General features: G+C 47.8%; 14 protein-coding genes (1 of these 14 only partly in view). All 14 read right to left on the reverse strand.

Translation table 11 applies throughout. The features are described from left to right. Nucleotides 1-5541, reverse strand: partial view of a GEVED domain-containing protein gene (locus EOO50_RS07880; RefSeq protein WP_290839087.1) — the 5' portion only. 2151 nt of this gene lie to the left of the window's left edge; only the first 5541 of its 7692 coding nucleotides appear in the window; its start codon is at nucleotides 5539-5541; the stop codon falls past the left edge of the window. A gap of 1294 nt (nucleotides 5542-6835) precedes the next feature. Continuing rightward, nucleotides 6836-16672, reverse strand: coding sequence for a GEVED domain-containing protein (locus EOO50_RS07885; protein WP_290839088.1), 9837 nt, complete (start codon nucleotides 16670-16672; stop codon nucleotides 6836-6838). Between the two features lie 310 nt (nucleotides 16673-16982). Beyond that, on the reverse strand, nucleotides 16983-21629 hold the full coding sequence (locus tag EOO50_RS07890) for a GEVED domain-containing protein (protein WP_290839089.1): 4647 nt from the start codon (nucleotides 21627-21629) through the stop codon (nucleotides 16983-16985). 1275 nt (nucleotides 21630-22904) lie between these two features. Next, nucleotides 22905-23303 (reverse strand): hypothetical protein, encoded by a 399-nt coding sequence (locus EOO50_RS07895; protein WP_290839090.1) that lies wholly within the window; start codon nucleotides 23301-23303, stop codon nucleotides 22905-22907. Between the two features lie 270 nt (nucleotides 23304-23573). After that, complete coding sequence (locus EOO50_RS07900) at nucleotides 23574-25721, reverse strand: hypothetical protein (RefSeq protein ID WP_290839091.1); 2148 nt, start codon at nucleotides 25719-25721, stop codon at nucleotides 23574-23576. Nucleotides 25722-25896: 175 nt separating this feature from the next. Continuing rightward, nucleotides 25897-30477, reverse strand: a complete 4581-nt coding sequence (locus EOO50_RS07905; RefSeq protein ID WP_290839092.1) for a hemoblobin-interacting domain-containing protein — start codon at nucleotides 30475-30477, stop codon at nucleotides 25897-25899. Between the two features lie 225 nt (nucleotides 30478-30702). Beyond that, complete coding sequence (locus tag EOO50_RS07910; RefSeq protein ID WP_290839093.1) at nucleotides 30703-36030, reverse strand: T9SS type A sorting domain-containing protein; 5328 nt, start codon at nucleotides 36028-36030, stop codon at nucleotides 30703-30705. 259 nt (nucleotides 36031-36289) lie between these two features. Beyond that, nucleotides 36290-36604: a DUF3467 domain-containing protein gene (locus tag EOO50_RS07915; RefSeq protein WP_290839094.1), complete on the reverse strand. Its 315-nt coding sequence runs from the start codon at nucleotides 36602-36604 to the stop codon at nucleotides 36290-36292. A gap of 2 nt (nucleotides 36605-36606) precedes the next feature. Next, the gene (gene rpoC / locus EOO50_RS07920; protein ID WP_290839095.1) at nucleotides 36607-40917 is read right to left on the reverse strand and encodes a DNA-directed RNA polymerase subunit beta'; all 4311 of its coding nucleotides are present in this window, start codon (nucleotides 40915-40917) and stop codon (nucleotides 36607-36609) included. A gap of 88 nt (nucleotides 40918-41005) precedes the next feature. Further along, nucleotides 41006-44818 (reverse strand): DNA-directed RNA polymerase subunit beta, encoded by a 3813-nt coding sequence (gene rpoB, locus EOO50_RS07925; RefSeq protein WP_290839096.1) that lies wholly within the window; start codon nucleotides 44816-44818, stop codon nucleotides 41006-41008. A 267-nt stretch (nucleotides 44819-45085) separates the two neighbouring features. Then, a complete protein-coding gene (rplL, locus tag EOO50_RS07930) occupies nucleotides 45086-45463 on the reverse strand; it encodes a 50S ribosomal protein L7/L12 (protein ID WP_290839097.1) in 378 nt (125 codons plus the stop codon). 152 nt (nucleotides 45464-45615) lie between these two features. Continuing rightward, the gene (gene rplJ, locus EOO50_RS07935; protein ID WP_290839098.1) at nucleotides 45616-46131 is read right to left on the reverse strand and encodes a 50S ribosomal protein L10; all 516 of its coding nucleotides are present in this window, start codon (nucleotides 46129-46131) and stop codon (nucleotides 45616-45618) included. 19 nt (nucleotides 46132-46150) lie between these two features. After that, a complete protein-coding gene (gene rplA, locus EOO50_RS07940; protein WP_290839099.1) occupies nucleotides 46151-46840 on the reverse strand; it encodes a 50S ribosomal protein L1 in 690 nt (229 codons plus the stop codon). A gap of 14 nt (nucleotides 46841-46854) precedes the next feature. Further along, a partial coding sequence (gene rplK / locus EOO50_RS07945) for a 50S ribosomal protein L11 (RefSeq protein WP_290839101.1) occupies nucleotides 46855-47279 on the reverse strand: 425 nt, incomplete at its 5' end.

The raw sequence follows: 47279 nt of genomic DNA on the forward strand, positions 1-47279 counted from the left end.
TGCATTAGATGTAACGGTCACTGCCGAAGTTGAAGCGCCGGCACAGATCGTAGCGCTAGTTGAGCTAAGTGTCAAAGCCGGTGGCGTGTTAACCGTCGCAACGACTGCAGTTCTTGCGGTAGCACATCTTGCGGCTACTCCAAGTTGATACAAATACATATTGCTTGTGGTTGCTCCGAACCAATAACCTCCCGTAACTGTGAACGCTCCGCCCAAAGTACTTGAAGGGAAAGTCGCAGTAGAGTAACCCAGTCCGCCAACAGTTCCTGAAATAGCACTTACGAGAAGCAAATAGCTTCCTGCAGTTGAAACGTTAATGTTGACTGGGATCTGAAGTGGCGTCAAACCAGTACCTGTAACGGTACCTGTCGTAAACGTACCTAGAGTGGTCGTATTGGTCGAGTTACGCAAAAGTAGCGTAATCGTTCCTGTACCCGTAAACGGAATTCTCACGCTATTGATAGTGAGATTCGGCGAAGTTGTCGTGAAAGCGATTCCATGACTGCCTACGCTTGTTCCGTTGTTGGAAACTGCATTTCCTGTAGCTCCGGCTGTGCCTGAACCAAGTACCGTAGCCGCTTCAGCGTAGTAAGTAGTAGTAGCTGAAATTGCTGGAGTCGTGAAGTTGTCTCCAGTGAACAATGGAGTTCCTCCAGTCGAACCTGCATACCAAACAACACTGCTACCCGCTGATGCGGTTCCAGAAAGTGTGACTGTCCCCAAACCGCAACGAGATGCAGGAGTCGTAGAAGTCAAACTTGGATTGCTGATACTGATGGTTACGGTGTTGGAATCGGTGAAACCACCACTTGCACAGATCGTTCTTACAAAGTAAGATGTCTCTGCAGTCAATACCGGCGTAGTGTAGGTCATTCCCGTCGCTCCTGAAATAGCTCCAGTAGCAACATTGTACCATTGATAAGATATACCTGACACTGCTGTTGGATATGCCGATACGGAAAGTGTTACCGCACCTGAACCGCATACACTTGTCATTGAAGTTGAAACGGTTCCTGCAACAGGATTTCCTGTACAAGCCGGAGGTGTTATAACCGTGAATGAATAATCTTCAACCTCAGCACGCGTTCCCATTACACATGGATTCGACGGGTTGCTGTTGTTAAAGTCGACCATGAAACGCATTCTGGTATTACCCGGAAGTGCTGTAGCAGGCACTGTGAACGTAGCGCCGAATGTCGAGATATAACCTGTTGTGTTGGCTACTCTTTCAGTCGTCTCAAATGAACCGTTCTGGTTCCAGTCAACCCAAACCGCAATACCTACAGTCGGTCCTGCGATTGTCGTGGTGAAACTGATTGGCTGATTCAAATATTGAGAAGCGCTTAAGTTAAGATATGTACCATAACCGTTAGTAGAAAAAACTGAATTGTTATTGATGTTAGTCAATCCACCAGTGGTTGTAATATTGCTGAAATACGAAGCTGTATTCGTTGCAACTGTCGGCGTACAGTAAGCCAAAACGCTTAGCTGAGCCGCGTTTGAATTTACCGAACATCCGTTAGATGTAACGACCGCTCTGTAATAACGCGCTGTACTTGTAACGCTGCCTGTTCCGGCGGCCACAGTAAGTGTTGCAGTCGTATCATTGGAATACGTCAAGCCTGAAGGCGTACCCGTAGCAACGCTGTTCCAAGGGCCGGAAGCCGATGTCGCGTATTGCCACTGATACGATGGCGATGGTGCCGAAGTAGCAACGGTGAACGTAGTTGAAGCTCCATTGGAAACTACTGAAGCCACAGGTTGCGACGTGATAGCCGGCGTAGTGAACGTCAATTGCGCCGAAGCTGAATTCACGGCAGGACAATCTCCAAGACCCAATGCAGTCGCACGGTAGAAATAAGTACCCGTATTTGGCGTTGCTGCCGTCGTCGTTACAGTAAGTGAAGCTGTAGCGGCATTCGTGTACGTAGCTCCTGCAGGAGTTCCGTTAGAAACAGCTGTAAAACTCAAGTTATCGGTAGAATACTGCCATGCATAACCCGAAGCGTTAGTCGCAGTCGCAGTGAATGTAGCACTGCCTCCGCTGTAACAAACTCCTGTTGTAACAGGATCAGATGTAATTGCCGGACCTTGGTTGATCGTAAGCAAAGCACCCGAAGAATACAAAGGATCACCGAAACCGGTCACGACAGCACGGAACTGCCAGCCTGAATTTGCTATTCCAAGACCTGTAACAGTCAATTGATTAGTATCGGATCCAGAATATGTGACGCTTCCAACAGTTGTGTCACTGATCGGCAACCATGTAGATGTTTGGAAAACTTCCCATGCGTAATCGGTCACGACTCCTGAAGTCACAACAGTGAATGTCGCCATACCAGTGCCAGATGCGCAAAGCGTAACCGGTTGCGGAGGCGTAACAATCCCTACATCGCCCACCAATAGATTGGCGCCTTGAGTCGTTACCGCCGGACATGGCGCAAGTCCTGAAATGACAACGCGATACATGTTCTCGTTGAAAGAAGATGGCGTGTTCGTGATTGTAAGTGTATTTGTAATCGAACCACTATAAGAGCTTCCGTCGACAACATCATCGTAGTTATCACCACCATCAACAGAAACTTGCCATTGATAACCTGAAATACCACCTGTCGCAGCCACTGAGAATACAGCAGTCGAGCCGCTCACCACAGATTGATCAGCCGGAGCGGGTGAACTAACCGGAGCGTTGACGTTAATTACCGTCGTTACGCTTGTCGTACAACCGTTGTCAGTAACGCTATACGAAATCGTCGCGGCACCTGCACTTTCGGCAGTTACAACACCAGCACTGTCAACAGTAGCTACAGCCGGGTTTAGAGATGCCCAAATTCCACCAGGAGAGGCGCTGTCAAGATCGACAGTTCCATCTACGCACAAAGTTGCGTTGCCGTTTGTGATTTCTTCGACAACCGGCGGCGTGTATACGATCAATGAATTGGCGCTCGTACCTGTTCCATTCGAACTCGGTGCGCTTGTTACCGCGATCGGCCCTGCAACGTTTCCGGCAGGAACTACCGCCGTGAGCGTAGTGTCGTTCGTAACAGAGAATGAGGTAGCGGCGATTCCGTTGAACGTAACGGCTGTAGTTCCGAGGAAATTCGAACCTGTAACCGTTACTGTGGTTCCTCCGGCTTGTCCACAAACCGAAGCTGGGACGAAACTTGCTACCGCTACCGGTGGTGGAGTCAACGTCCAAGCCAAGGTAAAGGTTCCCGTACCTGTGTACCATGAATCCTGAACCCAATATACCGTTTGCGTTTCACCAGTGTTATTCACCCAAGTGTGGTTGACGATTTCAGTATCCGAGCAGAAAAGTTCGGTTTGAGTCGTACAACTTCCGTAGAATATACTGTGTACCGAATCATAATTCGATGCCGTCAATCCCATAACCAGCGTATAGTTGGCCGGAACCGTGATCGAATAGAATTTGTCCGGACCGATATCTCCCACAGACGTAGAGTTACATGATGGAGAATAATTATCGGCCAAGCCCATAGTGCTTCCGCTTACAGGCGATGTCAACGCGTTAAGCGAAGTTGCTGTCGCGCAAAGATCGTCGGCAGGTGCCGCTTCGGTAGTGAACGAGAAAACAGTACAGCCAAGACGTGGTCCATTCACATTTGTAGGCGCGATCGTCCAGTAATAGGTTGTTCCGTACAGTATGTTGTTCACATTCGCTGCCGGACCTGTTACCGTACCGATGCTCGCCAATGTGGTCGGAGAAGTTCCCCAGTACACCGCATACGAAGTCGCTCCCGGAGAAGCGGTCCATGTAAGTGCTGCGAAACCGGCAGCCAAAGACACGTTCGTTGCTCCATCAACCGGGGTCAATAAAGTTGAACATGCCGGAGCGGTAAAAATATAAGGTCCGACCCATGAGCTGAAGCCGTTCGCAAGACAGTTCGCGCGGACGTAAAACTCATAAACCTGACCCGAAGTCAAACCGCTTACCGCAAGTGAATTCGTAGTGACGGCGGTTCCGGCCCCTGTTGGAGCACCTGATCCCGCCAATTGGTATACAACTTCCCAATTCGTTTCGACACAACCTGCATTCCAGGTAAGTGTAGCCGACGTATCGGTAACCGTATTGGCCGCAAGTGTGTTCGGTATAGGACAAGGATCCGCAGCCGAAATGGTCACAAGATAATCTTCTACCTCACCGTATGTGTTGTTTCCGCAAGCAGTTACATCTATTCCACTCGTAGCAAACATTGCTCTAACTCTCAACACGTGGCTACCCAAAGGTGGGCTACATGACAAGACGATAGGGAATGTGGCCGACGAGCCCAATTGCCCGACGACTCCACTACCTGCAACTGTTCCGTTTGAATAGCCGATTCGTTCGTTGGCGGCAAAAGTACCGTCGTCGTTATAATCGATCCAAGCGGCATAACCCTCAGCATACTGACCTGCATAGACGGTACAGCCGTAAGAACTTCCGGCCTGTAATGTAGTAGTCAGTGCGGTGTTGGCCGTATAATTCGAATAACCCAAAGTACCGCTTGGACAGCCTGTACCGGAGTTGTTGTCGAGCGTATTCAAAATTACGCGCGCAATAACGTCACCATCGGTACAACCCAATGTTGTGACAGGCGTGCAGTAATTTAAAGCAGAAGCGCCACCTGATGTGAACGAGTTGTCGATACATCCAGTGGCGTCGCCGATAGCATTTTTAGAAACGACTCTCCAATAATAAACCGTGTTTGGCGTCATCACTGCAGGCGTGTAAGATGCCGTAGTGACGTTGGCCACGAAAGCCGGTGAAGGCGACGTACCAAAATACACATCGTAATTGGTCGGACCGCCCGTAGCGCCTGACCAAGTCAAGCTTGAATTACGTATTACCCCTGTTGCCGCGTTGGCGGGCGTAAATACTGTTGGACATGCCGGAGCAGTATTTGAAATCTCAGCAACGTTCACGTTGTCGATATTCAGATAATAATCCCCATTCGACCAAGCTGCCGAGAATCTGATGTAAAGTGCTCCCGCTGTTGGCGTGAACGTATACGATTTGTTGGCGCAATCTCCTGAGACAATATGGTTCGAATCGTCAATGGTTGCAATCGTTGTCCAAGGACCCGATGTGGAATTCGACCATTCTGCCACAAAATTTCCCCATCCTTCAGCAGTTCCGCTTGTATTTGCGGAATAATCTGCGATCTTGTAATCAAAAGAGAACGAGTGTGATGCAGGATTTGCAATACCTAACGACGGCGAAACCAATGTGGCCGACGTTGCAAAACTCCATAAATTGTAGCGCATCACACCACCGGCACCGCCACATGAGGTAGCTCCGGTAACGTTCCCGAACGTTCCCGTCCAGCTGCCATTGCCTGCGTCAAAATTCTGAAGATAGCTTACCTGAGAAACCGAAGTTCCGCTAATCAGGAAAAATAAAAAGAACAGTAAATAACTGAACATTTTCGAGACTTTCGTACTCGAATCAGGCGGCGGCGGGGAATAGCCGACTACCGCCACAACATCATTTTCGGGCCAGACATAAGTATCCGACCCAAAACACTTGTAGTTTTTAGTCATAGTTTAGAAATTGAGTTAAAATGCATCGGTAAATTAGTTAAAAGTTAAGTATTCGTTAAAGAAAATTTACCATAATCGTTCAATAGCAAAAATCACCGACGAATTGCACGAATAAAAAAAGCAAATCTCGAAATGAGAACGCTTTCCGTAATAAAATACTGATTAAAAGTATTTTAATCGCAATACCGGTTTTTGAAGGTTTCATCGATTAACCGTAACGGAGTGCAATGATAACTCTGACGCAAAATGGAATTCTCTACAACATTTCCCATACAAGTAAATTGCACTTCTGCCGCTAATCCATGTGCGAAATTGTAGTATGCTGCGCTTTATGAGGCCATCTGCGAAAACCGTTTCAATGAAGCATAAACCGGGCGTATGTATCTTCACCGTTTGACGTGCCACCATACGATGATTACATATAGAAGGACATGAAAAAAAAGTTGGTTCGATTATCAATTTTCTTGGCTTCAGCAATTTTGACGGGTTGTGAAAAATCTCCGAACCTAGGCCGACGGTTACGTTTCAAATCGACCGACATCGAACGGGCAAAAAGGTTCATGTAGTTGATGTAGACAAATAGGAATTATCATGGCAAATCGCACGCGACAAACATCTCGAGTTTTTCGACAGCCACGATCCGAAATCAGGGAAAAGGAATCAAAGAGTACTTTTCAACAGAAGAATTGATTTTATCAGGGATTGAGTAACATTTTATGTCCCTTACCCTATTTCGCCATTTAAGCTATTTGAACTACGACCGATCAAAAACGGTCGGTCAGCAGGTCTTTTCAAGTGGCTGGATAAAGCATCTTCGCTTATCTGCAGGGCATCTTCCCACCGATTTATCACGACGGTATTGTGACAGAATTTTTAAAATTTATTTTCTGTCACGAATTCCGTTGCAAATATTAATCTCGCCAATAATTGTCACAATCAAAATATGCCAAAGGCAAAAAAGCTAATTGGGAACCTAAGGCCGAAATAATCCGAACTTCCCTTTCAAACTGAAATGTGGATTGAAAATGTTACCGAATCCCGAAAATGGATGAATCAATCTACCTTTACAAATCGATTCGACGTGACGTCGCCGAAAACGTAAAGCCTTTCATTCCCCAGCTCATTTCCGGTATTGGATACTGCCCGATGCTCCCGTGTTGAAATGCATTACGACAATACGGCAGGCGCCTGCATCCCAAATATTACATCTACCTTCATAACAATTGATCGAATTTTTACGCATAAAAAAAGCCCCTCCAAATGGAAGGGCCTTTCTTTTTATGGACTAAGACAGTTATCTCTTAATCACGCGTAACGTTTTGACAAAGTTGCCTTGCGTCACAATTACGTTGTACACACCCGATGGGTAACGTACACCGAATTGTTGCACCTCGATCGCATCAACCGCGAAGTTGCTGTCTTCAAGAAGTTTTCCAACCATGTCGTAAACTTTCACATTTACGCGCTCGTCGCTTGGCGTATCCATGTCGAGGGCAAAACCTTCGGCATAAGGGTTAGGATAAGCGACCGCACGGAATGCGATGCTTGGTCCTGTTTCCTCTTCGAATATACCACGTGTAGCACCCGGAGCAGTAACCAATTCAGCTTCGCCGAACGGAGACCAAACACCTGATGTCATGACTGCGACGCGAACCGCATATTGTCCTCCAGGAATATAACCCGGAACGTTGCTGAAACTGAAGTAGTGCGACGTACGGTCTACGATGATCGTAGTAAACGGAGCTACCGCAAGAGTCAACTCAAAACGATATGAAGTCGCACGGTTCATACTGACCGTATTGAACAACATAGTCGTGCTTGTAGCAGTACCAGGGTTCGTAATTACAGGAACCGCAGGCGTACTCACCTGACATGGTGCTCCATAACCTGAATATGTCGTGCTGTTTCCGGTTTTCAACGCCACCTCAACAGTGTACGTTGTGCCGTAAACATAAGTGCTCAACATAGTAAGAGAGAACCAATGTGTAACGCGATCCAATGTCTGAACCTGGTTAGGCGCAGTCGGGTCAGTGATGTTCGTGATACGGAAACGATATCCGGTCACACCTTGCAAGCTAGTCGTTGCGATTAGCGTAGAAATGCTTGGCAACGTCACACCACATTGTGATGGCGTTACTGAAGCAGCACCTCCGGCGTCAAGCACCGCTGGCGTAGAGACCAAACATGATGGCCCGTAATAGTTGAGCCAGATTCCGTTGCGACGAACCATTACCGAAATCGAATACGTCGTAGCGTAATCGTAAGTGGCAAGAGCTGTCAATTGGAAGTTTGGTTGTGTACGATCGATTGTCTGAACCGCGTTCGTTGTCGTGTTCACGACTCTGAAACGGTATCCGTCAACCGGTGCAGGGAAACTGACCGCCCCGATGGCCGAGTTGATCGCTGCAAGTGTAGTTCCACATTGTGAAGCCAATACTTGAGACATGATCTGGCTGCCTTCGTCGATTGTTCCGTTACAGTTGTCATCGACTCCGTTGTAAGGAACTTCGGCGTGGCCTGGGTTGATTGCAGCGACACTGTCGTTACAGTCACCGCCAACAACAGCGTATCCTGTCGGAGGCGTCGTTGCACTTGTTGCACACATTAAAACCTGAGAACCTGTTCCGTAGCCGTCAAAATCAGCATCTACGTAGAAATCATAATATTGATTAACAGTGACCGTCACCGTGTTGCTTACCGTTGAACAAGTACCTCCTCCCGTAACCGTAGCCGAGTAAGAAGATGTTGCGGTTGGCTTCGCATAAACAGTGGCAACCTTTGTTCCTGCCACATAAGCGTTAGTCGCAGCGGCATTAGTATACAACCCGGCTGCAGGAGACCAAACATAGTTGGACGTACCTCCGGTAATATTAATGTTATAATCCTCAAACTCTCCGTACTGGGATTCTCCCAAACAGAAAGCTGACGCAGTTGGAGCACTACTAAATCTTGAGCCTACACGCATACGAGTAACACCGTTAAGCGCCGAAATTGGAATCGTAATGTTACCTGTCGCCGCGGTGGTACCGAATACAGCAGTAGTCGTAACAAATACACTTTCTGATGCAGTAAATTGACCGTCTTGGTTCAAATCTACCCAAACCCTAAATATTTGGGCGTAGGTGCTGCTGATACCTAAAGATGTAAATGACACTGGAGTAGCAACACCAGCAGTCACGTTGGCTGTCAACGTATTGTAATACGTGTAGTCAGTTGGAGTATCGCCCGTGGAATTATTGATTCCCCCGAATGTAAAGTTTGCGATATAATCACCACTGGCCGAAGCTGTACTCATCGATGGCGTACAGTAAGATGCATTATTGATGACACCTCCAGTTGCAGTCAACGCAACTGCAGCATCACCTGCACACATCGTTACGCTTGTAGGCGTGACCGATACTGCCGATGGCAAACCAACAACCGTAAACACAGCGGTTACAGGAGTTCCTGCACATCCATTCGCTTTTGGAGTAATGGTTAGCGTCGCAGAACCGGAAATAGCCGTAAACGAAGGAATAGACGTTACGTTAGTTTGATTCGCCAATCCGATTGACGCACCTCCCGTTATGTCAAATGTGACACCGCTTGGTGTTCCAACCAAAGCGATTACTGGCGTAGCAGATCCGGTACAAACTGATTGAGCCGCCGGAGCAGTAGCAGTTGGAGTCGGATTAACAAGAACCGCAACTGATTCGCTAATTACGGCATCGCCGCAAGAAGGTGTAACAACCACATCATAGTTTCCAGATACTGCTGGAAGTGCAGCAGTAAGCGTAAGCGTTGAAGTAGTTGCAGACGCGTTACCTGCGATGTTTACTCCACCCTTGCGCCACTGGTAAGTTAAACCTGGACCCATTGCAACGACATTCAACGTCACGGTTTCTCCCTGACATTTAGTTGATGCTACCGGCTGCGTCGTGATCGAAGCTCCCGATTGGATGGTTACCGATGTAGAAGCCGTACTTGAACAACCTGCGGCCGTTGTTACGACAACGTTATACGTAGTGTTCTGGGTTGGGTTGACAACAGGGTTGGCCACTGAAGAAGTGAATCCTGCCGGAATCGAAGTCCACGCATAAGTGAACACCGGAGTGTTACCCGGCGTAAAGCGGTACACTGTGTTCGTGGCAGGCTTCGTAGCGATGTTAGTTACAGCCGAAGTACTGCTTACTGCCGTAGCAGGAACAGTTGTCACGTTCAAATAACTTCCATTGCCGTTTCCAGTCGCAGCTCCAATACCGATTGAAGCACTTCCAGAGTTCACAGCACCAGCCTCTGATCTGTAAGCGAATTCTACGACATTTGTCGTTTCATACAACTTAACCTGGAAACTGATAACCGCAGAAGATGAATTATAGTTCCATTCCCAATTTCTCCATTCAGCCGTGAGTACACGGTTCGGAGCTGTTCCAGAAACTTCATAACCAGCGAAAGATCCTCCTGTAGCTCTTCCATCCATATCGTCCCAAAGTGGAGCGATTATAGGTCTGGAAGTTGCATTTGCAGTTGAAAAGTTATTCGTTGTCAATGACGAAGCTGATGTATTGAACGATATTAGACCGTTTGAATCCATTTTGAATTGGGTGTAATCCAAACCGCCATAGTTGAACGTAAAGCCAATCGGCAATGTTCCACTAACTGCAGTGTCGGTCAATATAGCCGGAACTGTTGTCGCGCCTGCGCTCACTTCGTTGTAAGCTGCAGTCGTAGACGTAAAGACATAAGACGTTACCGGTCCGGTTACGAAAGGAATTCCGCCTTTTGCTTCCAATTGTACTGGCGCTCCTACGCAAATTAACGAAGGTGTTGCAGTTGCAACAGGCGAAACATTAGGATTTACGGTAACGACAACAGTCGAACTAGATGTACAACCGTTTACGTCAGTACCTGTAACAGTATATGTAGTGGTAGCACTTGGATTAGCAGAAACAGTTGCTCCTGTAGTCGCTGACAAACCAGTTGCCGGTGACCATGAGTATGAAACCGCTCCACCAGCCGTAAGGGTTACGGCAGAACCACCTGGATTACAAATCGCAGCCGACGAAGGCGTCACTGTGATCGTAGGACGTGTAACCGTAACAGTAGCAGCGTCTGATTCTACGTTTCCACAAGGAGACGTTCCGTTTACGAACAATTTGTACATGTAAGCACCAAGCGGCGTAGAAACACCATTAGTGACGATCAATTGGTTTGTAGTATTCCCTGAGTAGGAAACCCCAACCGGAGTGTTGTTCGCAACATCAACATATGATGTCCCATTGAAATACTTCCATTGAAGCGAAGACACAGTACCCGAAACTTCAGCCGTCAAAGTAGTGGCCTGTCCTGTAGAACAAGCGATAGCCGATGATGGGTTAGATGTAACAGACACAGCGCTGTTCACAGTCAAGATTGCAGCATTCGAATAGACAGGTTCCCCAAAGCCGGTAACCACAGCACGAAACTGCCATCCTGAGTTTGGTACGGAAAGACCCGAAACCGTCAATTGATTCGTGTTCGAACCTGAGTAAGAAACACCACCAACAGTTACGTCATTGATAGGCAACCATGAAGACGTTTGGAAAACTTCCCATGAGTAGTCAGTAACCGAACCCGTTGCTACAACATTGAATACCGCAGTATCCAAGCCTGGGCTACAAAGTGTAACCGATGTAGGATCTGTTTCGATTCCTGTGTCGCCAACTAGTAAAGTAGCGCCGTTAGTCTCAACATTTGCACATGGACTGGTTGCGAAAACGATCGCTCGGAACATAACGTCGTTCAACGTGTCCGGGGTATCGTGGATAGTTAGCGTCGCAGTCATAGTGCCTTCATAAGTAGCACTTTCGGCAATGTTCACGTAGTTATCGCCACCATCTTCTGAAATTTGCCACTGGTAACCAGTAACAGGACCTGTAGCAACAACCGAGAACGTAACATCGTCTCCGGTCACAGCTGTTTGGTTTTCAGGATTTGTCGATGAAACCGGCGAATTAACTGTAATTGGAGTTGAAACGGTAGTCGTACAACCATTATCGGTGACGCTGTAGGTTATTGTCGTAGTACCACTGGCATTTGCAGTAACCAAACCACCTGTGCTTACTGAAGCGATAGCCGGATCAGTTGCGCCCCAAGTTCCCCCAGGAGAAGTGTTTCCTAACTGGATGGTTCCGTTGACACAAAGTGAAGCGTTACCGTTTGTGATTGGGTTTACAATCGGCATAGGGTTAACGATCATGTTTGATGAACTCACTCCTGTTCCAAGAGTAGCGGTCACTGAAATTGGTCCCGCAGTAATTCCTGCTGGAGTAACGGCAGTAATGGTAGAGTTGTTTACGACTGCAAACGATTGGGCAGCCGTACCGTTAAACGAAACCGCAGTAGCACCATTGAATGATGTTCCTGTGATAGTAACCGTTGTTCCTCCGCCTTGACAAACTGTCGAAGGGGTAAAACTAGTTACCGATGTCGGAGCCTCGCTCACATTGAAATCGTCGAATGCCATATACCATGGAGTCGACGATGCCTGATTGCCTCGGATACCAAAATAATAAGTACCGTCAGCTGTAGGCGTAAATGTTCTTGTAACCAAAACGTATGGCTGAATAGCGATGGTTCCGGTTCCAGGAGCTACGTAGGTTGTACCAACTTGTGTTGCACCTGTTGGCGATTGCGAAGAGTTGACGAAGATATCGGTGTTGTATCCTGTATATCCGTCACCCTGAGCATAGAACGAGAAGTTATATGCTTTTCCTGCCTGAAGCGCGAAGCCCGGAGTCCAAAGGAATGCGTTAGTAGATGAATACGCGTAACGAGCGTAATTCGCGCCTGAACGTGGTGTATTGTAAGTCGTCGCATTCGAGGTAGACCATTTTGGAGCATCGGTGAACCAACAGTTAGGGAAAATTTGCGTCCCCAATGTTGTCATTGCGTCAAAATTCTCGGTCCATGGCAATGTAGCGATTGGAACACAAACCGTAGTAAAGCTTACGAGCGTTGTCCAGAAACTGTTATCAGTTCCTCCACACGAAGTTCTGATATACGCGTTATAAGTTGTACCACCATTTAAAGTATTGACCAAAGCTGAAGTAGTACCTGCTGGTACCGTTCCGCTTGCCGCCAATCCGGCAGCTCCACTTCCTGCAGCGCCTGAAGTCCTGATTTCGTAGGCATAACTTACAGGAGTTCCCTGAGTTGGTGCAGTCCAGTTCAACGTGATTCCCGTAGTCGTCGGCAATGTAGCTGTAACGGCTGTTGGAGGGAAACATGTCGGGATAACTTCCCAAGAGATATTATCCAAGTAGATCGTAGTATATGTCGAAGTATTCAAATGCTTAAAGGCAATGAGTTTGTTCGAACCTGCATATGACGCGAATGACAACGTAAATTCTTGCCAATCAGTAGTAACGTCAACTGTTTGGATAGCCGTAAACACTGCGTTCGAACCCGTGCCCGTAACAGTACCTACAATAACATCCTGACTAGCCGTACCATTTCTTGCCCTGAAACGCAATTGGTGTGTCCCTGCGTTCAAGTTTGACAAATACGGAGAAACCAGTATCACCTCATCTGTCGTCTCAATACCTGAATTATAAAGGTTGACACCATTTGGAGCACTAAAGTTTGTCGTGACCGTATTTACCGTAGCAAATTGAAGATTTGTACTCGTTCCACGAATGATTTTGCTCCAACACGCCGGCAAAGCAGGAGTTGTCACAGAATCGAAATTCTCGCTGAATGTTGTAACCGGTGCGCAGTACGTTGCGAACGAAGTCGCTGACGACCAAGCACTCGAATCAGATCCGCTACAAACCGAACGAACCCAGAAGTAATATGTAGTGGTTTCAGCCAAAGCCGAAACATTCACTGAAACTACTCCGGCGGCTGTTGTTCCTGTTGCAGGAGTCGCAGCTGTTGGCGCAGTAGCCGACGTTGACAGATAATATTCGTATCCTGATGAGGGAGCTGGAGTAGCTGCCGTCCAAGATAGTGTCGCACTATTGTTAGTTACATTCGAAACCGCCAGGGCAGTTGGAGCGAAACAGGTCGGAGCGGTAATTATGTTAAGCGTGTAATCCTCATATTCACCGTAAGGTGCAGGACCGCAGGCCGTAATTACCCCCAATTCGCTTAACGCAACTCGCATGCGGAAACTTCCCAAAGCCTGAACTGCTGGAATTGTATATGTTCCAGAGAAGTTGGCTGTATAACTTGAAGTCGCCACAAGAGTTTCGTTTGCATCGGCGAAGTCCAAATCATTGTTCCAGTCAACCCACACATAGAAATAATTCGTTCCCGAAGATGGAGTAACTGAAAAATTAACCGTTTGTCCAGGATAAGCCGAAGCAGCAACCGAAGCGCTGTAATTCGTATATCCATTCGTACCCGCAACACTTGTGTTGTTGATATTTCCGATTGCATTCGTTACCGAAACATTTGTAATATAGTAGCTAGAAGACGTTGTCAATCCTACAGGAATACAATATCCCGTGTAGAATGTAGCGCCTGATGACCAAGTGCTGTTTCCTGAACCTGCACAATTTGAACGCACATAAACGGTGTATGACGTATTCGGAGTAAGTCCAGCAGCAGTCGCAGTAGTAATTCCCGCAGCAACCGAACCATTCGTAACGAATCCTGTAGCACCACTTTCAGGAGCTCCTGACGTACGTACTTCAAAGTCATAACCATTACTTGGAGCCTGAGCTGGCGCCGTCCATGAGAATGTTGCGCTGGAAGTTGTCAAACCAGTTACAGTAAGACCGGTGACAGGCACGCATGCAGGCGGCGCGACTACGTTAAAAATATAGTCTTCATATTCTCCGTACGGAGAAACACCGCATGATGTGATCACTCCTACTCCACTGTTGGCAACCCTCATTCTGTGAGCTCCCAAACTAGCAGTAGCGGGAATTGTAATCGTCCCCGAGTAAGTAGCTGCATAAGATGTAGTTGCAACAAGTGTTTCACCCGCGTCAGCGAAATCGAAGTCATTGTTCCAGTCAACCCAAACATAGAAATAGCTTGAACTTGTGGAAGTCGCCATCGAAACCGATGCTGTACTTCCTGCATAACCACTAGCTGATTGAGCAGTAAAATCGCTGTATCCGCCAGTACCTGCAACCGAAGTATTGTTCAAAGTCGTGTTATAACCCGCAACAGTCACATTCGTGAGGTAATATGATGAGGATGTCGTTAGCCCTGAACCTATACAATATCCAGTATAAAGAGTCGATGACGAGCTCCAAGCGCTGAATTCCGTCGTTCCGCAATGCGAACGAACGTAAACCGCGTAGGTCGTGTTAGGCGTCAAATCAACTATTGAAGCAGTCAAGACTCCCGCTCCGGTAGACCCGGCAACGAACAAACCTGTTGGACCGCTTCCGGCATTGCCCGAAGAACGCACTTCGTACTCATAGCCCAAAGAGGGAGCCGGCGTTGGGGCCGTCCACGATAAAGTTGCTGTCGACGTCGATGTAACCGCAGCTGTTAAGCCATTCGGAACAAAACAACTTGGCAAAGCACCGTCAAATTCATCGGCACCCATATCAGGAGCAGTCGCGCCACCGAATGTTGAACCCGCAGGTCCTGGTCTTGAATCGCCGTCGATATCGACCGCTACGCCTGTAGCAGATGCAGTCGCCCCACCGGATTCGAGTGTAGAAACCGTACCTGCAACAATGTGCATATCAGTAGCAGATACGAAAGCCGGGCTCACAGATACCGAATTCAAATCCTTACCTGTCGCCGATTGCCAATCAGAAAGCGAAGTACGAGCTACACCACCGTAATAACCTACCTTACCCGTCGGGATATAGTAGTCGTTATTGTTAACTGCCGCGCCAGATAAAACACCGGTACCACCAGTGTAAACACCCAAAGCATTCGTACTGGCAATCGAGTTAACGATGATGTTATTTCTAAATGATGACAAAGTCGCCGAAGCAGAACTCAGAAGCACAGCAACTGACGAAGGGTTCGTTGTTGTTCCTGTTGAATTTGCCGTCTTCAATACAATTGTATTGTGATCGATTGCATAATTGGTAATAGCGGAACTACAATAAATTCCATAATTAACAAATGCAGCTGTGTATGATTGACTATAATTTGAGGCAACCATATCACGCATGACATTGTTTTGGATGTACCCGAGCGTATTTCCAGTAGCCGACGAAATATACACGCCTGCTGCCATATAGCCTCCTGTTGAAGGCTGCGAAAAGTCGTGCATGTTGTTTCGGCGAATAGCTATACCGAAATTTCCTGCCGCTACTTCTACCCCGCATGTTATCGAAGAATATCCTGTTGTACCATAATCGCCCCCGCGCATGTCGTTCAGTTCTACGAGTGCTGCACCTGTTGTAGCAGCCGTGTAAGCAACGAAAACGCAAGATCTACCGATATTTTCAGCAGAAACAGAACTTCCAAATGTATTACTGCGGACGACCGTACCAGTATTGGGATACGTTGAACTCGAACCATTTGCATAAACGCCATAATAGGCTCGCGTAAACAAATTGTTCTCAATAACAGTATTCAAACTGCTATAAGCGCCTGTAGTCATCGATGTCGAACTATAATTTGACATGTTGATACCATAACTGACCGTAGTACTGATAGCAGTACTTCTTCCTCCAATAATAACACAATTTTTCACGGAGTTGTTGTCGGCACCATCTGCTCCCGTCGTACTGTTCGAAGACAAACGAACAGCAGCCGTTCCGGTAGTTGTATTGGTAGCGACTGCAATTGTAAGGTTACGCGTTCCGGCCGTAGCAGGGTCGTCACCGTCAATCGTCACGTTGTCGGCGCCACTCAATTCAATCACTCCTCGCGAAGCGGTTGGCGTAGCGGCTGAATTGATCGTGAAGTTTCCTCCTGAAGGACGAATCAAGATACTCGTGTAGCTCGAAGGCGAATTACTTCGCAATAATGCCACAGTCGCAGCAGGCTCGGTAGTGTTACCGGTAATCGCTACTGTGATCGCACCTTGGTGAGTTCCCGCATTGATCGCCGTAAATGCAGCGTTCAATGTGGTGTAAGCAGTCGGTCCCGCAGCTCCTGCTGTCGCGGTTACCGAAACCTGAGCCATCAAGTGTCCGCCTGTCAAGAACAGGAAAGCCACCATCAAATTCGTGAACCATTTTTTCATGGTTCCGGAAGAATGCCAAGGCGGAGCGCCCGTCGATTCTCCCACATTTTCAGTCCGTGCATTTCTGCTACGATCCGAACAATTGTAGTTTACAATCATAAATAAAAAATTGGGTTTAAAATAAATTACGTGATGGTTGGAGTGCACATGAGATATATGCGCACGAAAAATCCTTCGGAACGTACGAAAGATTTTTGAGTGGAGAATAATGCTTGCCGCTAAATAAAATTTAACATAGGGTTAAGAAATAAAAAAAAGATAAAAAAAACCGGCAGCGCATTCCCTAAATAGCGCTGCCGGCGTAATTTTTTTAATAAACAATCTTTTTGCTGACGGTAACGTTGTCAACTGAAGTAACTTGTATAATCAACACCTGCTCCGCAGCTCCTAAATTGGAGATTTGCGTTTCAGTGCTCTGAACACCTTTTTTCTCGAGGATCAAACGACCGCGAGTATCAAAAATCTTCACATCTTCCATCGTCATATTACCTGTGTTGATGTAAATCGTACCATTATTTTTATAGACGACAACCGAGTTTTCGTTAAATACCGGAGCACTCAATTGTTGGTTGTTGTACACGATCACGAAACGGTTTTGGAATTCTCCTGCTGTTGTCGTAAAAGTATATGGACCTGCCTTAAGATCATGGGTCACATCCAACACGAGGTCTTTCAAATAAATATCTTGATTCTCATTCAGGAACAAACCGTCAAAGTCAGGCATCGTGATCGTGTATTCACCAGCGTTGTTTGCTTTATAACCCAACGGCACTTGGTCGTTGTTATCGAAAGGCAACGCACGACCCTGGATCGCTAATTTATTTGTTTCCACTATCGAATACAAATAAACAGGGTTCGAAGAGCCCAAAACGGCACCGTCAAAGTCTCTGTCCATTCCGTACGTACCGTTTGTCACATATCCGACAAGACTTTGGCTGAAAGCGCCTCCGGCATTGGTTATGTTAAGCCAGATACGGTTTCTCTCAAGTTCCAACTCAACAGGAGCGACTGTCTTCGAGAAATCCAGATCAGCTGAAGCCGGTCGGTAGAAATTGTCGTTGAAACCGGCCAAACGCATTCCGTTGTTATACGTGATGCTTCCGGCACTCGCAATCGTCGCGAAGAAACCATTGCCCGCAGCGATATTTTTAGTCGGCGCATTCGTATTTGCGCTACCGCTTGCTACGGCCGCCGTACCTCCCAAAAGGTTATAACTCGCGTAGTTGCTATTGCTGTAAACCTGGCTCGAGATTGGCGCGTTGTGCGTCCAGAAATACAAGGTTCCGCCAAGTTCCGTGTTCGCCGGATTCGAAAGGAATAGGTTCGCATCGAGAGCCGATGGATACGGATTACCCAACAAATTCAAGTTACTCAAGCCTGAAGGCGCAACCGCCATGTTGATTACACCATTATTCGCAGGCCCCATATTAAAGAACAACGGACAAGCTGTCGGAACTGCACTCCAACCAGCAGGAGCGCGCATGATATATCCTTTTCCGGCAGTCATTACGGCCGCGCCGTTCATGATGGTCACGAAAGCATTCGTATTGACGTTCCATTCGTGGTACTTATCGAATCTCGTTAGAGGCGAAAGACCGAACAACGTTTGTGGAGATGCAAGTGGCGAAGACCAATATGTGTAATCGTAGGTCGACATTGGCGTCGTAATTCTCTTATAAGTTATCGCACCGGTATTTACCGCCGCGTCATTCACCTGTACCAAACTCGCGTTGTTCTCGAACGTAAGTGAACCGCCTGTGACGCTCACCCCGTTTTGGACGATCAACGAATGTCCCGGATTGAAAGTGACGCTGCCTGCCGTGACCAACACGCTACAACCTTGAACGTCGGCTGAAGATGCGTAGTTACCTGAGAACACGAGTCTTTTTCCTGCAGTCGGAGGCCCGTTCGTCCACGTTGCACCGTTCCATGTCGCAGTCGTAACCGTCAAGGTCACGTAATTGGTATAAGTCGTACACGTTCCGTTCGTGATCTGAGCACGAATGTATGTCGTAGCATTCACGGCACCGATCATAGCCGGCGTCAACGTGGTCGCACCTGCCGATCCTGCGATATTCGTAGGAGTAGTGAACGCCGAGTCGGCCGATGATTGCCATGTAGTGATCGTGCCACTTTGCCCCGTCAGGACGATAGCCGCAGCCGTTCCGCTACATAGGTTCTGGTCGGCACTGATCGTTCCCGCAACAATTGGCGTAACGGTAACCGTTTGAGTCGTATTGGTAGAACATACCGGCGATGGCGTACTTGCACTCGCAGTATAGGTTTGTGTAGCCGACGGCAATGCGTATACGACGTTGGTTCCGCCTCCTGTATAAGCAACGGTCGCCGCCGCATTGGTGTAAAGACCTGTAGTCGGTGCCCATGTGATGGCCGATGTCGCACTTCCCGAAACCAGGAAGTTATCTATAGCCCAGCCCCAGCCCCAGCTCGCAACCCATTTGAAACGGATCTTGATGTTGGTCTGGCCCAAATATGGACCAAGGTCAAATACGACCTGGTTGAAATTCGTAGGCGTTCCTTGCGCGACAGTCGTGTATACGAGACCCGGAAGCTGTACATATGCTCCGCCGCCATTCGTCGAAATTTCGACAGTAGCGGTACTTGGTGTCCAAGGACGATAGAAGTGCCAGAAGCTCAATGATGCCGAGGTGAATCCCGCCAAACTGAATGCCGGAGAAATAAGTTCCACATTCGTGTTCGTGCCGCTTCCTTGTAAATCGGAATCCGAGAACATGAATGAAGATGCGTCGTTACTATGGAAAATCGTAGTTCCCCAGCTCGGTCCCGTCGCATCGAATCCGTCAGGGTGAATCGTCCATGTCGGACCAGCCGTGTTTCCACCTGTACTCGTATTGACTGTTGTCCATGTCGGTGCACCGCTGTTGAAATTCTCCGACAAAATCGGAAGACCTGAAACAACACCACCACTGGCCGTAAGCTGTAGAGCCGGACCTGTCTGGCAAACCGTTCCACCTGTCGGAGTAGTCGTGATCGTAATAGGTGTCGGCAATGCATTGGCGACATATGTATATTGTGCCGTATTGACACTGAACGCGCCACTTGTTTGCGTCGCTGTCAGCGTGTACGTTACTGTTGAACCCGTGTTGAATGTATAACCTGAAGCAGCAGTTCCGGTTACACCACCGGCAGGGCTCCATGTAAATGTATTGTAGTCAGACAGACCAGCCGTGATCGTTACCAACGGGCTGTTCGTGCTGGCGCATTGTGTCGTGGTACTCGTGCTTAACGTCAAAGCAGGCGGAGGCACAACTACCTTGAAGCTGTAATCCTCGAGTTCGCCACGCGTGGTTGTTCCACCGTAAGCACATGGAGACGGGCTTGTTGCCCAATAATCGGCCATTACGCGCATTCTCTTTGTTCCAAGCGGCGCACCTGCAGGAACGGTAAACGCTCCGGTAACAGGTGATGTTCCGATGTAAGCCGCAGTATTGAACATTCTTTCAGCCGTCGTGAACGTTCCGTCGTTATCCCAGTCAACCCAAATGGCAACACCTACTCCACCGGCAATACCAGGTGTAGCATCGCCATCGTCAAGACCGATCGAGAAGTTAAGGTTTCCGCCTTGGCTCTCGATCACACTGAAAGCTGTATAGTCAGCAAAACCGGGAGATGTCCAAGCCGATGAATTGTTGATGTTCTGTACCGCGTTCGTCGTAGTTACGTTACTGATGTAAGCCGTACCCAACGTACTCGTCGGGAAACAATATGGCGGCAAGACCGGAGTCGTGAAGCAATATGCCACTGACCACGCGCTGTAATCGCCACCGTTACAATTTCCTCTAACCCAGAAACAGTAGTTCGTATTTCCGTTCAAACCGTTCAACGTAACAACCGTAGTCCCGGCCGAAGTCGTTCCCGTTGGCGTAGTCCCGTTAACCGGAGGCGTAGCTGAAGTCGCCAAATAATATGCATAACCACCGGCAGGCGCAGGAGTCGGCGCAGTCCATGTAAGTGTAGCCGAAGTCGCCGATACGGCAGTCGTAGCAACGCCTGAAGGCTGCTTACAAATACCTTCAACGATTTGGATATCGTCCAGGAAGATTTTACCCATGTTCGCAGCCGAATACGCCTGGAAACCGAAGTAGTAAACACCTGTGGTCGGCACAAAGAAGTTCACGAAATTCATCTGGCCCGTATGCTTGATGTTCGGATGATCGTCAAGAACCGTCGTCATCGACGTATTGAACGGGCTCGTTCCGTAAGCCACTTTCAATTTATTGGTAAGGAACGAGAAGTTCGTCGATCCACCATAATAATAAGACAATTGATATGTCGTTCCCGCAGTAAGTTGTACGCCGCGAGTATAGAACCAAGCGTTCGCAGCGATAGACGGATGCGCGCTGTATTCCATGTGCTCGTCAGGGAAACCATCGACCGGAGACGCGACGTTCGTCGAGTACCAGTTGTTCGCAGTTCCCGCATTCTGGATCGAGTGACAAGGCTGGATCGCAGGAGCGGTATAGTTATAGATCGGATCAACCGAACTGAATTCTTCAAAGTAATTCAAGTAATCGCCCGTCACGCCGCTACACAAAGTCGTAACCGTCGTGTTGGCCAAAGTCCAGGCACTGAAAGAACCACCGCAATCAGAACGCACCCATACATAATAAGTAGTGTTGCCGTTCATGGTCGTGATCGTAGCCGAAGTCGTAGGCGCGTCAATTGGCGCAGTCGGAACTGTCGGGTTAGCAGGAGGTGTTCCCGCAGTAGTAGTAAAATAATATTCGTAACCGTTAGCAGGCGGTGTTGATGGCGCTGTCCAAGTGACTGTTGCACCGTTTCCTGTAGTCGTGTTTGGTGTTATGGTAACCGCTGAAGGCGCGACGCAACTTACCGGCGTCCATCGGAAAGTACGGTAAGCCGCTACTGGAATTCTGTTTGCACCACTCCTAATGTTTGCTGTATGAGTATTCAAGGTTCCGGAAAGAAAACTTGCACTCGCAACCCATGTCGGACTTGTTGTGACCACACCGTCAGATGATGTCCAAAAATTATTAAAGTCCCCATTCGTGGAACCACGTAATCCAAGTTGTCCCGGAATATTTGCACCAAAAGCATTAGATAAAATCGTATCAAAGTGCACCTCAACGACATTAGATCCTTCGTATAACCAAATTTGGAATGTTATACTTCCCGTATCGCCACCAGTCCCATCATATCGTCGAGCCTCGCGATATTCAACTTTAAAAATTCGATTTCCTACACCACCTGATGTATCCAAAAAATATGAAACATCATTTATCTGAGGAGAACCACCAGCTGCAACAATCCACCAGTTAAACGAATATCCTATTGAACCCGAATACGCTTCAGCACTAGAAATATGAGTGTAATTTGTAGCAGAAGGCGCAGTAGCTCCGAAAGTTATAAACCCGTTTGAAGAAATGTTCGCGGTAGTTTGCGAAATCCCATTAAACAAAAACGGAAATCCAATCGAAACTGGAGTCGCAGTCACCGCATCATTCCAACCAACTCCTGTGTGAATGTGAGTTTTGGTCGCGGGATTCAGAAATGGATAAGTTGCAAAGCCAGCAACTTGAGCTTTTGAGTAAGCAGCTACCTGAGCATTAGCTGAAAAGTTCGCAGCAAGCAACAATGCACCGACTACAAACAAAAGGTTGCGGAATGCTCTAGTAGGGAAAGCATTTCCAGCGTGTCGTAAAGTTTTGGTCATAAATAGTATTTTTAGGGAAACGTGGTATTTAAACTATTCGTTTTTCTAGCCGCCCTTGGAGTTCATTCATCAAAGAATTTTCAATGAATTAACGATTAGGCAACGCAATAGCGGATAAATTTACACTAAAACTTGGTATAATATAATCCGGCAAATATAATTTCGTCAGTTTATCGATAAACGGTATGTATAATCGACATAATACACGTTTTCAGAGTGTAATACACTGAATTACGCGTTTTATTGAAAGATTTCTTACAACAGTTAAGGCCGTTAAAATGCATTTCAAATTTAAACAAAATATAATGTGACCAACTTGGGCAACATATATTTTATCAACATTCCAATTTGATTTATAAGCATTTACGGGAACAGGTTAATATTGGTTTAGCGAAACGTAACTTACAGTGTCGGATGTTAAAAAATTGAAGCATCAGAAACAAAAAAAACCTTCCTGCCACGGAAGGTTTCATCCAACTAACTTAACCTAAAAAATTATAAATAAATATTTAACCTTTATGCGATGTTGTTCTCGTACTGCATTGCTTTTTTAAGCAAAGTGCGGCTCAAGATACGGTTTGGAGTCATACCGCAGTTGATCAATTGTTTCTTTGCGGTAGTCGCCGTAGAAGTTCCATTTGTCGCTGATGGAGTAGCTTGTTTTGAACCCATGAACCAAATCACCAACTCCATTTGTGAAGTCGTAGTGTTTTGCTCGGCAACCGCTTGATTTGAAACTGAAACATTTTCGATTGCAGAAACTTCGATGTTCGCTTCAGTTTGTGCATTCTGTCCGAAAACTCCTGAACAGCTCATCAACAAGAACACAAGAACAAAGAACACACGCATTGCAGTAGCGTCGGCGGTGTTGTTCAAGATGTTTTGACGATTAACTAGTGAATTCAGGTTTTTCATTTTGGTTGTTTTTTTATTTCTTATCAACAAGTCAAAACTACGGCAACAACCAACCGTCAGGAAATAATTTCGATAAACTGCCCAAAAACTCGTTTAAGCCTGCATTTCGTCGATTCGTGCGATTTTAACCCGACGAAACGTGTTTTTCACCGAACGAAAAAGCGACTATAAAACCACCAATGCCAGTAAAATCAACCGCTTACGAAACAAATGCGCATAAAAAAAGCCCTTCCGTTGCTGGAAGGGCTTTCTGTTTGATTCGGCTTTGGATTAGTTCACCACCTTTTTGGTGATTTCCTGATCTTCGGTCGAGAATATCTTGAACAGCAACACCTGATTGGCTTCGGTCACGTTGAACCTGGCCTCAGATGCGTTGATGTCTTTGATCGTCGCAAGCAAGCGTCCGTTGATGTCATATACTTTAATGGATGCCATCGTGATGTTTCCGCTGTTGACTACGAAACCTTTGTCGTCCTTGTAAACCACGACCGAGTTCGCATTGAAAACAGGATTGTGGACTGCCAACGAATTTTCGTAGATCACTTCGAAACGAGAGTTGAATGTCCCGATTTCCGACGCGAAATTATAAGCGCCCGATTTCAGATCGTGGACGGCATTCGTCACGTTATCTCTCAAGTAAATATCCTGATCGCCCAGGAACAAACCGTCAACGTGGTCGATCGCGATTGCATATTGCCCTGCGGCAGTCGCCTTGAAGCCCATCGGCACGACATCGGCAGCCACGAATGGAAGCGGACGGCCTTGGATGGCATAACGCTCGGTGTCGATAAGCGAGTAGAACTCGACCGCTCCGTCGTTGATGAATTTACCGTCGATGCTAAAGTCGATTCCCATCGTGGAACCAGTGATATAACCGACCAACGTTTGGCTGTATGCGCCCGACGTATTCGTAGCATTAAGCCAGATACGGTTTCTCTCGATATCCTGAGCCGCGCGGAAGAACTGGTTAGCGTTGTCGCCGACGCGTTGCCCGTTGTTGAAAGTCACGCTGCTTCCCGTTGCCGAAGCCTCGACGAAGAAACCTTGACCTGTTCGGATGATTCCGTTCGGATCGAAAACCTGTGATTCTCCGTTGTTCACGAATCCACCGCCCGATGTCCAAGAAGAATAACTTGGGCTAAGCGTGTTGTTCGTTTTTCTCCAGAAGTAAAGCGTACCTGTAATATCGTCTTCGTTGTCGGCCACGAAAGTGTTCATGTCGATCGCCGACGGATACGGGTTACCGACCGCGTTGAAACGCAATCCTGCGCCACCGTTCGTCAAAGCGATAGTCGCGTTACCGTTGTGCGGCTCACCCGTGAACGAACCGTTCCAAACTGTCGGAGTCGTTGGGTGGTTGTTCGGCATCCTGATCAGGTAACCTTGCGCCTCATTGAACGTCGTCGTGCCCGGAGACGCGATCGTGTTGTATTGGTCGGCCAACGTGTTGTATGTGTAGAAACGTGTTGCAAGCGTAGCCGGTGAGAAGGTCACCAAGTTCTGATTTGCAACCGGAGACGACCAAAGTGTATAATCCTGGCGCATCAAGGCTGAGCTCGTGCGTTTCACGGTGATGTTTCCTGTATTGTTGACATCGAGTATCTGGATCAGGTTCGCATTGTTCTGAACCGTGAATGTTCCCTGAGAAGCGATCGCACCTACGACAAGGAAGTCGAAGTTCGATTGCAACGTCAATGTAGTTCCCGATTGCAACGTAAGCGTGTTCGCCTCGGCATCGGCACCGATGATCGGCTGGTTCGTCGTAACCGGAATCGTAACGTTCACGACACTCGTCGGAACAGCGCCGCAAGACCAGTTGCCTGCATCATGCCAAGACGTTCCGTTCGTTCCTGTCCAAACCGAGTTCACATCGACTGTGATCGTCGCCGACGTCGAGTAAGCCACGGCACAAACGCCGCTTGAAATCACCGCACGGTATGAGGTCGTAACCGTCAAGTTCGTAAATGTCAATGACGTCGTCGTGTTCGCGATCGGAGTTCCTGCAGTCGCGAAGTTGTTCGTAGACGATTCCCATCCTGTGATGGTTCCCGAATAACCTGAAAGCGAAAGGGTTCCCGCATTGTTGCCTGAGCAAACCGAAGCCGAATCTGAAACCGTTCCACCAACCGCAGCCGGGTTGACCGTAATGGTTGCGACCGACGATGTTGCCGATGCACAAGATCCGCTTTGGACGATCGCTCTATATGATGTGGTTTGCGTCGCGGCAGCACCGGTAACCGCACCGGTAACGACCGCATTTAAATTTGCAGTTCCAGCCCAAGTTGCCGAAGCAGCAGTTTGCGCAAAAGAAAAGGCCGTCGTCAACATCATTAAAATTCCAATCGCCGCCTGAGCAACGTTGAATTTCTTCCCAAAAACAAACCCGGAATTTAGAGAATCAAGTAATCTTCTTTTCATAAAGTCGATATAAAAAATTAGGTAAACCTTTGTAATAAAGTGCGGAACATAACTATTCAGAAACTGCAACTACTTACAAATTAACATTTTGTTACAATGCGCAAATATATAAATATGTTCCAACAAAAAAGCCCTTTCGTTTGGAAAGGGCTTCTTTTATCGATGTACTACATGATTAATAGGCAATTTTCTTTATGACCGACGTGCCGTCGACCAACGTAACGCGAATAAGCAACGCTTGATTTGCTGATGTCGGCGTAAATTTATATTCCGATGAATCGATCTGCAATTGTTCGAAAATCAATCGACCTGAAATATCATACACTTTTACTGACGACATTGTCGCATTCGCGCTGTTCACGACCAATTGTTGGTTTTGCTTGTAAACGATAACGTTCGATTTCGCTTCAATCGGATCGCCAACTGAAAGCGCGCTGTCATACACAATATCGAAACGCGAATTGAAAACACCCGCTTCCGATGCAAACGTATAAGTTGCATCGTTCAAATTATGAACAGTGTTATTTGAATTATCGCGCAGGAAAACCTCTTGCCCTTCGCTGAACAGACCATCCACGTGATCGATCGAGATCGAGAAGTTACCCGCAGTTTCCGTTTTGAAACCTAGTGGCACGACATCTGACGTCGCGAAAGGAAGGCTTCGGCCCTGAACCGCGAATTCTTCATCGGCTACAATTGAAGTAAGTGCGTTTTGGCTGTCGTTAAAGAAACGGCCGTCGATTGCCGCATCGATTCCTTGCGTCGCGCCTTGCATGTAGGCGACCATCGTCTGGCTGAAAAGACCATCGGTGTTCGTAAGGTTCAACCAGATACGGTGACGTTCCGCAGAACTGGCACGCAGGAATTGGTTGTCGAAGTTTGAAACACGCATGCTGTTGTTGAACGTCAATGAGGTCGACGTCGAGCGTGCGATGAATCCTTGTCCTGTTTGAATGAAACCGTTCGGAACAAGATTGAGTGGATCGCCCGGATTGGATTGCGTTCCGGTTCCTCCGGCCAATGTATATGTAGCGTATGAAGTCGTGGTGGCGTTATTGGTTTTTCTCCAGAAGTATAAAGCTTCGGTAATTCCGTTCGCATTCATGAACAGATCGGCATCGATAACCGACGGATATGGATTACCGACCGCATTGTATGTATTGTTCGCAACCGTTACCGAATATGCACCGTTGTGAGGTTTTCCCGTAAATGTTCCCATCCAGGTCGCAGGTGTCGTCGGGTGGTTGTTCGGCATACGGATCAAATAACCGGTAGCCGCATCGAAACTGTTCGTCGACGGCACGATCGTGTTGTATTCGTTAGTCGCCGAATTATAAGTGTAAAAACGAGATGGCGTAGTTGCTGATGAAAAAGCCAAAAGGTTCTGGCTCTCGACCGGAGACGACCACAACGTATAATCCAAACGCATCAACGCTGCACTTGATCGTTTTACCGTCGCGTTACCCGTGTTTGCTACGTCATTGACCTGTATAAAACTTCCATTGTTTTCTATCACGAAAGCCGTAGCCGCAAGGTTATTTACGACGTCGTTTACGACCGTGACGTTCGTACCGCTTGATACGGTAAGCGAACCTGACGTGAGCGTAAGTTTCAATGCCGTGAAATCACCGTTTGGAGTCGTGCTGTACGCGCCTTGGATTTCAGCCTGCTTGCTAAAGTCAGGACCCGTTCCGTTAGACCATGATGTTCCGTTCCAGATTACGGTTTCAGGCAACGTCGTTACCGATTGCGTATTGGAATTTGGAGAAGCTTCAGCACCGCTGGTCGCACGGACGCGGTAATAATACGTCGTGTAAGGAGCAAGTCCTGAAACAGTTTGAGTCGTTCCGTTTACAGCCAAACCATTGTATCCCGTGACGAACGATGGAATCAAACCGTTTACTACGACATCATCGAGTCTCCACGGAGAAGTCGTCGCCGATGTTTTCACGAAACGAATATATACATTCGGGAATGATGAATAAGCCGACAAGTCGACGGTATATTGATTGTAGGAAGCCGACGGCACATTGTTGTGATCGTAGGTAGCAACTACGGCAAAGCCCGTCGTCTGGCTTGTAGTCGACACTTCGATGTCAAGTGTTTTTGCTGTCGTATTTCCTGAACGTCCCAAGTAAAACGTGAGTAGTGAAGGATTGCTTACGGCAGACGTTGTCAAAGTTCCCGAATTCGAATTTCCTACCGCAGCAGCTGGCGTCGATAAAAAATCCCCATTTGTCGTGCTTCTTGCCCAACCTGTATTAGTCCAGCCTGTCGGTGGAAATGTCGCAGCAGTAAAACTTTCATTCAAAACCTGGGCAGGCGTTCCGAAAGTAGACGAAAGGCTTACATCAAGCGAATAACCCGTTGCTTGCGCGCTCCAATTGGCATCGAATTGATTTGTTCCGATATTCGTAGGCAAGGCCGCAACCGGAGCCGACAAGCTTCCCGTTCCGCTGACCGCAACCGTTGGAGGAGTTGTCGCTCCGCCACCGCTTATGGTTACATTTCCTGTTTTGGCTCCAACCGTCTGAGGCGCGAAACGCACATAGACATTTGTAGCCGACAAGGTTGCGGAAGTATACGAAACCGTCGTCGTCGCTCCCCAAGTGCTGTTATTGTTTGAAACTTCGAAGTTCGCATTTGGAGCCGTAATCGTGATCACTCCGGGCGCGCCCGTAAGAGCTGATCCCGAAAGCGAAAATGGTTGACCCGTCGAAGAAGTCAGAACGGCCTGATTCGCAAAAGTCAAGGCTGCCGGAGTTACGGCAAGCGATGCTGGCGGACCGGTAACCGCAATTGAAAATGTTCCGCCTGCGCTGTTGTAATCCTGTACTAAAATCTTATAAGAAGTTCCAGCGGTAAAAGTTGCAGTAGCCGTTTCGGAAACATTATCTGTCAAGACGCCCGAAGCGACAACGTTCGTAGTGGTCGAATACGTCGCAGGGCAAACACTGTATACGTAAATATCCTTGTCGTTCGCGACACTAAAGTTGTTGACTGTTATGGTGTGAGTTCCCGTCACGGTCGGCGTAAACATAAAGAATACGTCAGGTCGCGTCGAACCTGTCATTGGCGATGAACCTGCAAAAGTTCCCGAGACCGCGGCCGCATCTACCGTAAGGTTGATCGCACCCGCGCAATTATCGTTTGCGGGAGCCGGAACCGGGATGTTGAATCCGTTCGACGTCACGCCAGTAAGCCCTGTCGCCGAAAAAGCGATCGTAGCTCCCGTAACCGCTGCCGTACTCGTCGCGGTAAGATTCGTAAATGACGCTGATCCCGAAACGGCTGTTACGGGGGTCGTTCCTCCAAGTGTCCATGTTCCTGCGCCAACGGCCGCACCTACTGACAACGTGCTCGATGTCAAATTTCCATATTGATCCTGGATAACCACGACCGGCTGCGTTGCCAAGAGTGCGCCGTTAGTTGGCGGAGCCGCGGGTTGTGTAGTTATCGCGAGCTTATTCGCGATACCCGCACCGATATTTTGAGTGACCGTGGCCGTCGAATATCCCGTAGCTGAAACGACGATTGTTTTTGAACCCGAAGTCTGTAATAATGAAGCCGGAACCGAAGCTGAAGGCGTAAATACGATTTGACCCGAAGCTACGCTATAACCGGCTGTCAACGCCGTTCCGTTTACATTGACTCCTGTAATCGCTGAACGCCATGCCGCGTCATCGGTAAATGTCACGTTGAATGCCGCATCGACGGTGGCGCCGGCAGCTGCCGTTAATGTCGGAGGCGTCAAACTTCCGCTTGAAATCGTAAGTCCGGTTGCAGAAACTTCAGTAGAGTAGTTGAACGCTTTGTCAACCGTATAGACTTTATACCAATATTGTGTTCCCGCCACAAGCCCGACGTTGTCGGTGAACGATGTCCCCGTCCCTGTATAGCGAATAGTTCCGACAAGGGCGCCCGTCCCATTCGTTGTCGTATTGCCGACGGCATAAATCCCTTGTTGGTTCGGATCGTTATCGGCGTTTGGATTTACGGCGTAACGAACTACCACATAACCGCCTCCGTCAACGCTTGCCGACGCACCCCATGACACGTCGAGTGACGAAGTCGTGGCGTTACTCACGGTTGCGGCACCGGCTGAGGCTGGCGCTGTGTTATCGGCTGCTCCGGCGTATATAACAAAGTCGTCAAATTCGACATTGACCGTACTGGTCGTATTGTAACGAATAATACCGATGCCGTATTTGGGCGCATTAGATGAACTTCCAGATGTTTGAGCAACTTGTACTTGCGTCCATGCATTTCCATTGACCGGTAACGTATTATTGGTCGTATATGTTCCTGGCGCCGTAGTTCCGTCGGGTGAAATACCACGTTGAATATTTGTTGCGGCTGTCGTACCGGTAGGAATCCTGTAGTACAATTGCACGGTATAAGCTGTTGTATTCACAATCGCGGAAGCCGCTGCAGTTGGGGATTGCATTCTGTATGCTGTACCTGCGGCCGATCCAAACGTTAAGTATTTGCCGCCCGAACGTCCGCCTGTCGCATTTATGGTTGCTGTAGCTGCGGCATTCTGAACAGTCCAATCAGTCCTTTGCGTACCTGTCGGGACCGAACCGAGGACCACTGCGGGTCCTGTCGTCTGCCCTTCGAATCCGCCGTCCATCTGCGGAAACGAACCAATTACCTGTTGCGCAGAAAGAATTCCGGTCGACAGGAAAAAGAAAGCTAAAACAAACGAAATCGAAAATCGTAAACTTGAAGTAGAATAAAATAATTTTTTAATCATAATCGAGGATTAAATTTAGGTTTGGATGTGAATTCGCGACATAGTCTTATTAACCCGTGGTATCATCGCAAAAGCAGGACGTAAATTTAGAACATTAATTAACATCTTGGAGTTCAAAAGAATTAATTATTTGTTATTTAATTTATTACACTACAAAACATTGAATCCATAAAAAAAACCTCCTTCGTTTCCGAAAGAGGTCTTTTTCAAAAAAAAACAACACAACTATCTTTTGATCACGCGCAGGGTTTTCACGGTCGCTCCTTGCGTTACGATCACGTTATAAACTCCTGACGGATACCTAACTCCAAATTGTTCCGTTTCAATCGCGTCTGCTGCGAATTCTCGGTTGTCAAGCAATTTTCCAACCATATCATAGACCTTCACTCCTATTCGCTCGTCGCTCGTCGTGTCCATATCGAGGGCAAAACCTTCGGCGTATGGATTCGGGTAAGCGACCGCACGGAACGTAAGTGATGCGACTTGCTCATCGGCAAATTCGCCTCTTGCCGCTCCTGGAGACGTGACCACGCAAGCTTCTCCAAATGGAGACCAGTAACCCGTCACCATCAACGCGATTCGTACCGCATATGGAGCGCCAGGCTCATAGTTCGGCACTTGGGCGAAAGAGAAATAGTGCAAATTGCGGTCGATAACCGTAGTGGTTCCGTTATTGAGGTTAGTCACCTCAAAACGATACGTAGTTACTCGGTTAAGACTCGTAGTGGCGATAAGCGTATTCTTGTTCGGGATCACGCCGTCGCAATACGATGCCAAAGTAGGGATGGCAGGTGTAGAAACCGCGCAAGCAGGACCAAACGATTGGAATCCGCCTGTAGTTTTCACAGCGACTTCAATCGCATACGTAGTTCCGTAATTGTAGTTTGCCAACATCGTCAACCCGAACCAATGCGTCGCGCGGTCGATGACCTGGACTTGGTTAGGAGCTGAAATATCGGTCGTATTCGTGATACGGAATCGGTATCCGGTAACTCCGGCCACACTCTGAGTCGCGATTAGCGTACTGATCGCAGGCAATGTGATACCGCATTGAGCCGGGGCGATTGCCGCACCTCCGCTAACTACAGGAGGCGTCGTAATAAGACAGCTTTCGCCGTAAACCGATTGCCAAGCACCGCTGATCTGCAATTCAACGTCTATTGAATACGTCGTCTGGTAGTCGTAAACAGGCAACGATGTCATTGAGAAATAATGGTTCGTCCTTACGATTGTCTGTACTTGGTTCGTAGTCGTATTCCTGACCCGGAACCTGTAAGCCGTGGCGTTCGGAACACTTATCGCACCGATCAATGTGCTGATGGTAGGCAAAGTCGTTCCACATTGAGAAGGCGAAATAACGGTCGTGACCGCAGTTCCTTCGTCAGTATCTCCATCACAATCATCGTCGATTCCGTTACCAAGAACCTCAGTCGCACCCGGATGTACCGAAGCGTCGGCATCATCGCAGTCAACAGCCGTTGCCGTTACCAGATAACCTGCTGGAACAGTCGCGCCGTAACAAACCGTTTCCTGGTTTCCGCCGCTGTAATTGTCCTGATCGAAATCTACGTAAAGGTTCGCGCTCTGGTAAACCGCGTTATTCGTATCGTTGCAGTCAGCACCCGCCGATGTCGTGGCATAACCTGCCGGAGTTCCGAGGCCGTGACAAACCGTCTGGCTTCCGTTCGTGTAACCGTCGCCGTCAACATCCACGAACAGAACGCTGCTTGTAAAGATGTTCGGATTAGTATCGTCGCAGTCTTCGCCATCCGTGGTGGCCGAGAATCCTGCAGGAGTCGTAAGCCCGTGGCAAACGCCAAGCGAACCGTCGTCGTATCCGTCGGCGTCGTTGTCGACAAATAATGTGCTGAACGTGTACGACATCGAATCGTTGTCGTTACAATCGATATTGTTGGTCGAATAACCGGCCGGCGCGGTCTGGGCGTTCAAAGCACAGACGTTTGCAGCTGTATTTGAACCGTACAAATCGCCGTCGTTGTCGACATAGAACGTATAGATTTGATTTTTCGTGTCGTCCGTGTCGTCGCAGTCTGTGTTGTTCGACACATATCCGAGCGGTTGGACGCAAGCAACCACCGAAATGGAAGCATCGCCGAATCCATCGTTGTCAGCATCGAGGTAGAATGTTCCCAAAGTTGCATTCGTATCGTCGTTGTCGTCGCAGTCGTCGCTGTTTTCAACACCGTTGCACGCAACCATTACGTTCGAACCGAGGCCGTCGTTATCGTTGTCGGCATACAGAACCAAACTGTCGTCGCAATCGTCGCTGTTGGCAACACCGTTTTCAAGACAGGCTACGAATGTATCCGATCCGAAACCGTCGTTGTCGTTGTCGACATAGATCAACAAGTTGTCGTTACAGTCATCGCTGTTCGCAACACCGTTACAAGCCGCGAACGTATCCGATCCGAAACCGTCTCCGTCGTTATCCGTATAAAGTAAAGAATTATCGTCGCAGTCATCGCTGTTCGCAACACCGTCTTCGATACAGGCTACGAACGTATCCGATCCGAAACCGTCGTTGTCGTTATCAGTATAGATCAACAAGGCGTCATCGCAATCGTCGCTGTTCGCAACACCGATACAGGCCGCGAAAACGTCTGACCCGAAACCGTCACCGTCAACATCGGCGTAAAGAAGTGAATTGTCGTCGCAATCGTCGCTGTTCGCAACACCGTCTTGCAGACAGGCCACGAATGTGTCCGATCCGAAACCGTCATTATCGTTATCGGAATAAACCAACAAATCGTCGTCGCAATCGTCGCTGTTCGTCACACCGTCGCACGCAACCGTCACGTTTGACCCGAAACCATCGTTGTCGTCATCGGCAAACATGACCATATTGTCGTCGCAGTCGTCGCTGTTATCCACGCCGCCGCACGCAACCGGAACGAAAGAACCGAATCCGTCGTTGTCGTTATCTTGGTAAAGCACCGCAGTGTCGTCGCAGTCATCGCTGTTCGAAACACCGTCACATGCAACCGCAACGTCAGATCCGAAACCGTCGTTGTCAGTATCAGCATACAATAACGTATTGTCATCGCAGTCGCTTGCGTTTTCCACGCCTTCGCAGGCCGCGTACACGCCGTTTCCGAAACCGTCTCCGTCGTTGTCAACGAAAAGCAGTAAAGTGTCGTCGCAATCGTCGCTGTTGGCAACGCCGCCACAAGCTATCATGACATCTGAACCGAAACCGTCGGCGTCGTTATCCTGGTAGCGAATCGCGTTATCGTCGCAGTCATCGGAGTTGTTTACACCTGTACAGGCTGCGGTTATGCTTGACCCGAAGCCGTCTCCGTCATTGTCTACATAAACCACGGCAGAATCGTCGCAGTCGTCAGAGTTCGTGACGCCGTCGCATGCCACGATTATATCCGAACCGAAACCGTCTGCATCATTGTCGGCATAAAGAACGGCCGAATCGTCGCAATCCGTGTTCGTGGTTATACCGCTGCACGCTGAAGGTATCGTTGAACCGAAACCATCGGCGTCAGCATCGACGAAATAAAGGACCGCGTCGTCGCAATCGTCGCTATTCGCAACACCGTCGCAAGCTACCGTTACATCTGAACCGAAACCGTCTAAGTCACCGTCGGCGTAAAGAATTGTCGTATCGTCGCAATCTTCGTTATTGTAAACGCCGCAAGGAACCAGGTCGTTTGACCCGAAACCGTCGCCATCAAGATCGGCGAACGTAAATTCCTCGTCATCGCAATCGCTGTTGTTTGGAACTCCGTCTTCCTCGCAGGCAACGAATTCGTTTGATCCGAATCCGTCTCCGTCGTTGTCGAAATAATAAACCGCCGAATCGTCGCAGTCGTCGCTGTTCGATACATAACCGGCAGGTGCGCCTGTACATGACACGACGCTTACCGCAGGATTACCGAACGTATCGTCATCGGCATCGGCATAATACGTATCGCAACCTCCAACCGGAGTTTGGCAAAGTGTTCCCGTGAAACCTGCAGGACAGTTACATCCGCAATCTTCGCTTACGTATTCGCCGCCGTTTTGGCAAACCAGATCTTCATCGGTAAAGCCGTCGCAGTTATCGTCGATGCCATTGCACGCCACTTCCTGGGCGGCCGGATTGACCGTATTGTCGCCATCGTCGCAGTCAAGACCGAGGTCGACATTCGTGTAACCTGCGGGAACAGTTGCTCCGTAGCACGTAACTTCGGCGTTTCCGTCGTTATATCCGTCGCCATCGTTGTCTCCGTATAAAGTACCTGATTGGAATACGCTATTGTTGTTGTCGTTGCAGTCATTGCCTACGAAAGTCGCAGTATAGCCTGTTGGGCTCGCCGCTCCGTAACATACCGCTTGTGCGTTGCCGACACTGTAACCGTCTCCGTCAACATCGGTGTAAAATAAACCTGTACGATAAAGTAAAGCATTGTTGTCGTTACAATCCGTTCCGTTGGTTATGAAAGAAAAACCTGTCGGTTCGGCGGCACCGTGGCAAATCGCCAATAGTCCCGAATCATAATTATCAGCGTCGTTGTCGACATAAATCGGTGAATTGGTATAGATCGAACCGTTGCTGTCGTTACAGTCGGTGTTGTTTGAAACATATCCGATCGGAGCCGAACCTGTGCAACTTGTCTGCGTGATCGCCGGGTTCCCGTAAGTATCGCCGTCGTTGTCGAGATAATATGTCGTCGAGGATGGCGTAAATGAATAGTTCGCTCCGAAAGAGTCGTCGTAACGCAAGGCCGAAAGTGAGCGCAAAGTCTCGCTGTAACCCGTGATCTGGGATAGCGTCGCAGTACTCGTGAACACGTAATAATATACGGCACTACAGTTTGACACAGGAACGCTTGCTGACCATGAAGTTCCCGAACCCGTAGCCTGGACCACAGCCGTTGAACTTGTAAAGTCATTCGATCCGACGCGGTAGCGCACGAAAATCCCTTCGCCCGATGAAGGCGCGGCACTCGACGTGATCGCGATAGTCGCGGTTCCGGCATTTACGGTTTGACCCGAACGCGTCACCGTTACCGGTGCGGCCGACGTATAGCCGATGAAAACGTCGGTACTTACATAACCCGCATCGCGCATGTTGAACGTGTAATAACCGGCGGTTCCCATGTTGAGTCCCATATCCTGGCCGCCATCTTGCTTGATGACGTTGTTGATGCTGTTCAATCCCGCCTGTCCGACACCGTTGAAGTTCCATTTGTTCTGGAAACGGTTTGAGGACGGGCCTGAAATAAGCAACCATCCTGCTCCGCCACCGCCCGGCATGTTGTCAGGAGCGACGTTTCCGCCAGTTGGCTGGACATTGATGGTGGTCGACCATTGGCCGCGACCATCAGAAGGATTGGAAGTCGTGGTAGAAATTTTCCGATACCCTAAAGTGCGGTAATCGGAATTGTAAGGCGTGGTCGCATAACCGTTCGGCCGCCCGGCCCATTGCACCGGTTCACCACTGAACACATTCTGTGACCAGCCGGCAACACTGCAAAGCAAAAATAACAATAGAGTCCCAAATTTTCGGACAGCTACTGACGCTAGTAAAGTTTTCTTCATAAACATTAAGTTAGTTTCATTCAACATCTTCCGACTTTACATTCGATTTTTTATGTCGGATTTGGCGCACCTAAATTAAATAAATTAACAATTCCTTAGCATAAATAAATTGACTTTAGTTCACTACAACGTTTTCGTGTTGATAATTAGAGTTTTATAGCTAATTTTTTGCCGAATTATCGACGAAATGCACCTCAAAAAATGGCATAAATAAAAAAGGCTGCAAAATTTTGCAGCCTTTTTTCTATTGATAACCTGATTACGCTTGTCCGGTCGGACCGAAATTGAGCGGAATATTAGGTTGTTCGAACTCTTTTATGTCGCCATGGGCCTGTTCAAATCGGCTGATGTTCTCGGCCAACGCCTTGAGTAACCTCTTGGCATGTTGAGGCGTCAAAATGATCCTCGATTTTACTTTTGCCTTTGGCGTTCCGGGCATGATGCAGACATAGTCCATCACGAATTCGGATGCCGAGTGATTGATGATCGCCAGGTTGGAGTAAATTCCTTCAGCGGTCGCCTCGTCGAGCTCGATGTTGATTTGTCCTTGCGGATTTTGATTCTGCTCGGCCATGACTAGTAATTGTATTCTTCTTTGTTAGCCATCATCTCGTTGTAGTCTTCTTTCGAACCTACGATTGTCTGGTCGTACTCACGCATACCTGTACCGGCCGGGATACGGTGGCCTACGATTACGTTTTCTTTCAGACCTTCGAGGTAATCCACTTTTCCTGCAACGGCCGCCTCGTTCAATACTTTTGTCGTTTCCTGGAAGGAAGCCGCCGAGATGAACGATTTGGTCTGCAACGACGCACGTGTGATACCTTGCAATATCGGAGTCGCCGTAGCCGTGATGATGTCACGCGCCGTAACCAAGTTCTTGTCGTTGCGTTTCAAGAGCGAGTTTTCGTCGCGCAAGTCACGTGGAGAAACGATTTGGCCCGGTTTGAGGTTTTCAGAATCTCCGGCGTCCTCGACTACTTTCATTCCATAAAGCTTATCGTTTTCGACGATAAAGTCTTTCGTGTGGATGAGTTGGTCTTCAAGGAACAACGTATCTCCCGGATCCTGGACTTGTACTTTACGCATCATCTGGCGGATGACGACCTCAAAGTGCTTGTCGTTGATCTTAACCCCTTGCAAGCGGTACACTTCCTGGATCTCGTTGACCAAGTACTGCTGAACTGCAGACGGTCCTTGGATTCTCAAGATATCTTCAGGCGTGATCGCACCGTCGCTCAAAGGAACACCGGCTTTCACAAAGTCATTCTCCTGAACCAAGATCTGGTTGGATAATTTCACCAAGTATTTACGGATATCACCAAATTTGGATTCGATGACGATCTCGCGGTTACCACGTTTGATTTTTCCGAACGAGACCACACCGTCGATTTCAGAAACGACAGCCGGGTTCGACGGGTTACGCGCTTCGAGAAGCTCGGTAATACGTGGAAGACCTCCCGTGATATCGCCCGCTTTAGACGAACGACGTGGGATTTTCACAAGGATTTTACCAGCCTTGATCTTCTCGCCATCGTCAACCATAAGGTGAGCTCCGACAGGAAGGTTGTAAGAACGGATCAATTCACCGTCTTTACCGTAGATCAAAAGCGTCGGGATCAATTTCTTGTTACGACCTTCAGAGATTACTTTTTCCTGGAATCCGGTCTGCTCATCGATCTCAACCTGGAACGATTGTCCTTGCTCAAGATCTTCGTAAGCGATTTTACCCGTAAATTCCGAGATGATAACCCCGTTATATGGATCCCATTTACAGATTACCGCTCCTTTGGCGACAGTATCACCGTCTTTTACAAAGATGCTCGATCCGTAAGGAATGTTGTGCGTGCTCAAAAGGATGCCCGTTGAAACGTCGATCAATTTCAATTCGGTAGAACGCGAGATTACGATGTCGACAGTATTGCCTTCTCCGTCTTCGCCTTTAACCGTTTTAAGATCTTCCATTTCGATACGACCACCGAATTTAGCGACGATGCTTGATTCTTCTGAAAGTCCACCCGCAACACCACCAACGTGGAACGTACGAAGTGTCAACTGTGTTCCCGGTTCACCGATCGACTGTGCGGCGATTACTCCGACAGCTTCACCTTTCTGGGTCATACGACCTGTGGCAAGGTTACGTCCGTAGCATTTCGCGCAGATACCTTTGATCGATTCACATGTAAGTGGCGAACGAACTTCGACGGCTTCAACCGGTGAAGACTCGATGTTGCGCATGACCGCTTCAGTGATCTGCTCTCCGGCGTGGATGAGGATTTCGTTGTTCAACGGGTTGATTACGTCCTGAAGCGCGACACGCCCAAGGATTCTCTCGCCCAAAGTCTCAACGATTTCTTCGTTTTTCTTCAACGCTGTCACTTCGACACCACGCAACGTTCCGCAATCCACTTGGTTTACGATAACGTCTTGTGAAACGTCATGGAGACGACGTGTAAGGTAACCCGCATCGGCCGTTTTCAAAGCCGTATCCGCAAGACCTTTACGCGCACCGTGAGTCGAGATGAAGTATTCAAGGATCGACAGACCTTCCTTAAAGTTGGAAAGGATCGGGTTTTCGATGATTTCCCCACCACCGGCGGTTGATTTTTTAGGCTTGGCCATCAAACCACGCATACCGGTAAGCTGACGGATCTGTTCTTTGGATCCACGAGCTCCCGAGTCAAGCATCATGTACACCGAGTTGAAACCTTGCTGGTCTTCGCGGATGTTCTTCATCGCAAGCTCAGTAAGCAATGCGTTCGTAGAAGTCCAAACGTCGATAACCTGGTTGTAACGCTCGTTGTTCGTGATAAGACCCATGTTGTAGTTGGCTGAAATGCCTTCTACCTGCTCGTTCGCATCTGAGATGAGTTCCTGTTTGCGTTCCGGGATGATGATATCGCCCAAAGAGAACGACAATCCACCGCGGAATGCGAATTTGTAACCCATGTCTTTCATGTTGTCAAGGAAGGCAGCCGTAGTCGGAACGTTGGTTACCGAAAGGATTCTTCCGATAATGTCACGCAACGATTTTTTGGTCAAGACTTCGTTGATATATCCTGCAGCTTCAGGCACTACTTCATTAAAGAGTACACGACCCGCAGTCGTCTGGATGATTTTCCAAACCAATTCACCTTCTTCGTTGAAATCTTTCGCGCGGATTTTCACGCGGGCGTTCAATTCGACACGTCCTTCGTTCAAGGCGATATTACATTCTTCAGCAGAATAGAATACCAGACCTTCACCCAGGATTTTCAATTCAGGTGTAGACAAACGTTCCTTGGTCATGTAGTACAGACCAAGAACCATGTCCTGGGAAGGAACCGTAATCGGAGCTCCGTTCGCCGGGTTCAAGATGTTGTGTGACGCAAGCATCAACAACTGCGCCTCAAGGATAGCCTCAGGCCCAAGTGGCAAGTGAACCGCCATCTGGTCACCATCAAAATCCGCGTTGAACGCCGTACAAACCAACGGGTGAAGCTGGATCGCTTTTCCTTCGATGAGTTTCGGCTGGAACGCCTGGATTCCAAGACGGTGCAAAGTAGGCGCACGGTTTAGGAGAACCGGGTGACCTTTGATCACGTTTTCCAGGATATCCCAAACTACAGGCTCTTTCTTGTCAATGATTTTCTTGGCACTCTTAACCGTTTTCACGATTCCGCGCTCGATGAGTTTACGGATAACGAACGGTTTGTATAATTCGGCGGCCATGTCTTTCGGCAGACCGCATTCGAATAATTTCAATTCAGGTCCGACGACGATTACCGAACGGGCCGAATAATCGACACGTTTACCAAGCAAGTTCTGACGGAAACGACCTTGTTTACCTTTCAATGAATCCGAAAGGGATTTCAACGGACGGTTCGATTCAGTCTTGACAGCCGATGCTTTACGCGTGTTGTCGAACAAGGAATCCACCGATTCCTGCAACATACGCTTCTCGTTACGAAGGATTACTTCAGGAGCTTTGATCTCCATCAATCGCTTCAAACGGTTGTTACGGATGATCACACGACGGTAAAGGTCATTCAAATCGGACGTTGCGAAACGACCACCGTCAAGCGGCACCAACGGACGCAATTCAGGTGGGATTACCGGAACGACTTTCATGATCATCCACTCAGGACGATTCTCGCGGTTCAGGTTCGACTCACGGAACGATTCTACAACCTGAAGACGCTTCAACGCCTCAGTCTTACGTTGTTTCGACGTCTCGTTGTTCGCGCTGTGACGCAAGTCGTATGACAAAGCATCAAGGTCAGTGCGAGCCAACAAATCCATGATACATTCGGCACCCATTTTGGCGATGAACTTGTTCGGATCGTTGTCGTCCAGATACTGATTCTCTTGCGGAAGCGTATCGAGGATGTTCAAATATTCTTCTTCGGTAAGGAAGTCGAGACGTGAAAGCGATTCCCCGTCAGGATTCTTGGCGATACCGGCCTGGATCACGACGTAACGCTCGTAATAGATGATCATGTCGAGTTTCTTCGAAGGAAGACCCAAGATATAACCGATCTTGTTCGGAAGCGAACGGAAGTACCAGATGTGCGCGATCGGCACCACCAAATTGATGTGACCGACTCTGTCGCGACGTACTTTTTTCTCAGTAACCTCGACACCACAACGGTCGCACACGATTCCCTTGTAACGGATGCGTTTGTATTTACCGCAAGCACATTCGAAATCCTTTACAGGTCCAAAGATACGCTCACAGAACAAACCATCACGCTCCGGCTTGTGCGTACGATAGTTGATCGTTTCGGGTTTCAAAACCTCACCACGCGACTCTGCCAGAATAGATTCAGGCGAAGCAAGACCGATTGAGATTTTATCGAACCTTTTGATTGGGTTCTTGTCTTTATTATTGTTTCTGTTATTCATCATAGTCATAAGGATGCAATTGACAATTGATAATTGATAATTGACAATTGACGCCGCTGTGCATTGTCAATTGTCAATTGTTCATTGTTAATTATTCTTCCAAACGGATATCAAGCCCCAAACCTTTCAATTCGTGCATCAATACGTTGAATGATTCCGGAAGACCCGGTTCTGGCATAGACTCACCTTTCACGATAGATTCGTAAGTCTTGGCACGTCCGATCACGTCATCTGACTTCACAGTCAAAATTTCACGCAATGTAGATGAAGCGCCGTACGCCTCGAGTGCCCAAACTTCCATCTCCCCGAAACGCTGACCTCCAAACTGTGCCTTACCACCAAGCGGTTGCTGCGTGATAAGCGAGTATGGACCGATAGAACGCGCGTGCATCTTATCGTCGACCATGTGTCCCAGTTTCAGCATGTAGATAACTCCTACGGTTGCCGGCTGGTGGAAACGTTCTCCTGTTCCTCCGTCATACAGATACGTATGTCCAAATCTTGGGATTTGCGCTTCGTCGGTCAATTCATTGATCTGGTCAAGTGAAGCTCCGTCGAAAATAGGCGTTGCGAATTTACGTCCGAGGCGTTTTCCTGCCCATCCAAGAACTGTTTCGTAGATCTGACCGATGTTCATACGCGATGGTACACCAAGCGGGTTCAATACGATATCTACAGGAGTTCCGTCTTCGAGGAACGGCATGTCTTCTTCGCGGACGATTCGGGCAACGATACCTTTGTTACCGTGGCGACCCGCCATCTTATCTCCTACTTTCAATTTACGTTTCTTGGCGATGTACACTTTGGCAAGTTTCAGGATTCCGGCAGGCAATTCATCACCGACTGTAATCGTGAACTTCTCGCGACGCAATGCACCTTGCAAGTCGTTCAATTTGATCTTGTAATTGTGGATCAAATCGTTTACTAACTTGTTCGTCTCGTCATCGGCAACCCACTGACCTTTTGAAAGGTGAGCGAAATCTTCGACGGCGTGAAGCATTTTGAGCGTGTATTTCTTTCCTTTCGGAAGAACTTCCTCACCCAAATCGTTCATGACTCCCTGAGAAGTCTTTCCGTTTACGATGTTGAACAATTTATCGACAAGCTTGTCTTTCAACTCGACGAATTTCACTTCGAATTCCATCTCGAGCGATCCCAGATCATCTTTGTCTTTGGTACGCTTGCGCTTGTCTTTTACCGCTCTTGCGAACAATTTTTTATCGAGTACGACACCGTGCAATGATGGAGACGCTTTCAATGAAGCATCTTTCACGTCGCCGGCTTTGTCACCGAAGATCGCACGAAGCAATTTCTCTTCAGGAGTCGGATCGGATTCACCTTTAGGCGTGATTTTCCCGATAAGGATATCGCCAGGTTTCACTTCGGCTCCGATTCGGATCATACCGTTTTCATCGAGGTCTTTCGTAGCCTCTTCAGAAACGTTCGGGATGTCGTTCGTCAATTCCTCATTACCCAATTTTGTATCACGTACTTCCAATGAGTAATCGTCGACGTGGATCGATGTAAAGATATCGTCACGGACTACTTTCTCACTGATTACGATCGCATCCTCGAAGTTGTAGCCTTTCCATGGCATGAACGCCACTTGTAGGTTACGGCCGAGAGCAAGCTCACCGTTTTGGGTCGCATAACCTTCACACAGCACTTGACCCAATTTCACGCGGTCGCCTTTGCGGACGATCGGCTTCAGGTTGATCGAAGTACTTTGGTTGGTCTTACGGAATTTGATCAGGTTATAAGTCTTCTCATCTGGATCGAAAGATACCGAACGCTCCTCATCAGTGCGGTCATACTTGATCGTGATGATGTTGGCATCAACGTATTCGCAGACTCCGTCGCCTTCGGCATTGATCAAAACACGTGAATCGGAAGCAACTTGTCTTTCAAGACCGGTTCCAACGATCGGAGCTTCAGGACGCAACAATGGCACGGCCTGACGCATCATGTTCGATCCCATGAGCGCACGGTTCGCATCATCGTGTTCCAAGAATGGAATCAATGAAGCCGAGATCGATGCGATCTGGTTCGGGGCAACGTCAGTATAATGGATAACGCTCGGTTCTACAACCGGGAAATCTCCTTCTTCACGTGCGATAACACGGTCGGCGGTGATTTTTCCGTCGTTGTCCATTTCAATATTCGCCTGGGCGATCAATTTTCCTTCTTCTTCTTCAGCAGAAAGATAGATCGGCTCAGCTTTCAAATCGACTTTACCGTCAGTAACCAAGCGGTAAGGCGTTTCGATGAAGCCCATTCCGTTCACTTTAGCATATACGCCGAGTGACGAGATCAGACCGATGTTCGGACCTTCAGGAGTTTCGATCGGACACAAACGACCGTAGTGCGTATAGTGAACATCTCGAACCTCAAATCCTGCTCTCTCACGTGACAGACCGCCTGGCCCAAGTGCTGATAGACGACGCTTGTGCGTGATCTCGGCTAGCGGGTTTGTCTGGTCCATGAACTGAGACAACTGGTTGGTTCCGAAGAACGAGTTGATTACTGACGAAAGTGTTTTCGCGTTGATCAAATCGATCGGTGTAAATACCTCGTTGTCACGAACGTTCATACGCTCACGGATCGTTCTCGCCATACGGGCAAGACCAACTCCGAACTGCTGTGATAATTGCTCACCAACAGTACGTACACGACGGTTTGACAAGTGGTCGATATCATCGATCTCAGCTTTTGAGTTGATGAGTTCGATAAGGTATTTTACTATGGTGATGATATCTTCTTTGGTCAAGACTTGCTTTTCCATCGGGATATCAAGGTTCAACTTTTTGTTCATCCTGTAGCGACCTACTTCACCCAAGTTGTAACGCTGGTCTGAGAAGAACAACTTCTCGATGATACCACGAGCTGTTTCCTCATCAGGCGGTTCTGCGTTACGCAATTGGCGGTAGATGTGCTCGACGGCTTCTTTCTCAGAGTTCGTCGGGTCTTTTTGCAAGGTGTTGTGGATAATGGCGTAATCGGCCTGGTTGTTATCCTCCTTGTGCAATAGGATTGATTTTACGTTGGCTTCGATGATTTCCTCAACATTGTCCTTGTCGATCAAGGTGTCGCGGTCAAGGATGATCTCGTTACGTTCGATAGACACTACTTCTCCAGTATCCTCGTCAACGAAATCCTCGTGCCAAGTATTCAATACACGGGCAGCCAATTTGCGTCCGATGTATTTTTTAAGCCCGGTCTTGGATACTTTGATCTCCTCGGCTAGGTCGAAGATTTCAAGGATATCCTTGTCACGTTCGAATCCGATAGCACGGAAAAGCGTCGTAACCGGTAGTTTCTTTTTACGGTCGATGTAGGCGTACATCACATTGTTGATGTCGGTAGCGAATTCGATCCAAGAGCCTTTGAACGGAATTACCCTTGCAGAGTAAAGCTTGGTTCCGTTGGCGTGGAAAGATTGCCCAAAGAAAACGCCCGGTGAACGGTGAAGCTGCGATACAACTACACGCTCGGCGCCATTGATAACAAACGTACCACTTGGCGTCATGTATGGGATCGTACCGAGGTACACATCCTGCACAATCGTTTCAAAATCTTCATGTTCCGGATCTGTACAATACAATTTCAAACGTGCTTTCAACGGCACGCTGTACGTCAGACCTCTTTCAATACATTCCTGAATGCTATAACGCGGCGGGTCGACAAAATAATCGAGGAATTCCAATACGAACTGATTTCTTGTGTCAGTGATTGGAAAGTTTTCCATGAAGGTGTTGTAGAGTCCTTCGTTGCCTCTTTCGTCGGATTTGGTTTCCAATTGGAAGAAGTCCTTGAAAGATTTTACCTGAACATCAAGGAAATCCGGATATGCCGGGATGTTCTTAGTGGAGGCAAAATTCAATCTTTCATTCTGATTTGTTATCATCAATAGACAAAATTTTGATTTAAAAAAAAGTAGTTTGTGTAAAACACTCTGTATTCAATACTTTCTTTTTTTAGACCCGGTACATCTTTGAAAACAAACCGAAAGTGGGTTAATCTGTTTTCTGTCTTCGTATTCGGGCAAAAAGTTTCTCGTTTTCTAATCTTAAGGAAATCCTAAAATCAACATTAAGTTTATTATACGAAAAATGGTTTAGGCCTTTGGGAGCGTTCCCAAGGCCTAAACCTAGCTTATTTCAAGCGGTTGGGCTTATTTAAGCTCAACTACAGCTCCAGCTTCTTCCAAAGATTTTTTCAAACCTTCTGCTTCGTCTTTAGAGACACCTTCTTTAACGTTTGATGGAGCAGCGTCAACTAGATCTTTTGCTTCTTTCAAACCAAGACCAGTAAGTTCTTTAACCGCTTTAACAACAGCAAGTTTAGAAGCACCTGCATCTTTCAATACAACAGTGAATTCTGTTTGCTCTTCAGCAGCGGCAACATCGCCACCACCAGCAGCTGGACCAGCAACTACAGCAGCAGCTGCAGGCTCGATTCCGTACTCGTCTTTAAGGATTGTAGCAAGTTCGTTAACTTCTTTTACTGTAAGGTTAACTAGTTGTTCTGCGAATTGTTTCAAATCTGCCATTTTTTCTATCGTTTTAAATAGTTTGTAAAATATAATTTATAAATAGTGCGCGAGGCGGGAATTATCTGAGTTAAAAGTCGAAAGTCTTAAAGTCGAAAGGCAAACCGATGCGGCCAAATCTTTCAATCTTTAAATCCTTCAATCTTTCAATATTATCTCTCAGATAAAGTTTTAACAAGTCCTGCAATCGTGTTACCACCTGACTTAAGAGCCGAGATAACATTTTTAGCAGGCGATTGAAGAAGGCCGACGATTTCTCCGATAACTTCTTCTTTCGATTTAAGGGCGATCAAGGCATCCAATTGGTTGTCCCCGATGAATACCGCATGGTGAATGAAAGCACCTTTCAACAAAGGCTTGTCACTTTTCTTGCGGAATTCCTTGATCACTTTTGCAGGAGCGTTTCCGTTCTCTGCGATCATGATGGCTGAGTTCCCTGCAAGAACCGACGGCAATTCGCCATAGTTGAATTCGGAAGCCTCCATCGCTTTCTCAAGCAAGGTATTTTTCACTACGCTAAGCGTGATACCCGCTTTAAAGCACGTTCTTCTTAAGTTTGAAGTCGCTTCTGCATCAAGACCTGAAATGTCAGTCAAATAGACAACATTCGTACCGGCCAACTGTGCAGTTAAGTCTTCAATAACTTGTGATTTTTCTTGTCTAGTCATGATTTAAAAACTTTACTACTTATACAGCTTTGGTATCCAAAGGAATCGCAGGACTCATTGTGCTAGACAAGTGAATGCTTTTGATGTATTGTCCTTTGGCCGCAGTCGGCTTCAGTTTGATTAGTGTTGAAATGATTTCGTGTGCGTTTTCAGTAATCTTGTCGGCGTCGAAAGAAATTTTCCCGATTCCGGCGTGTACGATCCCTGTTTTGTCCACTTTAAAGTCGATCTTACCGGCTTTTACTTCGGCTACTGCTTTCGCAACGTCCATAGTAACGGTTCCGGTCTTAGGGTTTGGCATCAAGCCACGTGGCCCGAGGATACGTCCCAAAGGACCCAATTTACCCATGACGGCCGGCATCGTGATGATAACATCAACGTCGGTCCAACCATCTTTGATTTTTTGTAGGTATTCGTCCATTCCAACGAAATCAGCACCGGCTGCAGTAGCTTCGGCCTCTTTGTCTGGAGTAACGAGCGCGAGAACGCGAACGTCTTTTCCAGTTCCGTGTGGAAGTGTAACTACACCACGTACCATTTGATTCGCTTTTCTTGGATCTACTCCAAGACGAACAGCGATATCAACAGACTCGTCGAATTTTGCAGAAGCGATCTGTTTGATCAATCCTGAAGCATCCTTCAAAGAGTACAGTTTGTTTTTTTCGATTTTCGAAGCAGCTTCTTTTTGCTTCTTTGTCAATTTTGCCATGTCTTCTTGCTAGATTAGAACGGAGCGTCTCCTGTTACAGTTATACCCATTGACCTTGCAGTACCGGCAACCATGCTCATAGCTTTCTCGATGGTAAAGGCATTCAAATCTGCCATTTTATCATCAGCGATAGTTTTGATTTGGTCCCAAGTAACGCTTGCCACTTTCTTACGATTAGGCTCACCTGATCCAGACTTTAGCTTCGCAGCGTCCATTAACTGGACGGCAGCAGGAGGAGTTTTTACGACAAAATCAAACGATTTGTCTTTGTACACGGTAATTTGTACCGGTAAAATCTTGCCGGGTTTATCTTGTGTTCTAGCGTTGAACTGCTTACAGAACTCCATGATGTTAACCCCAGCAGCTCCCAAAGCAGGTCCAACCGGTGGCGACGGGTTCGCAGCACCTCCCTTAACTTGTAGTTTAACTACTTTACTAA

Source organism: Flavobacterium sp. (genome assembly GCF_004211145.1).
Classification (GTDB): domain Bacteria; phylum Bacteroidota; class Bacteroidia; order Flavobacteriales; family Flavobacteriaceae; genus Flavobacterium.

Bases quoted from the DNA above. Each gene is read 5' to 3' on its own strand.
- EOO50_RS07885 (WP_290839088.1), bottom strand. From the start codon at position 16,672: ATGAAAAAATGGTTCACGAATTTGATGGTGGCTTTCCTGTTCTTGACA.
- EOO50_RS07895 (WP_290839090.1), bottom strand. From the start codon at position 23,303: ATGAAAAACCTGAATTCACTAGTTAATCGTCAAAACATCTTGAACAAC.
- EOO50_RS07900 (WP_290839091.1), bottom strand. From the start codon at position 25,721: ATGAAAAGAAGATTACTTGATTCTCTAAATTCCGGGTTTGTTTTTGGG.
- EOO50_RS07905 (WP_290839092.1), bottom strand. From the start codon at position 30,477: ATGATTAAAAAATTATTTTATTCTACTTCAAGTTTACGATTTTCGATT.
- EOO50_RS07910 (WP_290839093.1), bottom strand. From the start codon at position 36,030: ATGAAGAAAACTTTACTAGCGTCAGTAGCTGTCCGAAAATTTGGGACT.
- EOO50_RS07915 (WP_290839094.1), bottom strand. From the start codon at position 36,604: ATGGCCGAGCAGAATCAAAATCCGCAAGGACAAATCAACATCGAGCTC.
- rpoC (WP_290839095.1), bottom strand. From the start codon at position 40,917: ATGATGAATAACAGAAACAATAATAAAGACAAGAACCCAATCAAAAGG.
- rpoB (WP_290839096.1), bottom strand. From the start codon at position 44,818: ATGATAACAAATCAGAATGAAAGATTGAATTTTGCCTCCACTAAGAAC.
- rplL (WP_290839097.1), bottom strand. From the start codon at position 45,463: ATGGCAGATTTGAAACAATTCGCAGAACAACTAGTTAACCTTACAGTA.
- rplJ (WP_290839098.1), bottom strand. From the start codon at position 46,131: ATGACTAGACAAGAAAAATCACAAGTTATTGAAGACTTAACTGCACAG.
- rplA (WP_290839099.1), bottom strand. From the start codon at position 46,840: ATGGCAAAATTGACAAAGAAGCAAAAAGAAGCTGCTTCGAAAATCGAA.